Source organism: Limosilactobacillus galli (genome assembly GCF_947381495.1).
GTDB classification, from domain to species: Bacteria; Bacillota; Bacilli; order Lactobacillales; family Lactobacillaceae; genus Limosilactobacillus; species Limosilactobacillus galli.
Genome location: NZ_CANCWK010000012.1, coordinates 1 through 41843, shown reverse-complemented (window position 1 = coordinate 41843; position 41843 = coordinate 1). Strand labels below are relative to the sequence as shown.

General features: G+C 53.4%; 43 protein-coding genes and 1 pseudogene. 24 read left to right on the top strand and 20 right to left on the bottom strand.

Annotated features, from left to right (window positions below):
• Positions 1–107: 107 nt before the first annotated feature.
• On the bottom strand, positions 108–410 hold the full coding sequence (locus QOS10_RS04140) for an ArsR/SmtB family transcription factor (RefSeq protein WP_104688232.1): 303 nt from the start codon (positions 408–410) through the stop codon (positions 108–110).
• A gap of 130 nt (positions 411–540) precedes the next feature.
• Positions 541–2544, bottom strand: coding sequence for a LysM peptidoglycan-binding domain-containing protein (locus tag QOS10_RS04135; RefSeq protein WP_283593910.1), 2004 nt, complete (start codon positions 2542–2544; stop codon positions 541–543).
• Positions 2545–2916: 372 nt separating this feature from the next.
• Here QOS10_RS04135 and QOS10_RS04130 point away from each other — a divergent pair, with 372 nt between their 5' ends.
• The gene (locus QOS10_RS04130; RefSeq protein ID WP_283593909.1) at positions 2917–3864 is read left to right on the top strand and encodes a LacI family DNA-binding transcriptional regulator; all 948 of its coding nucleotides are present in this window, start codon (positions 2917–2919) and stop codon (positions 3862–3864) included.
• 98 nt (positions 3865–3962) lie between these two features.
• On the opposite strand, the gene QOS10_RS04125 is transcribed toward QOS10_RS04130, so the two are convergent.
• A complete protein-coding gene (locus QOS10_RS04125) occupies positions 3963–4148 on the bottom strand; it encodes an LBP_cg2779 family protein (protein WP_283593907.1) in 186 nt (61 codons plus the stop codon).
• Positions 4149–4361: 213 nt separating this feature from the next.
• Here QOS10_RS04125 and QOS10_RS04120 point away from each other — a divergent pair, with 213 nt between their 5' ends.
• From QOS10_RS04120 to hisS, 3 genes are all read left to right on the top strand, one after another.
• Entirely contained in the window at positions 4362–4982 is a 621-nt protein-coding gene (locus tag QOS10_RS04120; RefSeq protein WP_283593904.1) for an LVIS_2131 family protein, read from the top strand.
• Between the two features lie 15 nt (positions 4983–4997).
• A complete protein-coding gene (locus QOS10_RS04115; protein ID WP_283593902.1) occupies positions 4998–6185 on the top strand; it encodes an MFS transporter in 1188 nt (395 codons plus the stop codon).
• A gap of 333 nt (positions 6186–6518) precedes the next feature.
• Complete coding sequence (hisS, locus tag QOS10_RS04110; protein WP_283593901.1) at positions 6519–7796, top strand: histidine--tRNA ligase; 1278 nt, start codon at positions 6519–6521, stop codon at positions 7794–7796.
• 79 nt (positions 7797–7875) lie between these two features.
• On the opposite strand, the gene QOS10_RS04105 is transcribed toward hisS, so the two are convergent.
• Entirely contained in the window at positions 7876–8517 is a 642-nt protein-coding gene (locus QOS10_RS04105) for an NAD(P)H-hydrate epimerase (protein ID WP_283593900.1), read from the bottom strand.
• Between the two features lie 117 nt (positions 8518–8634).
• On the opposite strand from QOS10_RS04105, the gene QOS10_RS04100 reads away from it, so the two are divergent.
• Positions 8635–8952 (top strand): DUF7671 family protein, encoded by a 318-nt coding sequence (locus QOS10_RS04100; protein WP_283593899.1) that lies wholly within the window; start codon positions 8635–8637, stop codon positions 8950–8952.
• Between the two features lie 42 nt (positions 8953–8994).
• Here the strand turns inward: QOS10_RS04100 and QOS10_RS04095 are convergent, their stop codons facing one another.
• Positions 8995–9357, bottom strand: a complete 363-nt coding sequence (locus QOS10_RS04095; RefSeq protein WP_283593898.1) for a DUF488 domain-containing protein — start codon at positions 9355–9357, stop codon at positions 8995–8997.
• Positions 9358–9420: 63 nt separating this feature from the next.
• On the opposite strand from QOS10_RS04095, the gene QOS10_RS04090 reads away from it, so the two are divergent.
• From QOS10_RS04090 to QOS10_RS04065, 6 genes are all read left to right on the top strand, one after another.
• Positions 9421–10053 (top strand): DNA-3-methyladenine glycosylase, encoded by a 633-nt coding sequence (locus QOS10_RS04090; protein WP_283593897.1) that lies wholly within the window; start codon positions 9421–9423, stop codon positions 10051–10053.
• 4 nt (positions 10054–10057) lie between these two features.
• Positions 10058–11215 carry an ATP-binding protein gene (locus QOS10_RS04085; protein WP_283593896.1) on the top strand — a complete coding sequence of 386 codons (1158 nt, stop codon included), beginning with the start codon at positions 10058–10060 and terminating at the stop codon, positions 11213–11215.
• A complete protein-coding gene (locus QOS10_RS04080) occupies positions 11215–12489 on the top strand; it encodes a vWA domain-containing protein (protein ID WP_283593894.1) in 1275 nt (424 codons plus the stop codon). Before QOS10_RS04085 ends, QOS10_RS04080 begins: the two co-directional genes overlap by 1 nt.
• Positions 12486–12779 carry a hypothetical protein gene (locus QOS10_RS04075; protein WP_283593893.1) on the top strand — a complete coding sequence of 98 codons (294 nt, stop codon included), beginning with the start codon at positions 12486–12488 and terminating at the stop codon, positions 12777–12779. The genes QOS10_RS04080 and QOS10_RS04075 overlap by 4 nt, the downstream gene beginning before the upstream one ends.
• Positions 12780–12866: 87 nt before the next feature.
• Entirely contained in the window at positions 12867–14753 is a 1887-nt protein-coding gene (locus tag QOS10_RS04070) for a M13 family metallopeptidase (RefSeq protein ID WP_408621580.1), read from the top strand.
• 77 nt (positions 14754–14830) lie between these two features.
• Complete coding sequence (locus QOS10_RS04065; protein WP_283593891.1) at positions 14831–15331, top strand: O-acetyl-ADP-ribose deacetylase; 501 nt, start codon at positions 14831–14833, stop codon at positions 15329–15331.
• Positions 15332–15366: 35 nt separating this feature from the next.
• Here QOS10_RS04065 and QOS10_RS04060 read toward each other — a convergent pair whose 3' ends face one another.
• Positions 15367–15651, bottom strand: a complete 285-nt coding sequence (locus QOS10_RS04060; RefSeq protein WP_283593890.1) for a SemiSWEET family transporter — start codon at positions 15649–15651, stop codon at positions 15367–15369.
• Positions 15652–15719: 68 nt separating this feature from the next.
• Here QOS10_RS04060 and QOS10_RS04055 point away from each other — a divergent pair, with 68 nt between their 5' ends.
• The 7 genes from QOS10_RS04055 (at position 15720) to QOS10_RS04025 (ending at position 22520) form a co-directional block, all read left to right on the top strand.
• The gene (locus QOS10_RS04055) at positions 15720–16703 is read left to right on the top strand and encodes a LacI family DNA-binding transcriptional regulator (RefSeq protein WP_283593889.1); all 984 of its coding nucleotides are present in this window, start codon (positions 15720–15722) and stop codon (positions 16701–16703) included.
• A 144-nt stretch (positions 16704–16847) separates the two neighbouring features.
• Positions 16848–18206 carry a glucose-6-phosphate isomerase gene (locus QOS10_RS04050; RefSeq protein WP_283593887.1) on the top strand — a complete coding sequence of 453 codons (1359 nt, stop codon included), beginning with the start codon at positions 16848–16850 and terminating at the stop codon, positions 18204–18206.
• A 13-nt stretch (positions 18207–18219) separates the two neighbouring features.
• Positions 18220–19098, top strand: coding sequence for a fructokinase ScrK (scrK, locus tag QOS10_RS04045; protein ID WP_283593885.1), 879 nt, complete (start codon positions 18220–18222; stop codon positions 19096–19098).
• A 44-nt stretch (positions 19099–19142) separates the two neighbouring features.
• A complete protein-coding gene (locus QOS10_RS04040; RefSeq protein WP_283593884.1) occupies positions 19143–19406 on the top strand; it encodes a SemiSWEET family transporter in 264 nt (87 codons plus the stop codon).
• 130 nt (positions 19407–19536) lie between these two features.
• Complete coding sequence (locus QOS10_RS04035; protein WP_283593883.1) at positions 19537–20613, top strand: efflux RND transporter periplasmic adaptor subunit; 1077 nt, start codon at positions 19537–19539, stop codon at positions 20611–20613.
• Positions 20606–21301 carry an ABC transporter ATP-binding protein gene (locus tag QOS10_RS04030; protein WP_283593912.1) on the top strand — a complete coding sequence of 232 codons (696 nt, stop codon included), beginning with the start codon at positions 20606–20608 and terminating at the stop codon, positions 21299–21301. Before QOS10_RS04035 ends, QOS10_RS04030 begins: the two co-directional genes overlap by 8 nt.
• Positions 21288–22520, top strand: a complete 1233-nt coding sequence (locus tag QOS10_RS04025) for an ABC transporter permease (protein ID WP_283593882.1) — start codon at positions 21288–21290, stop codon at positions 22518–22520. Before QOS10_RS04030 ends, QOS10_RS04025 begins: the two co-directional genes overlap by 14 nt.
• Here QOS10_RS04025 and QOS10_RS04020 read toward each other — a convergent pair.
• Positions 22517–23005 carry a prolyl-tRNA synthetase associated domain-containing protein gene (locus QOS10_RS04020; protein ID WP_283593881.1) on the bottom strand — a complete coding sequence of 163 codons (489 nt, stop codon included), beginning with the start codon at positions 23003–23005 and terminating at the stop codon, positions 22517–22519. The two genes, QOS10_RS04025 and QOS10_RS04020, sit on opposite strands and share 4 nt — an antisense overlap.
• 115 nt (positions 23006–23120) lie before the next feature.
• Here QOS10_RS04020 and cls point away from each other — a divergent pair, with 115 nt between their 5' ends.
• Entirely contained in the window at positions 23121–24611 is a 1491-nt protein-coding gene (gene cls, locus QOS10_RS04015) for a cardiolipin synthase (RefSeq protein ID WP_283593880.1), read from the top strand.
• A gap of 63 nt (positions 24612–24674) precedes the next feature.
• Here cls and cysK read toward each other — a convergent pair whose 3' ends face one another.
• The 8 genes and pseudogenes from cysK to greA all read right to left on the bottom strand — a co-directional run bounded on the left by cysK (position 24675) and on the right by greA (position 32699).
• Positions 24675–25601, bottom strand: coding sequence for a cysteine synthase A (gene cysK, locus QOS10_RS04010; protein ID WP_283593879.1), 927 nt, complete (start codon positions 25599–25601; stop codon positions 24675–24677).
• A gap of 6 nt (positions 25602–25607) precedes the next feature.
• The gene (locus QOS10_RS04005; RefSeq protein ID WP_283593878.1) at positions 25608–26435 is read right to left on the bottom strand and encodes a homoserine O-acetyltransferase/O-succinyltransferase family protein; all 828 of its coding nucleotides are present in this window, start codon (positions 26433–26435) and stop codon (positions 25608–25610) included.
• Positions 26436–26733: 298 nt separating this feature from the next.
• Positions 26734–28662, bottom strand: a complete 1929-nt coding sequence (locus QOS10_RS04000; protein ID WP_283593877.1) for an FtsX-like permease family protein — start codon at positions 28660–28662, stop codon at positions 26734–26736.
• Between the two features lie 2 nt (positions 28663–28664).
• Positions 28665–29420, bottom strand: a complete 756-nt coding sequence (locus QOS10_RS03995) for an ABC transporter ATP-binding protein (protein ID WP_283593876.1) — start codon at positions 29418–29420, stop codon at positions 28665–28667.
• A gap of 106 nt (positions 29421–29526) precedes the next feature.
• Positions 29527–30492 carry a sensor histidine kinase gene (locus QOS10_RS03990; RefSeq protein ID WP_283593875.1) on the bottom strand — a complete coding sequence of 322 codons (966 nt, stop codon included), beginning with the start codon at positions 30490–30492 and terminating at the stop codon, positions 29527–29529.
• A pseudogene (locus QOS10_RS03985) lies at positions 30485–31159 on the bottom strand (response regulator transcription factor). The gene QOS10_RS03990 and the pseudogene QOS10_RS03985 overlap by 8 nt, the downstream one beginning before the upstream one ends.
• 72 nt (positions 31160–31231) lie before the next feature.
• The gene (gene pnuC / locus QOS10_RS03980) at positions 31232–31984 is read right to left on the bottom strand and encodes a nicotinamide riboside transporter PnuC (RefSeq protein WP_283593874.1); all 753 of its coding nucleotides are present in this window, start codon (positions 31982–31984) and stop codon (positions 31232–31234) included.
• 211 nt (positions 31985–32195) lie between these two features.
• Positions 32196–32699 carry a transcription elongation factor GreA gene (gene greA / locus QOS10_RS03975; protein ID WP_283593873.1) on the bottom strand — a complete coding sequence of 168 codons (504 nt, stop codon included), beginning with the start codon at positions 32697–32699 and terminating at the stop codon, positions 32196–32198.
• 90 nt (positions 32700–32789) lie between these two features.
• Here greA and QOS10_RS03970 point away from each other — a divergent pair, with 90 nt between their 5' ends.
• Both QOS10_RS03970 and QOS10_RS03965 read left to right on the top strand, forming a co-directional pair.
• Positions 32790–33935 carry a hypothetical protein gene (locus QOS10_RS03970; RefSeq protein WP_283593872.1) on the top strand — a complete coding sequence of 382 codons (1146 nt, stop codon included), beginning with the start codon at positions 32790–32792 and terminating at the stop codon, positions 33933–33935.
• Positions 33936–33955: 20 nt separating this feature from the next.
• Positions 33956–34288, top strand: a complete 333-nt coding sequence (locus QOS10_RS03965; protein WP_283593871.1) for a hypothetical protein — start codon at positions 33956–33958, stop codon at positions 34286–34288.
• A 65-nt stretch (positions 34289–34353) separates the two neighbouring features.
• Here QOS10_RS03965 and QOS10_RS03960 read toward each other — a convergent pair whose 3' ends face one another.
• From QOS10_RS03960 to QOS10_RS03940, 5 genes are all read right to left on the bottom strand, one after another.
• Positions 34354–35133, bottom strand: coding sequence for a dimethylarginine dimethylaminohydrolase family protein (locus QOS10_RS03960; protein ID WP_283593870.1), 780 nt, complete (start codon positions 35131–35133; stop codon positions 34354–34356).
• A gap of 128 nt (positions 35134–35261) precedes the next feature.
• On the bottom strand, positions 35262–35486 hold the full coding sequence (locus tag QOS10_RS03955) for a hypothetical protein (RefSeq protein ID WP_283593869.1): 225 nt from the start codon (positions 35484–35486) through the stop codon (positions 35262–35264).
• A gap of 14 nt (positions 35487–35500) precedes the next feature.
• Positions 35501–36007, bottom strand: coding sequence for a YbhB/YbcL family Raf kinase inhibitor-like protein (locus QOS10_RS03950; RefSeq protein WP_283593868.1), 507 nt, complete (start codon positions 36005–36007; stop codon positions 35501–35503).
• 12 nt (positions 36008–36019) lie between these two features.
• Positions 36020–36811: a tyrosine-protein phosphatase gene (locus QOS10_RS03945; RefSeq protein WP_283593867.1), complete on the bottom strand. Its 792-nt coding sequence runs from the start codon at positions 36809–36811 to the stop codon at positions 36020–36022.
• A gap of 39 nt (positions 36812–36850) precedes the next feature.
• Entirely contained in the window at positions 36851–37816 is a 966-nt protein-coding gene (locus tag QOS10_RS03940) for an SGNH/GDSL hydrolase family protein (protein ID WP_283593866.1), read from the bottom strand.
• 218 nt (positions 37817–38034) lie between these two features.
• On the opposite strand from QOS10_RS03940, the gene QOS10_RS03935 reads away from it, so the two are divergent.
• From QOS10_RS03935 to QOS10_RS03925, 3 genes are read left to right on the top strand one after another with little or no spacing between them, the layout of a single operon-like run.
• Positions 38035–39213 carry a galactokinase gene (locus QOS10_RS03935; RefSeq protein WP_283593865.1) on the top strand — a complete coding sequence of 393 codons (1179 nt, stop codon included), beginning with the start codon at positions 38035–38037 and terminating at the stop codon, positions 39211–39213.
• 39 nt (positions 39214–39252) lie between these two features.
• Entirely contained in the window at positions 39253–40701 is a 1449-nt protein-coding gene (locus tag QOS10_RS03930) for a UDP-glucose--hexose-1-phosphate uridylyltransferase (protein WP_283593864.1), read from the top strand.
• Positions 40702–40756: 55 nt separating this feature from the next.
• Positions 40757–41749: a LacI family DNA-binding transcriptional regulator gene (locus tag QOS10_RS03925; protein ID WP_283593863.1), complete on the top strand. Its 993-nt coding sequence runs from the start codon at positions 40757–40759 to the stop codon at positions 41747–41749.
• The last annotated feature ends 94 nt before the right edge of the window (positions 41750–41843 follow it).

The window sequence follows — 41843 nt, the reverse complement described above, 5'->3', positions numbered from 1 at the left end:
GTTGTGGTAACACCATTAAAGACCTTGATGGGTTTTTCTGTCCACTTAAATGTTCAACTTAAATTTTACAATCTGCCAAAAAAATAAGGATTACGGGGACGTAATCCTTATTTTTTTACGATTTGTTCGGCATGGTTTAAGACGTCAGCAATTAGAACAACCACCTGGGGATCATCGAGATGGTAGATGACCACTTTTCCCTGCCGGTGCTGTTGGACGAGATTATACTTACGCAACAGTTGAAGCTGGTGAGATACGCCGGACTGTTCCCAGTTCAATCGTTCGCTGATTTCAGAGACGCTCATCGAGTGTTGAATTAAGAGGTAGAGGAGCTGCAGTCTTTTAGGATTGCCGAGAATCTTAAAAAAGTGACTGATGCTCTCAAGGTTGGGATTTTCATTTACTGGCACGGCAGATCACCACTTTCATTCTAAAAACGCTTTAATTGACGCTTAACTAACCAGTATATTTTTATTCTAAGGTTTTAAACGAAAAAAAGCAAAAGTAGAATTACTTTTGCTTTTTTAGATGATATCTATTTTAGAGTGCCAGGTGCTGGCCAACGTAAATAACGTATGGGCTCTGGAGATTATTCTTGCTTGCCAGGGTCCGCCAGCTTAAACCGTATTGGGCGGCAATCTTCGATAAGGAGTCGCCACTCTGCACAACATAGCCGGTGCGGCCAGTTGAAACGCGATTTACAGCACTGCTTTGGTAGCTTGATTGACTACTGCCGCGAACCTGCAGGCGTTGACCAACGTAAATGTGGTTCGGGTTGCTCAGGTGGTTGGCTTGGGCTAGCTGAGTGTAGCTGGTGTTAAACTTAGCAGCAATGCCGGAGAGGGTGTCACCGCTTTGCACGGTGTAAGTTGATCCGGTAGCGGTACTGGTAGAACTGGTCCGCCGCGTGCTGGTATTGGATGCCGCCGCTGGCTGACCATTCGTTTGTGCCCGGAGTTGCAGGCGTTGACCGACGTAAATATGGTTCGGGTTGCTCAAGTGGTTGATCTGTGCCAGGCTGGTGTACGTAGTGTTGAACTTGTTGGCAATGCCGGAAAGGGTGTCACCACTTTGCACGGTGTAGGAACTAACGCTTGACGTGTGCTGAGTATTGTTATTGGTGTTCTGAGCGGCGTGACTGTTAGTTTGTTCCTGTGCCCGCAACTGGAGCCGTTGACCGACGTAAATATGGTTCGGGTTGCTCAAGTGGTTGATCTGTGCCAGGCTGGTGTACGTAGTGTTGAACCGGTTGGCAATGCCGGAAAGGGTGTCGCCACGCTGGACGGTGTAGGAACTAGCACCAGCATTGGTAGTTGCCGCCTGTTTGGCACTGGTGTTAGCGGTCTTGGTATTTTGGGTATTAGTATTGGTTTGCGTTTGGTGCTGGTCCGTTGCCGATGAGTTCTGACGTACCAGGAGCCGTTGGCCAACGTAAATCCGGTTGACATTTTGAATATCATTCAGGTGCGCCAAGGTGCTGACGGACGTTGAGAACTTGTTGGCAATGCCGGAAAGGGTATCACCGCCATGGACAGTGTAGTAATTAGTGCTCCCGTTAGCATCGAAATTGGTGTCGGAAGTAGAAGAATTGGTATCCTTGTTGGTGATTGTCCGGCCGGAGAAGGCAACTGAGTCGAGCTGGTTCAGGTTGTAGACCTGCACTAATCTGATCAGTGAGTTGGCATAGCTGGGGTCAGTTGCGTAGCCGTCTAAGTGAAGCTTGTTGGCAACGGAAACATAGTTGGTATCACCCAGAAGGTTGTGGTAACGCTGGTTGCTGTACAGGAAGTTACCGTGGTCCTCAACCGATTCGGAATTGTTAGCATAGGCCCGGAAATTATCGTTGATGTAAACGCTCCGGCCACCGTAGACTTCCCGTGTCGGCATCGTGACTGAATGCCCATTGTAAGAACCCTTGATTCCAAAGAGGTTGTGGGCATTGGTGGAAAGGGAGGACTGTCCCCAGCCACTCTCTAGGATTGCCTGGGCAACAGTGATGGACGGCAGAACCCCGTACTTGTTCCAACCGGCAATGGCGCCTGGAGCAACGCTTTGGATAAAGGACTGGCTCCGGGCATTATTGCTGAAGTGCAGTGAAGCCACGTCAACCCCGTTGTTTTGCTGAGAAGCGGTGGTAGCTGCCATTGCCATAGCCGTTACGGCTGCAGCGCTTGCAGGGGTGTTGCTCTCAGTTGCCGTAGCTGAAGCGGACTGGGCTGATGAAGAATTAGCGGAAGCGGCGGCACTGACGCTTGCAGGGGCCACACTGTTGGCAGAAGCGCTGTTAGCAGCCGTAGAACTTTCGGCAGCGGCAGAAACAACGGCACTGCTGTTGGCAGCGGAACTGTCGGCGGCAGTACTGCTATTTGGTGTAGCACTGGTGATCTGAGCTTCTTCTTTTACTGGCTGACTTTCATCGGCATGGGCGACGGCGCCAGTGGCAGTAAGCATTGTAAGTGCTGTGATTCCTGCAAACATCCATTTTCGACCGCTTTTGTACATCTTGAAATGAGTGGTCGAATTTGTAGATTCTTGACGATTCATTAGCATTGACTCCCTTGACGTAAATTGATAAATAAATTTGTAAGTTTTCGCAAAAAAATTTAAGAACTTATTAAGATTTACAGCTAGTATTAAGTTAGCATTAATTTAACTGATCGTCAATTTGAAAAGGAATCAATTTATTAGCGAATTTATAATTTTGCCATGCAGATTGCCGTCCCGGTAGCTTTCATGTTATCGAACAAAGAGCTGGTGATGTGTTTAGCAATATTTTAACGAATGAAAAAATTTACATATAATTATCCGAGAGCAAATCGGTGAAATAAGTTACGCGTTCGGGGACGGTTAAGCTATAATAAAAGGGTTACTGACAGATATGCCAGTTAATCTTGGAAGAAAGTAGGGATTAATTAAATGGTTGCGAAGTTAAAGGATGTTGCCCAGCTTGCGGGGGTTTCGGTAACCACCGTATCACGGGTGATCAACAACTATGGGTCCCTGAGTGAAAAAACCATTAAGAAGGTCCATGCGGCAATGCGGGAGCTGAACTACCAGCCCAATGCCCTGGCCCGCGCAATGCAGGGAAAGCCGTCCAAGTTTATTGGCCTGATCTTTCCCAACCTGATTAACCCCTTTTTCGCGGAGCTGGTCAATGAATTGGAACGGCAGCTGTTCACCAAGGGTTACAAAACAATCATTGCGTCCTCAGCGGAAAATCCGGAGATTGAGCATGACTACCTGAACATGCTGTTGGCTAACCAGGTAGACGGGATTATTTCGGGTTCGCACAACCTGGATATCGAGGAGTACCACCAGATTACCGCGCCGATTGTGTCATTTGACCGTTACCTGGCTGATAACATTCCGATCGTTTCCGCCGACAGCTATCAGGGCGGACAGCTGGCCACTAAATACCTGCTCGAACATCAAGTCCGCCGGATCGCGGTGATGGTCGACGAGGACCAGTCGGTTTCACCAACCGTTAACCGGCTCCAGGGGGTTGTCGATTATTTGAGCCAGCAGCACCGCAGTTTTGATCCGATCGATGCCCACCAGGTTGACCTGACAACGGTCTTTCCCGGTATCTACGATGGGGTGATTGCCTCTAATGATGTTCAGGCCCTGGAGATCGGCAACATCTACCAGCGAGCTGGTATGCAGTTTAATCAAGATTATTTCTTGATCGGGTACAATGGCTCCCGGCTGATTCGCCAGACCAATCCTGAGCTGCCGACTGTGATCCAGCCGATTGAAGAACTTAGTGCCAAATTGATTGATACCCTGATGACCCGGATTAAAAGCCCCCAGGCAGCGGTGTCGTCAGTGGTGGTTCCAGTCCACTTTTACTCTCCGGAAAATTAACAAAACCAAAGAGATAGCAAAAGGGATCCCAATGTTCACTGAATGCAACATTAGGATCCCTTTTTAGTTTGCGGAAAATTTACACCGTTTTTAATCGGTTACTTGCTTTGCATAAACCGTTGGAGCAATTCGGTTTCTTCAGAAGTCGCCACTGCGTTTGATGATTTGATATCGTGAATTCGTTCGACTGATAGATGGCTTCCAAAGGCAACTTCGTTATCGTTTAAGTCGTTTTCGCGCTCAAAGTTGATCAGCTTTAGAGCTAACTCACTCAAATTGTCCATGAAATCAATTCCTCCTTAGTATTGAGTCATTTAGACTTGTGTCAGTTCATGTTTCATTGTAAGACATGTTGAAAATTTATGCCAAAATTTAGTTTAGCACAGTTCGACCCGCTTGCGATAATTAATTGGCAATATTCTGGCGGGAAAACCGGGACATGGGCTCAATTTTGTGTGATAATCTAGGTAATTACTTTTTTAGATTGGAGAATTATTATGAGTTGGAATTGGCTTGGCTGGCTCCTCTGGATTTTGGCAATTGCCTTTTTCTGCTACGTCATCCACTATATCCGGGTGCAGCAGTTGATGCTGATCGCCAAGACCAAGCGGGCATTTGATAAAAAACTGTTTGGCCGCTACGTTGTCTTGGTACTGGTAGCCGTCTTGTGGATCGGGACCATGTCTTACATGACCTTCTTCCGGCAAGTCGACCTGGGAAACAGCCATGAGACACGGATTAGCACGAAATACTACCCGCTGCAGATCAGCAATAAGAATGATGACTACTACTACGTCCTGGCGACCCGAAGCAAGGGCGGCAATCACCCGGTTGTTTCCTATACTTATTGGTCAGGCAACAACAAGTATATGACCACCTCACGTTTTGGTTCGGTGGCGGATGACGACCGGATCATTCCGTTGAGCATCAGTGCCTTGCCGTGGGACCGGGCCCAGCTTAAAAAGTATGATTCCCAGACAGGTCATGCTTTTGCCGCCGTCATGACGGTTCACTACCGGAATACCCCGCTGAACGGGATCGGGATGCGGGCGAACCGCGAATCGGCCGCGTACACGCTTTTGCGGGTGCCATCATCAGAAATGGTTGTTGAACGGTAGTAATCGGGGCACTTTATGACGACAAAAAGTAATACGGTTAAGTTAAGATGGGTGGCTCTGGCAAGTTTGTTGAATAACACCGGAGCTGCCTTTTTGTGGCCGCTGACCACGATGTACATGCATAACTACCTGCACCAGACCCTGACGACCGCGGGGATGGTCATGCTCTTTATGTCGATTGCCATGATGGCCGGGAACTATGCCGGCGGCTGGCTGTTTGATCACTGGAGCCAATACCGGACGGCCCTGATCGGGGTGGGATTGTCGACCCTGGCCATCTTCCTCTTGATCTTTATTCATGGCTGGCCCTGGTTTGCCCTGCTGATGATGCTGAACAGTTTTGGCGACGGGATCAATGCGACGATCGTCAATTCATACGGTTCGCTGATCACTCAGCACACCTCCCGCTACGTGTTCAACTATATCTACATGGCCTTCAACATCGGGGTCGTCATCGGGACCCTGCTGGTCGGGGTCTTGCTGCCGATCAGCGTGGTGCTGGTCTTCGCGGTGGCGACGTTCTTCTACCTGCTGCTGACGATCCTGGTGATCCTGACCTTCAATGTTAAGGTAAAGCTTCCTAAGCGGTCAGTAACTCGGGACCGGCAGCGGGAACGCTCCCCGCAGCACCACCGCCTGATTATCTTGATCTGGCTGATTCTGTTGAACCTGGTGACCATTCACCTCAGCTACTCTTTGTGGGAAAGTGTGATGGCCGTTCACATGACCAACATGGGAATTCCATTCTATGCTTACAGTATGTTGTGGACGCTGAACGGGGTGCTGATTATCATTGGTCAGCCCCTGGTCAACAAGCTGAGTCCCTATGTTCGGCTGTCAAGCCAGATTATCGTTGGGATCCTGATCTTCTCTTCGTCATTTTTGCTGCTGGTCTTTGCCAGGAGTCTGCTGGCCTTTACCCTGGACTTTGTGGTGCTGACGATCGGCGAGACGACGAGCTTTGCGGGCCTACCCGCCTGGATTGCCCAGCTGACTGATGTTGACGAAGCCGGTCACTACCAGGGGCTGCTAAACATCACCATCTCAGTCGGCCGGGCAATTGGCCCCCTGTATGGCGGTTACGTTATTGAGGCCGGCAACTACCAGCTGCTCTTCATCTCGGCCTTCTTGATGATGTTTATTACCCTCTTGATCGTGGTTGGCTATCTTACCCGGATCCACCGGCTGCAGGCGCGCTCCTGAGCGGGTAGACCAAAGGCAGGAGCTATGGTAAAATCACAGGTGTGTAAAAGCGTTGAGTAGAAAATAAAGCAGTCACGGAACCGACAGAGAACCAGTGGGGCTGAGAGCTGGCAGTGACTGTGAAGACACCTCTACTAGCTGGACGGGGGAACAAAGTAGTCCGTCCCGGATGACCCGTTAACGTCATGAAGTTGAAAAAACTTCCTGAGGCAGCGACTGTGAGGCCGCTGTGAATAGAGGTGGCACAGTGAATTTGATTCGCCCTCTAAGGCTGATGGCCTTGGAGGGCGTTCTTTATTGTACTCGACGTGAAATTTGAAAGGAGATCACAAGATGGATTATCAAAAGCCAAAGGGTACGGCCGACCTGCTTCCAGGGACGACCGGCCTGTGGGAAAAGGTTGAAGCAAGTGCTCGAGAAGTCTTCCGGGAATTCGGCTACCGGGGGATCCGGACGCCAATGTTTGAGGATTACAACGTCTTCTCCCGGAACGTCGGGGATACTTCTGACATTGTCGAAAAGGAAATGTACGACTTCCACGACAAGGGCGATCGGCACATCGCCCTGCGGCCGGAAGGGACGGCCGGCGTTGTCCGGGCCTACGTTGAAAACAAGCTCTATGGTCCGGAATACCCGAAGCCGTACAAGGTCTACTACATGGGCCCAATGTTCCGTTATGAGCGTCCGCAATCTGGCCGGCAGCGTGAGTTCCACCAGATCGGGGTGGAGGCCTTGAACAACGAATCACCACAGATTGATGTGGAAGTGATCGCTATGGCCATGACCCTCTTCAAGCGGTTCGGTGTGCCTAACGTTAAGCTGACCATCAATACTCTGGGGGATAAGAAAGTTCGGGAAGACTACCGGCAGGCCCTGATCGACTACCTGAAGCCCCACTACGATGAACTCAGCAAGGACTCCCAAGAGCGGCTCTACCGGAACCCGCTGCGGGTCCTCGATAGCAAGGACGCGGGTGACAAGAAGATCGTGGCCAATGCACCGTCGATCCTCGACTACCTCGATGATGAATCCCAAGCCTACTTCGACCAGGTTCAGAGCCTCTTGAAGCAGCTGGGCATCGACTACGAGATTGATACCAACATGGTCCGGGGACTGGACTACTACAACCACACCATCTTTGAGATCATGTCCGACTCACCGGTCTTCGGGGGCGGCTACACCACGGTCTGTGCCGGTGGCCGTTACAACGGTCTGATCAAGCAGCTCGGCGGCCCTGAAGAAGGGGGCATTGGTTTCGGCATGGGGGTTGAACGGCTGATGCTGCTCCTCCAGCAGGAGAACCCAGAGTTTGCTCCTAAGGACACCCTGGACGTCTTCTTTGCCAGTGCCGATGACCAGGGGGATGCCCTAGCCTTTGACCTCTTAAACAAGGTTCGTCAACAAGGTGTCGTTGCCGACAAGGACTACAGTGGTGTCAAGGTCGGTAAGCAGATCAAGGAAGCCTTCCGGCGCAATGCTAAGTACTTTGCTGTATTTGGCAGTCGGGAAGTTGACGAGGGCAAGTTCCAATTAAAGAACGCCGCTACCAAGGATAGTGTCGAGATTGCAGTTGATGACTTTGCCGCTGATCCTGCTAAGTATCTGAAGTAAAAACATAGAAAATAAGGGACCATGATGGAAATGTCATGATCCCTTATTTTGGATTGGTAATTAAAGTGAGGATATCAAATCAATCGTCGACGGCGTAGGTGCCCATGTCGTCGGCAATGACAATCCGGCCAGCGTGTTTAGCGCCGTCGCCCTTAGTCAGGCCGACCTTGTTGAAGGCAAAGGTAACGGTGGCGTCGGCCTTAACGGCGGTCCCCATGACCTCGCCGGTGTCGGTGTTGATCCCGGATGGCATGTCAATAGCGACTACAAGGGCCTTGCTGTGATTGATCGCGTCGATGGCATCGGCATAGGCGCCAGTTACTGGCCGGTCAATGCCGATCCCAAACATGGCGTCGATGATCAGACTGGCCTGCTTGAGGATGCCCAAGTCAGTTGTTTCGGGGATCTGGTAATATTGGCAGATTTTTTCCTGGGTCTGGTGTTCTGCTGAGGCGTGGTCCGGATTGCCGACGTTGAGGATGGTGACTTTGACCCCAGCAATGTGGAGGAGCCGAGCGACATCGAGGCCGTCCCCGCCGTTGTTACCGCTGCCGGCAACCACGACGACATGGTCCAGGTAGAGGGGAAAGGCGTTGAGCACCTCGTCCCGGACTGCCAACGCTGCCCGTTCCATCAGGACGAGTGAGGGAATGCCAATCTTGTTGATCGTATAGGAGTCAAAGTGCCGCATTTGTTCAGCCGTAATTGGTGTTTTTTCCATAATTGAATACCTCCTGATCATTTAATCAACTTAACTGTACCACTTATTACAGTTGTCAGTTGAATTTGCGGGGCAGAAAAGTAGAATGGGTAGTAAAGCGAAGAGAGGACATAACGTATGAGTAAAAAAGGCAAGTATGAAGTCTTAAAGTTTACCTGCATTCCAGTTGAAACGGATGCGGATGGCAAGTACCAGCTGAAACTCGACCCGGCGGGCAATGCCAAGCTGCACGTCTGGCGGATCGGTAAGCACACTAAGGGGAAGTACCAGGGACCAGGTCAGCTCCTGATGACTGAGAATAACCTGACGGCGGTAATTTTGGCGGCTGAACCGTTGGCCTTTAAGGATCGCCACAGTGAGACACCAATGCAGCGTTTCCTGACGACCCGGGTGGATGATGATGTTCTGCAACAGGGATTAGCACAACTGAAGTAATAAATAACGGGGACCATGTTTGGTGCGGTCCCCGTTATTGCTTTATTTTAAGTCGGCCAGCAGTTGTTCTTTAAGAATAACGGCTTGGTTGTGCTGTTCGTCCTTGGCCCCATACAGGAGGATTACGTTTTGGGTGGCAAGCTTCTCCTTGACCAGTTGCTGGAGCTGGGTGTAGGCCGGATTGCCAGCCAGCTCCTTCAGGTAGCGGGCCTTAAATTCCGCGTACCTAGCAGGATCGTGGCCGAACCACTTCCGCAATTCATTAGTGGGACCAACTTCCTTCAGCCATTCATCCAGGTGGGCATTGACCTTGGAGATCCCGCGGGGCCAGAGGCGGTCAACCAGGATTCGATAACCATCAAGATCAGCGGGCTTGGCATAGATTCGTTCCGTTTTGAGTTCCATGTGTGTTTCTCCCTTCGATTCGTGGTAACTTTAGGATAGTTCATTTAAGGGGGAATTCAAACCATGCTGTCTGAATACCAACAATTTTTTACCGGTCGTCCGACCATTGCGATTGCCCAGGACCTGCTAGGTAAATTGGTAACCTATGACGGGCCAGATGGCAAGACTGGGGGCTACATCGTCGAGACTGAGGCCTATTTGGGGGAGAACGATTCCGCTTCCCACGCCTTTAATGGCCGTCGGACCGGTTACTCGGAATCACTGTATGGCCAGCCGGGCGACATCTACCTCTACCAAATCCGCGGTCACTACTGCTTTGACATCGTTGTCCAGGATCCGAACGAGCCGCAGGGGATCCTGCTCCGCGGCATTGAACCCGCAATTGGAACGGACTTGATGGCGGCTCACCGGAAGATGGGTGGGGTCAACATCACGAATGGCCCCGGGAAGCTCGTGCAAGCCCTGGGAATCCACTCCCGAAGTTTGGATGGTCGGCCGATGGAAACCAGCCCACTCCGGGTTGACCTTGAGCACTTTAAAATTCCCCGGGAAATAATTACGACCCAACGAATTGGGGTGAACATGCAGGGCAAAGATGGCGCCAAGCCCCAGCGCTTCATCGTCGCCGGCAACCCCTACGTGTCGGGAATGCGCAAACGCATGATGGACCTTGAGAAGCACGGTTGGAAGGACTGATTACATGGCATTGACATATCAACAACTACTGACGGCAGTTCCCCTGGTCCTGCGGGCGGGGAATGTTCCTAACATTGTCGGGGATGCGGGGATCGGCAAGTCGGCCCTGGTTAAGGACGTTGCCGGCCAGCTGGGTGCCCACTTGTTTACTACAGTGGTCAGCCTGAGCGAGAAGGGAGACCTGACCATCCCTGTTCCCCCGCTGACCAGTGATTCGTTTGTTGAGACCCGGCACTATGGTCGGCTGGCCAATGTCCAGTTTGGCTATTCGGAGACCCTGATTCGGATTATTAAAGATGCCGAAGCCCACCCCGCGACACCGATTATCTGGTTCCTCGATGAGTTCAACCGGGGGACGGCCGCTGTTCAGAGTGAGCTGATGAACCTGGTCCTCCAGCGGCGGATCAATGCGCTGCGGCTTCCCGATACCGTCATGATCGTTATTGCGGAAAATCCAGACAGCTCGATGGCCGGCTTTGGTGACCGGGAGTATGCGGTGGCCTCCGCTGACGCGGCTATCAAGGATCGGACAGTGCGGCTGGTGATGACAGCCTCTACTACGGAATGGCTGGCTTGGGCACGTGATGCCGGAGTTAATCCACTAGTGATTAACTATCTGACGACCTACCCGGAACGGCTGGCGGTTCATGATCCGGATAATCTGGACCTGCAGCCGACACCCCGGGCGTGGGAACGGGTTGCTAACAATCTGGACCAGCTGCAGCAGTTACCACCAGCTACCCAGCTGGAGCTTGCCGATGACCTATTCAGCGGTGACTTGGGAACCGAGGTGGGAGTTTCCTTTGCCCAGTTTGTGCTGGCGCAGGGGAAACAGCTCACTCTGGAGGCCGTCCAGACCAAGGAGGCCAGTCAAAAAGACTTTGCCGGTGCTGACGAGGCAACCAAGGTGCGCCTGCTTCGGGAATGGGTTGCCGATGATGAGCGGGCACCGTTGAGCACTTCAGCTGGGGCCAGGACTTTCAGTGCATTACTTGATCAAGTCAGCCCAGACGGTCAATTCGCGATTGCCCAGTCTATCGGTGGACGATTGGAGCAAGTCATCCAGCCGATGTATGAGACAGCTAAGGAAGAACCGGTGGGGCCGGTGGCCAAGCTCTATCGCCGCCTGGCCGAAATTGCCACGCGAGGCGACCGGAACTGATGGCCTTCTGGAACAAGTTCTTTCATCATCATTCGGCCGTGAGCGCTCCGGCAATGGTCAGTCAGATAATCGTTGCAGTCTTGCAGAAACACCGCCTGCTGGGGGAAATTCTCCTCCAGCTGCCTCGCCAGTTTGATGAGCACCAGTCTGCGGTCGTCGGCTTGCACTGGAGGGGCGATCAGTTAACTCTCGTAGTCAATCCGAAGACGTTTGTCGAGCTTCGCCAAGATGATGCTCAGCTGCTGCTGGCCCACGAAGCGTTGCACGTCCTGTGGCAGCATCCCCTGCGTTATGCTAACCACCCTCATCCTCAGCTGGTTAAAGTGGCCACGGATATGGCAGTTAACCAGTACCTGCCGGCGGCACCCCCGGGAACGGCTACCCTGGAACAAGTTTGCAAGCTCTTGCGGCGGCGGATTCCGGCAAGGCTTGATTCGCAAGACTACCTGCGGATATTGGCTAGGACCAGCGTGACAGAACGCGAGCGTTTGCAAAAGGGCGGCATCCGTCTGGAAGATGGCCAGTGGGGGGGACGGCCGGCTGCTGGCGAGCAGGATGACCATCGGGGCTGGAATCGCAGTGCCGCCCAGCTGGTGGGCAATCAGCAAATTCGAATTGCCAGCCTGCGCCAGCTGCTCCGTCATGCTTGGCAGCAGACGCCCCAGCATGACCGCGGTTTGCTGCCGGGAGAGGTCCGCCAGGCAATCAGCCCGCGCCGATCTCCGGGCAGCTTTGATTGGCGGCAAGTTCTGACTCGGCAACTCGGCCAGGTTGCGCGGGGCAAGGAGCCATCACATGCGCGGTTCAACCGCCGCCAGCCCCTGCGGATGGATCTTCCTGGCCAGGTGACCCACCTGACTGCCGAACTGAAGATCTTCGTCGATAATTCGGGATCGATGACGGACACAGCGATAAGCCGGGCTCTGACGGAGATCATACAGTTGGTCCGGCATTACCGGATCAAGGCCACGGTCTACGCGTTTGACGCCAAGGTCTACCTGCCGGGCCAGTCCCTGCATCCCGGGCGGCCCGTTAACTGGGAGCGGCATGGTGGCGGCGGCACCAGTTTTCAGGCGATCTTTGACTTCCTGGCCGCCCACCGCGTTTCCCGGACCGGGACGCTAGTGGTGATCATTACGGACGGCTGGGGCGAAAAACAATTACGGAGCCACGGCTACCGCAATGTTGACTGGCTGCTGACCACGAGTGCTGACCAGCTGTCCGTTGCCGGTCAGCATGGCCGAGTATTCGAATTAGGGAGGAATGAAAAATGACGATGCTTTTAAACCCTCAAGCGATGCAGCGCGTTCTGACCCACAGTGAGGAGTATCGCCGAGTCGTGGGACTGTTGAACGAGGACTGGGACCCGGATGCCCAGCCGATTTACCGAAATGTCCTGGAGGCCGCCGATGTCCATTTTGCCCGCCAGCTTCAGATTGCTGGTCTGATCAGCGGGACCACCGACCTCAATGATTACCGGGCGGTTAACCAGTTGATCATGCGTCATGACCAGTGGTTTTCCGCTGGGGCCCGGCAGGCATTGCTGGATCCGTTTCAAGACTAGTCCAGTTGTTACCGACATTTCTGAAAAAATAGTATAATAAAAGCATCAACACGCTAAGGAGGATGCACAGTGTCAGTAGATAAAAAGATGATCAAGGACGACCTGTACGAGGCCGTTAACGGCGACTGGATCAAGAACGCCAAGATTCCTGATGACAAGCCGGCAACCGGGGGCTTCAACGACCTCGTTGACAAAATTGATAAGCAGATGATGGACGATTTCGATGCCTATGCCGAGGGTAAGCAGAAGTCAGACGACGCACGGTTCAACGAGATGATCAAGCTGTACAAGATTGTCAAGAAGTTCGACTTCCGTAAAAAGGTTGGTCCCAAGGCCCTGAAGCGGGTACTCAGCAGCGTTGAGGAGCTCAAGTCCTACGATGACTACCAGGCGCAGTGGCGCAACTGGATCATGTATGGTCTGCCATCACCAGTGACGTTTGATATCGATGCGGACATGAAGAATGCCACCGTTTATGCCCTGTTTGCTTCGTCCCCATCCCTGATCCTGCCCGACAAGAGCTACTACACGCCGGAAAAGAAGCAGGAGCACGACCAGCTGCTTAAGCTGTGGACCGACATGGTGACGACGCTGATGGATAAGCTGGGCTATGACAAGGATGAAGCTGCCCAGATCATTCAGCATGCCAAGGATTTTGATGCCCTCCTGGCGCCAAACGTTAAGAGTGCCGAGGAGGCTGCAGACTACAGCAAGATGTACAACCCGCAGACGGTCGCGGAACTGACCAGTGCAACCGACCAATTGGATCTGGCCAGCGTGATCAAACGCCTGGTTGGCACGACCCCAGAAAAGGTTATTGTGACCGAGCCGGACTACTTCAAGGCCCTGGATAGCATCTTGAAAGACCACTTCGACCTGTTTAAGGATTGGGCCACGGTCAACATCGTTCGGAACTACGCCAGCTACCTGGATGATGAGATGCGGGAGATCAACGGCCGCTTTGGCCGGGCCCTGTCCGGAAGCAAGAAGCCGGTCAGTCAGCGCAAGTTTGCCTACTACCTGGCTCGCGATGTCTTCAGCCAAGTTGCCGGTGATTACTACGGTAAGAAGTACTTTGGCCCGACTGCTAAGGCTGACGTTCACCAGATGGTTGAGCGGATGGTGGCCGTCTACAAGAAGCGGTTGGCTAAGAACGACTGGCTCAGCAAGGCGACGCGGGAGAAAGCCATTCTCAAGCTGGATAAGCTCGGGATCCAGGTCGGCTACCCGGACAAGATTCCGGCTGTCTATGACCAGCTCAAGGTTGATGAGGGTGAATCGCTGATTGCCAACCTCAACCAGATCAGCTACGTCAAGAACCGTGAGATGTTTGGCCGCTGGAACAAGCCGGTTGACCGGATGCGGTGGGAGATGAGTGCCGCCACGGTTAATGCCTACTACCACCCGTTCAAGAACATCATCGTCTTCCCGGCTGCAATCCTGCAGGCGCCGTTCTACTCCCTGAAGCAGACCAGCAGTCAGAATTACGGTGGGATCGGGGCGGTTATTGCCCACGAGATCTCCCATGCCTTCGATAACAACGGGGCCCTCTTTGACGAGTACGGGAACCTCAACAACTGGTGGACGGCTGAGGATTCGGCCCACTTCAAGCAGCTGGCCCAAAAGATGATTAAGGAGTTCGATGGGTTGCCGTTTGCGGGGCAGAAGGTCAATGGAAAGCTGACCGTCTCCGAAAACATTGCCGACGGGGGCGGTCTGTCCTGTGCCCTTGAAGCGGCTAAGGAAGAGGAAGACTTCAGCGCCAGCGAGTTCTTCATCAACTGGGCCACGATCTGGCGGATGAAGGCGACTAAACAGTATGACCAACTCCTCCTGTCAATTGACGTGCACGCGCCGCAGAAACTGCGGGCCAACGTTCAGGCCGAGAACCTGGCTGATTTCTATACGGCCTTCGATATTCAACCGGGCGATAAGATGTACAAGGCGCCGGAAGACCGGGTCAACATCTGGTAAAAGAAAAATCACTGCTTGCGCGGAAACGGGTAGGCGGTGATTTTTTTAGTCAAATTCTGTGAAATGGGGGAATGACGATGAAGAAAATTAACGTGGTCCAGGGTGACATTACTCGGGTGCAAGTCGACGCAATTGTCAATGCGGCCAACACGACCCTGATGGGCGGTGGCGGTGTTGATGGCGCGATTCACCGGGCGGCTGGCCCAGGTCTCTACTTGGCCTGCCGCAAATTCAACGGGTGCCCAACCGGGGAGGCCCGCATCACTAGCGGCTTCAACTTGCCGGCCCGCTACATTATCCACACCCCCGGTCCGATTTGGCATGGCGGGGATGGCAACGAGCGGCAGCTGCTGACCAATTCCTACCGCAACAGTCTGCGCCTGGCAGAGGAGCACGGGTGCCGGAGTGTTGCTTTCCCATCAATCAGCACCGGAGTCTATGCCTTTCCGCTTGATCTTGCCGCACCAATTGCTCTGACCACAATCCGTGACTTTCTGGATACGGCGGCGGTGGTTGAGACGGTGACGATGGTCTGCTATGATCCGCAAACCCTGGCGGCATATCGTCAGGCATTATAAAAAGGACTCGCCAAATCGGCAAGTCCTTTTTAATTCTAGTGGACAAACGCGGTGATAAAGGTAATGGCACCAAAGATAATTCCGGGAAAGTTGGCAATGATGACCGGCCAATCCTTGTCAGGCTTAAGCCAGCCATAGGCAACCCACAGGGAGGCGTTGATGGCGGCGCAGATTGGCTGCAAGGGTGATACCGGGTGTCCAGTGAAGTTGAGAACAATTTGATCGATATAAGAGGCGTACATAATCAGGCAGGCGATCGTAGCGATGTTCCCGATCACTTTTGCCTCGCGCCAACGCTTTATAACTTCTTTGTTATCCATTGTCATTACCTCCTCGTGAATTGGAAAATGTTATAATAAAGATAATTCTTTAAAATCGGGTGAAAATTATGGCCAAAAAGCCAGTCAAGCTAGATGACGTCGCTAAAGAAGCCGGCGTCTCCAAAACGACAGTATCACGAGTCCTCAACCGCCGCGGCTACCTTAGCGATGAGACGATCACCAAGGTTGAGCAGGCGATGGAGAAGCTTAATTATCGTCCTAACGCCATCGCGCGCCAATTGTATAAGCAGGAAACCAAGCTGGTGGGGCTGATCTTCCCCACCATTGACGATCCCTTCTTTGGTCAGCTCGAGTCGGCCCTGGAAAATGAGCTGTACCGGCGTGGCTACAAGGTCCTGATGGGAAATAGCCAGAACAATCCGGAGAAGGAACGCAGCTTCTTGCGCCAGCTCCTTAACCGCCAGGTCGATGGCCTCATTGTGGGGGCCCACAACCAGGCGATCAGCGAGTACCAACGCACCACTCTGCCGATCATCTCAATCGAGCAGATCGTTAGCCGTAACGTTCCGGTGGTGGCTTCCGATAACTATAACGGGGGCCTGCTGGCTACCCAGCGCCTGTTAGACGATGGCTGTCATCACATTATCCACACTAACTATCCCGAAGACATTCCGACGCCCAACCACGAGCGGCGGTTAGCCTACGAGGACCTGTTGCGGGAACATGGTCAGACGCCGATCACGTACCACATCAGTTTCGATGATCCGGTCGAGAAAAAGCGGCAGATTATTCGCCAGCTTTTTGAGGACCACCCGGAAGTGGACGGGATCTTTGCAGATAATGATACCAACGCCGGTTTGATCATGAACATTGCCGGGGAGTTCAAACACCTGATCCCCGAAGACCTGCGAGTGGTCGGGTATGATGGGGCCAACGCGACCCGGATCTTATTACCACAGTTAACAACAATTCAGCAACCAATTAATCAGATGGCTGCAACAGCGGTTGAGATGCTCCAATCCCGGATGAATGGGGAGAAGGTAACCTCGACGATGCTGCCAGTGAAAATATTAGATGGAGGAACAGCCTAGTGCTGTTCTTTTTTTATTGTATAAAAAATTTTTTGTGTCAACCGGTTGACACAAAAAGTAGAAAGCGCTATCATAATAACCGTTGAAATACGAAAGCGTTTTCGAAGAACTTCAAAATAATATTTGGTAAAGAAGGATTTTATCATGGCGCATGTTTCATTAGATAAGCAAGGCTTAAAGCAATTCGTTAATGACAATGAATTAGGCGAGATGCAGGCAATGGTCAACGCCGCCGACGATGAACTTCGCAACGGCACCGGTGCCGGCGCGGACTTCCGTGACTGGCTCCATCTGCCAACGGAATACGATAAGGACGAGTTTGCCCGGATCAAGGCCGCAGCCAAGAAGATCCAATCCGACTCCGACATCCTGGTCGTCATCGGAATCGGGGGTTCCTACCTGGGGGCCCAGATGGCAATCGACTTTTTGCACAACACCTTCTACCAGGCGCAGAGTGCTAAGGACCGCAAGTACCCGCTGGTGATCTTTGCCGGGAACTCCCTGAGCTCCACCTACGTGCACGACCTGCTGCAGTTGATCGGCGACAAGGACTTCTCTGTCAATGTTGTTTCCAAGTCTGGGACGACGACGGAGCCATCCATTGCCTTCCGGATCTTCAAGAAGAAGCTGATTGAAAAGTACGGCCAAGAAGAAGCCAACAAGCGGATCTACGCGACGACCGATAAGGCCAAGGGAGCGCTGAAGACCGAAGCGGATGCCAATGGCTACGAATCCTTTGTGATCCCAGATGGTGTCGGCGGCCGTTACTCCGTCCTGTGCCCAGTGGGTCTCTTGCCAATCGCCGCTTCCGGCGCTGACATCGACCAACTGATGGCCGGTGCCGCTCAGGCTGAGAAAGACTTCGTTGATCCCGACCTGACCAAGAACGAGGCCTACCAATACGCTGCTTACCGGAACATCCTCTACCGGAAGGGCTACGAAACTGAGCTGCTGGAAAACTACGAACCGAACATGCGGATGTTTGCCGAATGGTGGAAGCAATTGGCCGGGGAATCCGAAGGGAAGGATCACAAGGGCATCTACCCATCCAGTGCTAACTTCACTACCGACCTCCACTCCCTGGGTCAATACATCCAGGAAGGCCGACGTTTCCTGATGGAGACCGTGGTTAAGCTGGATAAGCCGAACTACGATGTTGAAATTCCAAGTGAGGACGACAACCTGGACGGCTTGAAGTACCTGGAAGGCAAGACGATGGACTTCGCCAACACCAAGGCCTACGAAGCCGTTGTCGCGGCCCACACGGCTGGCGGTGTTCCGGTAATGACCGTCCACATTCCAGAGGAAAACGAGTACACGCTCGGTTACCTGATCTACTTCTTTGAAGTGGCCATGGGGATTTCCGGTTACCTGAATGGGATCAACCCATTCAACCAACCGGGTGTCGAAGCCTATAAGGTCAACATGTTCGGCCTGCTGGGCAAGCCTGGTTACGAAGAGATTGGCAAGAAATTACGTGCTGAAATGGATAAGAACAACTAAGGAGGACCACAATATGTTATTAGGAAGTATTGAAGCCGGTGGGACCAAGTTTGTCTGCGCGGTCGGCGACATCAACTACCAGATCAAGGATTCCATTCACATCCCAACTACGACACCAGAGGAAACTATCCAAAAGTGCATTGATTGGTTTGATCAATACAAGGATGAATTATCCGCCATTGGGATTGCTTCTTTCGGTCCAATTGAGATTCGGCGGAGCTCGCCAAAGTACGGTTACATCACCAACACTCCTAAGAAGGGCTGGGCGGATACTGACTTTGTCGGTCCATTCAAGAAGCACTTTAACATCCCGATCGCTTGGACCACGGATGTTAATGGTTCAGCCTATGGGGAGTACGTCCTCTCAACGTTGTTCAACAAGCGGATCAACTCCCTGGTCTACTACACGGTCGGCACTGGTTGTGGGGCCGGAGCCGTGATTGACGGCAAGTTTGTCGGTGAGCTCGGCCACCCCGAGATGGGCCACACCCGCTTAAAGCGGCACCCCGATGACCTGGACTTCAAGGGTATCTGCCCATTCCACGGCGACTGCCTGGAAGGCCTGGTTTCTGGACCAACCTTCGAAGCTCGGACCGGCAAGAAGGGGCAGGATGTTCCGTTGACGGACCACGTCTGGGACATCGTGGCCTACTATGTTGCCCAGGCTGCTTTGGACGCCACTCTGATGTTCCGTCCCGGCCAGATCGTCTTCGGTGGCGGGGTCGTCAGCGAAGAGTTCCTGAAGAAGGTGCGGCGTGAGTTCAAGAAGCTCCTGAACAACTACGTCGATGTTGGCAACGTGGATGAATACATCACGATGCCACTGGCCCAGAACAATGGGTCCGCCACGATCGGTGACTTTGCTCTGGCATTGAAGGCCGCTACAAACTAATTGGGTACCTCAATAGAAAAATAAGCACAAAGGGGAACAGAATTATGAAGGAAACAAAATTTATCCGGGTTTTGAGTGTTATTGCTAGTGTTATCGCTGTCTGCATGTACGTTTCATACATCCCACAGATCATCAACAACCTTCATGGCGCTTACTGTGCACCACTACAACCGTTTGTTGCCGGGGTGAACTGCACCCTCTGGTCAATCTACGCCTGGTTTAAGAGTGAACGGGATTGGGCCGTGTTTGTCGCCAACTTCCCAGGAATCTTCTTTGGATTCATCACTTTCTTTACTGCCTTGCATTAATCTAAATACTTGATAAAATACCTCGATAAAAAATCACCCAGGAAATATTTCCCGGATGATTTTTGGCTCTTGCGCTATTTATTATGGGTGTGATACATTCTAACAAATAATTATTGGGAGGATAGAAGGAATGAGTGAGCAAAAGGATAGCCGAAGCAACCGCCGCTTCCGCCTGCTGGCGACGCGACGGCGACGGTGGCTAATGCTGGGGAGCGCGATCCTAATCGTTGTGATTGTCATTGTCGCTGTGCGGGGAATGAATAATGAGGAGGCAGACCGGCCAAAGTATCACACAATGCGGGTTACCAGTCAGGCCGACTTTACCCTGACCGGGAAGGTGGAACCGACACAGACTCAGGTGCTCTCCTTGCCGGCGGGGAAACTGCAGGACCTGAACGTTAAAAACGGCGACCACGTTACCCAGGGGGAAACGATCCTGACAATGCACGACCAGGATAGTCAGGACAGTGCTGTTGAACTGCAGGGCGACCTTACCAAGAGTCAGCAACAGGTAAGGTCCCAGCAGCAGACCATCAACAGCCTGCAGCAACAGCTGAACGGGGCGGATCCTAATGAACAAGGCGACCTGCAGAGTCAACTGACTGAGGCCCGGAATGCCTATGCCGATGCCCAGGCCAGTGTCAGTGCAACCCAGAATCGTTTGAATAATACCAATAGCAAGGTGAACCAGGCCCTGACCGCCCCCTACGCCGGTTATGTTACGGTCGACCAGTCCAAGCAGGGGGCGCCAGTGGTGACCCTTTATTCGGATAGCCTGCAGTTCACGGGTCAGGTATCAGAATATGACTATGCTAAGCTGCACAATGGTACCAACCTGCATGTGAAGGTCTTGGCAACAAACCGGACCGAGACGACGCCGGTGACCTACCTGGCGAAGGTACCAACTAGAAACAGCGGCAATAATAGCAAGTATGAGGTCACCGCCAACCTCAACGCGGACAAGTTCATGGCGGGCCAGACAGCCAAGGCCTTTATCGCCCAGGACGGTGTCCGTATTCCAAAGTCAGCGGTTCAGCACGGGCGCGTCTTTGTGGTTGAGGACGGTCGCGCCCGGGCGGTGAACGTCAGCGGCCACACAGTCAATAACTACTACGTGGTTACGGACGGCGTTGATGCGGGCGACCGGATTGTTACCGATCCCGGTCAGCGCCTGAAGAACAATACAAGGATTGATCAAGATGATTAAACTGACCAACATCAATAAGTACTATCGCCAGGGTGACCAGCGTTTTCACGTCCTGCATGACATCAATCTGACGGTCGACCAGGGGGAGTTTGTGGCGATCATCGGGGAGTCCGGTTCCGGGAAGTCTACGTTGATCAATATCATCGGCTTCCTCGACGATGATTTCACCGGCACCTACTTTTATGAGGGGCAGCCGATCCATAATTACACGCGCAAGCAGTTTTCCCGCCTGCGCAACCAGAACGTCGGCTTCGTCTTCCAGAACTTCAAGCTGATCCGGGAGGCTACCGTGGCGGAGAATGTGGCCCTGCCGCTCCTGTATGCTGGTCACCAGCGCCGTGAGATCAGTGATCGGGTGACGGCGGTGCTTGACCAGGTCGGTTTGCACGGGTATGAAGATCAACTTCCCCAGAACATGTCCGGTGGCCAGCAGCAGCGGGTCTCGATTGCCCGGGCGATTATCGGTCATCCGCACTTTTTGATTGCTGATGAGCCGACCGGGGCCCTGGATACGGAGACCAGTCAGGAGATCATGGACCTCTTCAAGCGTCTCAACCAGGACGAGGGGACGATGATTATCATGGTGACCCATGACCCACATGTAGCGGCCCAGTGTGAGCGGGTTGTGAAGATTATCGATGGGCGCGTCGTTAGCGACAGCCAGGGGGCACAAGATGCGGATAAGTGAACTATTACGAACAGCCCTGCGCTCACTGCGGGCTAATAAGAAGCGCAGTTTTCTGACGATCATCGGGATCATGATTGGGATTGCAGCGGTGATCACGATCATGGGGATTGGGGACGGAATTACCCAGACGATGTATGACAAGTTTGGCAATAATACTAAACAGGGCCAGCAATCGACCGAGATTTACTACCTGCCGGACAATGAAAACTCAACGGTCAACGGCTTCACCCAGCAGGACCTTACCAACATTGACAACCAATTTGGCGGTGAGATCAAGCGGGTGCGGATCGAGCATGAGACCGCTAACCTCAATACCCACGCCGACATTGGCGACGTCACCAAGAACGTCACCGTCAGCCTATTAAAGAAGCCCACCACTGCAATCAAGCTAGTGGCGGGCCGATCGTTATCAGCAAATGAACTGGCGACAGGTCAGGCAGTGGCCCTGATGAAGCTCTCGCTGGCCAAACGGCAGTATGGGACGGCCCAGAATGCCCTGGGGACCACGGTGACTGTGGGAACAACGACGTACCAGGTCGTGGGGGTATACAAGAACCAGGCCGAATACTCGCTGGATGGTGACCAGAACAAGTATGGAGCCGGCCTTCTCCTGCCCGCTGACCTCTATTACCAGGGGGACGCCGTTAACCAAGGGGATACAATCAAATTGACCTTTGACCAAGGGACCGATGCCGGTCGGATCTCCAAACGGGTTGCCAAATACCTGAAGAAGAACGGAACAGCGGCCAATCAGGGAAGCTACCAGTATGAGGACATGGAAAAGGAATTGAAGCAGTTCTCCTCCCAGATGAACATCATCACGAAGTTCATCAGTTTCATCGCTGCTATTTCACTCTTCATCGCCGGAATTGGGGTGATGAACATGATGTACATCTCAGTCTCGGAGCGGACCCAGGAGATCGGGATCCGTCTGGCAGTGGGGGCGACCCCAGCCAACATCATGATGCAGTTCCTGGTTGAGGCTGTGGCCCTGACAGTGACCGGGGGCCTGCTGGGCTTCCTGGGCGGTGCTGGGCTAGCCCACCTGATTGCGCCGTTGTTGTCCCATTCGATCGGTGGCGGCATCCACATCCATGCCCACATTACCATGACCGCCTTCCTGCTGGCCTTTGGGACTTCTGCCGCGGTGGGTTTGATCTTCGGTATCCTGCCGGCGCGGCAGGCGGCCAACAAGAACCTGATTGATATCCTGCGCTAGCGGCCAATCACCTGCACTGAGAAGCCGGCCTGCCTGAGGAAACGCAGGAGGTCGCCGGTAGCCAGAATTGTGGTCATGGTGTTGTCATTGGGGTGGCAGCCGATGGAGGCGGCGGTAGCAACGTCCCGGTCGACGAAGAGCTGGACGTCATGGTCGCGGTTGTTCAAGAGACCAAACGGCGAGACGCTTCCTGGAGTGAGCCCTAGCTTTTCCTGTAGTTCGGCGGGGGAGGCGAAGGTCAGTCGCGGCGTCCCTGTCAGCTGGCGAAAGCGTTTAGTGTCTAAACGCTTGTGTTCCTCAATCAGGACCAGGTAGTAATGGTTATGCTTATTGGTGGTCAAAAAGAGGTTCTTGGTGCGGACAAAATTTTCTTCTCGAACATAGCGGTCAGCCTGTTCAGCGGTAAAGACGGCGAGGTGGCTGATGGTTCGAAAGGGAATTCCCTGTTCCTGCAGCTTTTGGCTGATCTGTTGCGCATTGATCATGACGGTCCCTCCTTGAAAATTATTACGAATATTATAGCATTTCCCCAATCTGTGTAGATTGTTAGTGATGGGCTGATATATAATAAGGAGCAGTTTACATTGAGGGGGAGCAACAATGAATATTGTTTGGACATGGGACGTCGTGCGGCGCATCATCGAAGTCCTGTGGTTAATTAACATTGGCTTTGCAATCTGGACGGTCTTCCGGACCCGGCGTGACATCGCCTCAACCTGGGCCTGGCTCCTGGTCCTGTCGGTCTTTCCGGTGATCGGCTTTATCATCTACCTGTTCGTGGGCCGGAAGCTATCGAGCGACGATATCTTCACTATCCGGGCCGAGCAGGAGGCCTTTGGTAAGAAATTGGTTGAGCGGCAACAGAAACGGGTTCGGGGCCACCAGTTCCTGGTTTCCAGTGGTAAACTGGCCCGGGCCCGGCAGCTGATCAGCCTTTCTTTGAGCCTCGATCGGGCCCTGGTTACCTTTAATAACAAGGTTCACGTCTTCACCGATGGCCACCAGCTCTTTGATAAGCTGATCGATGATATCAACCACGCAGAGAAGCAGGTCTACGTGGAGTTTTATACCTTCTATGCGGATGATCTGGGGAAACGGGTCCTGAAAGCGTTGGAGGCAGCGGCCAAGCGGGGCGTGACCGTCAAGGTGCTCTATGACCTGAGCGGGTCCCGAGGAACGACCTACCGCTTCTTCGCCCACCTTGAGGAGCTGGGCGGGGATGCCCAGCCCTTCAACTCCAAGTCCAACAAGCGGATTACGACCCCGCGGCTGAACTATCACCTGCACCGCAAGATCGTGGTGATTGACCAACAGATCGGCTACATCGGCGGCTTCAATATCGGTGACCAGTATCTGGGGACCGTCCCTAAGTTTGGTTACTGGCGTGATACCCACCTCCGGATTGTCGGTCAGGCGGCGATGATGCTGATGGTTCGTTTTGGCATGGATTGGAATACAACCTGTCGCAAAACTGATAAGCAGCGGATTGACCTGACAGCACCTTTCAAGAACTTCAAGGTGGAGCAACCGACGGATGAAGAGGACGTGGCAATGCAGATCGTTTCCTCGGGTCCCGACAACGATAACTTTGCGATCCGACGGGGGTATGAGTCGATCATCAGCTCGGCCCGCAAGTACGTCTACATCCAGACGCCATACCTGATTCCTGGCGAGCCGATCCTGGAGTCGCTGGTGATTGCCGCCCGGAGCGGGATCGACGTGCGGATCATGATCCCGTGCATGCCGGACCATCCCTTCGTCTACCGGGCCACGGAGTACTACGCTAAGTACCTGGTCAACAATGGAGTAAAGGTTTACAAGTACGATAATGGCTTTATCCACGCCAAGACGATGGTCAGCGGGAACAACCTGGCCTCGGTCGGCTCGGCTAACCAGGATTACCGGAGCTACCGGCTTAACTTTGAGGCCAACGCCTTTGCCTACAGTGAACAACTCACGGCTGAATTAAAAGCGGCCTTTGAACGCGACATGGAGAAGAGTACCCTGCTGACGCCGGAGTACTTTGCCAAGCAGTCCAACTGGCGGAAGTTCAAGCAGTACTTCTCCCGTCTGCTCTCCCCAATTCTTTAGTTATTAAATGTAAAAAAGAAGCAGAAGCCAATCGTGGCTTCTGCTTCTTTTTAGTTCTGACAATTAGTAGTTGAACAGATCGGTGGACAGGTAACGATCACCGCCGTCTGGGGAAACGGTGATGACCTTCTTGCCCTTGCCCAGCTTCTTAGCCAATTCGATCGCGCCCTTGATGTTGGCACCAGCGGAGATTCCTACTAGGATTCCTTCCTTGTGGGCCACTTCCCGGGCCGTGGCGATGGCGTCATCACTGCTGATCTCGACGATCCCGTCGTAAACATCCTTGTCGAGCACCTTCGGGATGAAGCCGGCACTGATTCCTTGAATCTTGTGCTTGCCGCCGTGACCTTCCTTGAGGAGTGGTGATTCGGCAGGTTCCAGGGCGTAAACCTTGGTAGCCGGGTTAGCCTTCTTGAGGGCGTGGCCAATCCCAGTCAGGGTACCACCAGTACCAACCCCGGCAACAAAGGCATCTGGCAGGTTGTCCTTGCCAAAGGCGGCGATGATTTCGGCTCCCGTAGTTGCCTCATGGATGGCCGGGTTAGCCGGGTTTTCAAACTGCATTGGCATGAAGTAGCCTTTCTCCTTAACCAACTCTTCGGCCTTAGCGATGGAGCCCTTCATTCCGTCAGCACCAGGGGTGAGGATCAATTCAGCCCCGTACCCCTGCATTAACTTACGGCGTTCTACACTCATAGTTTCCGGCATAGTGATTACCAGGTGGTAGCCCTTAGCAGCAGCGACCATTGCCAGGCCGACCCCGGTGTTACCAGAGGTTGGTTCCACAATGGTACCACCGGCGGTCAGCTTGCCTTCCTTTTCCGCCCGTTCGATCATTGCCAGGGCGATCCGGTCCTTGATGGAACCAGCGGGGTTGAAGAATTCCAACTTAACGTAGATATCGGCGGCATCTTCAGGAACAACGCGGTTTAATTTAACGATCGGGGTGTTACCGATCAGGTCAGTGATTGAGTTAACGATTTTAGTCATGATTGATTACTCCTTTACTAATTGCTTGTTTTGCAGGTTGTGGACAACGGTTTGCAACCAGTTGTCGAAGTAGATGTGCTGGGCCGGTTGCCACTTGAACTGCGGCCCCTTCATGTGAATTGGGTCGAGGAAGTAGTTTTGCGGCTTGGCGTACTCTCGATCCGGGTAGGCGTTCTTCTCCCGTCGGTACTCCTTCAGCAGGGCTTCCCGTCCGTATTCCAGGTGAGCGAACAAGAAACTTTGCTGGTACTTGGGAGCGCGGAAGGAGAAGAGATCATCATCGATGGTGGTAGCCTCAAGGACCAGGTCGGGATGGTCAATGATCTGCTGGTGGTCCAGCTCTGCGTATCGTGCGTGGGGAGCTAAGAAACCATCTGGCAGACCCGCCAGCAGCGGCCCCTGGTTGACAATGTGGCTAGGAAAGATTCCAAATAATTTTTCTGGCAGCCGGTGCTTTTCGATCCCGTACAGGTAGTTGGCAGCGGCCATTGCTCCCCAGCAGATGTAGAGCTGTGGGATGTCGAACCTAACCAGCTGATCGATCAGGTGGCGGATTTCATCGATGTAGGTAACATCGTTGAAGTTGAGCTGCTCGATTGGGGCCCCGGTAATGATGAAAGCGTCGAACTCGTTGACCCGGTTAAGGTCGAGTGGTTGTGAAATCTGTTGGATCAGGTCGGGAACCGCCCGGCCGCGGTAATGGGTTTGCGGGTACAGGAAGGTCAGTTCAACCGGATAGGCGGTATGGGCAAAGACGTTCGTGAACCGCTTCTGGGTATCGACCTTATCATGCATCAGGTTGAGAATCCCAATCTTAATCTGGGGAGTGGCCATAATTTATCACCTCAATTCATTGTTATTTAGGCACTAAAAAAGCTGTTGTTAATCAAAAAGAGGGTAAGCCAAAGGGCCCCAGCGAGAACTGGGGCAGGCACCAAATGATTAACAACAGCAGCTAGTGGACCACGGATGAATTGAATTTGCGATTTTTAACATTGGGACCACTCCTTTTTTATTTAACACTTATTTATTGTTAGCAATATTCTAACCTGGTTGCCAATGGAAGTCAATCAATATCTATCTGCCTACATCAAAAACGTCCACCAGCTGTGATAGCAGTGGACGTTAAAAATTAATGAATGCCGTCGACGATCTGGTGGTAAATCCGGGTGGTCAGGCCATAGATCAGCAGGTAGATGACTAAGAGGGCCAAGGTGATCGATCCCGCAACCGTGACCATCAGTGGGAGGTTGTAGAAACTCAGCTGGGTCATGATCTGCTTGATGGCTGGCATCGCGAAGAGCAGGTTGATGATGGCGCCAACGATTGGCAGCATGAAAACCATCAACACCTGCTTGTGAATACTCTTGGCGGTTTCACGCTCGCTGAGGCCGACCTGTTGCATTGTCTTGAAGCGGTACCGGTCGGCGTATCCTTCAGAGATCTGCTTGAAGTAGATGACGATGGTGGTCGTGATTCCCAGGGCCAGACTGATCAGGATCCCGGCGAACACCAGGCCCCCGTACAGGCTATTGAACAGGTAGTGGATGTTGTACCGCCCAGTTACCTGACTATTGGTGAGCTGGAGGTGGACTTGGAGGTCGTTTTCAAATTGCATGTGCCGATGCTCCGAACCGTTCAGGCGGTAACGGAAACTGGTGACGTTCATCGTCGGTATTCCGGCCGGCAGGTGGTTGACGATCATGAAGGCTGGCGCGTAGATGGAGTGCTCGGGGTTAAAGGCGAAGCTGAGCTGGCGGAGGCTTTTCGCCTGGTAATGGTGCCCGGCGATGGTGAGCTTTCCGGTGTGCTGCTTGGCCGGTGAATAGACCAGGGCTTGGTGATCGTTGAGCTGGGCCGTCTTGCCAGTCATCTGGCGGTACTCCCGGCTGGTGACGAAGATGATGGAGCTGGTGGTGTCCTTGGTCATGTGTTCCAGGGAGCCCTGGTTGATAAAGCGCTGGCCCCGCCAGTAACCATTCTGGGGCGTTGTGGCCTGGTAGCTATCTTGATCAAATACTTTAACGTGGTGGTTACGAGCCACCCGTTTGATGGTGCCCTGCTGCTCTCCAGACAGTGGTTGGTTGGTGATCATGACCACGTCTTTGGGGACGTAGCGGTTGACCGAATCGCCGATGCCGGCGTAGAGGGAAATGGAGCTGAAGAGGGCGACGAGGACGGCCGAGCACAGCAGGCAGATGGTGGCGAGGCTGGCCCCGTTTTGTTCCATCCGCTGGAGCATCCCCGAGATGGCGATGAAGTGGCGTGGCCGGTAGTAAAACTTCTTCCGGCGCTGCAGGAAGCGGAGGATAAGGACACTTCCGGCAATGAAGAGCAGGTAGGTGCCGGCAACTACGAGCAGGACGGCAGTCATAAAGTTGCTGAACGCGGAGATGCGGGGCTTAGTGGTCAGAGTGAGGTAGTAGGCCCCGGCAAGGAGGATAATTCCCAGCATGCCCATGACCGTAAACAGCCAGCCGTGCCGCCGGGGTGATCGTGTAGTAGTGTGCCAGAGCTGGTTGGGATTGAGCCGGTGGAGCTTGACCAGGTCAACTGCCATCAGGATGACGAAGAAGCCGGCCATGTACAGGGTCGTCCGCGCCAGAGCGGCCGGTTCAATCCAGGGCTGCTTAAGGCTATGAACCTTCAGGAGGCGGCCCAGCCCCAGGAAGGCGAGCCGCTCAAAGATGACCCCGGTGATGAGCCCGCAGATGATACTGCCGATAAAGAGGTAGCATTTCTCAATAATGGTCAGCAGCTCCAGGTTATGGCTGGTCATCCCCAGCATGCTGTAGAGGCCCAGCTCGCTGCTGCGTTGCTGCCAGAGGAAACGGTTGACGTACAGGAGAAAGGCGAAGGTGACCAGGAGGATGAAATTAGCACTGATGTTGATCATTGCTGTGGTCGCCGCGCTGCTGGACAGGTGGTGGAGACTGCAGTTGACACTGATTGCAGCGAAGATGTAGTTGATCGCTACGAGCATGCTGGACGCCAGCAGATAGGGCCCGTAGACCTTGCCGTTACGCCGGAAGCTGGAATTGATTAACTTGAAGAAGAGCATCGTTATTCACCACCATTCGTGAGGGTCATCATCGTGTTACTGATTTCTTCTTGGTATTTTTTCAGTGCGAGGTCGCCACGGAAAAGCTCGTGGTAGATTCGACCATCCTTGATGAAAAGGGTCCGCTTGGCGTGGCTGGCCGCGGCCGCACTGTGAGTTACCATCAGGATGGTCTGGCCGTTCTCGTTGACATCGTCGAATAACTCCAAGATTTCAGCACTGGTGTTGGAATCCAGGGCGCCGGTCGGTTCATCGGCCAGCAGGAGGTCCGGTTGAGCAATCAACGCCCGGGCGATGGCCACCCGCTGTTGCTGGCCCCCGGAGACCTCGCTCGGGAAACGGTCGATGATCTTTGCAATCCGCAACCGTTTCATCAGGGGAGCTAGACGCCGTTCCATGACCGTGGGATCGGTCTTGGCCAGCACTAGGGGCAGGTAGATGTTGTCCCGGTTGGAGAGATTATCGAGGAGGTTGAAGTGCTGGAAGATGAAGCCGAGGTGTTCGCGCCGGTAGCGGGCCGCCTCGTCCTTGGTCAGGGCACCGAGGTCCTGGCCGTTGAGGATCGCCTGGCCGCCGGTGGCCTGTTCCAGGGTGGCGATGATGTTCAGCAGGGTACTCTTACCGGCACCGGATTCCCCCATGATGGCCACGTACTCGCCGTTTTCAACGGTGAAGTTAATATCCTTTAAGGCGGTGACGGGGTGGGCGGAGTTGGCATTGTAGGTCCGCTGGACGTGGTTGAGTTGTAGTAATGGCATGATAATTGCTCCTTTCGCTTAGTTCGCTGTTGATACTTTAATTATAAAAAGGCCCTGGCCACTTTCCTACTTACGAAAGTGGCCAGAACCTTACAGTTTTGTAATGTTAGCGGGTGTTACCGGCAGGGAAAATCAGGGAAAAGCTGCTTCCCTGGCCGACTTTGGAGCGGACCCGGATGGTGAAATTGAGTTTATCAGTAATCTGCTTGACGAGGTAGAGCCCCATCCCGGTCGATTGGGTGGTCTGGTGACCATTGTGACCGGTAAAGCCGTTCTCGAAGATTCGTTGCTGGTCGGCCAGGGAGATGCCCATCCCCTGGTCGCTGACAATCAGGGCATGGGCATGCCAGGCGATGGTGATTGTGCTGCCGGGGGATGAATATTTGATGGCGTTGGAGAGGAGCTGGTTGATGCAGAAACGCAGCCACTTGGGGTCGGTCAGGACACGGTGATCGAGGCTGACCAGGTCGGGAACCAGCTGTCGGCGGATGAAGAGGGCCGAGTTCTGCTGAATTATGGTATTAACAAGGTCTGCCAGATTAACCCAGGAGAACTCGTAGTCGTTGCTGGCCATCGTCAGCCGTTCGTCGTTTAAGAGGAGGTCCAGGTAGTAGTTAGCCTCGCGGACTTCCTCCTTAACGGTGGTGCTGGCAACAATCGGGACATTTTCGGCCGCGGCCTTGAGGCTAGTCAGAGAGTTTTTGATTTCGTGGGCGAAGAGGTCGAGGTTGTCGAGCTGTTCCTGCTGTTGAAGTCGCAACGCCCGGACGTGGCGGTCGCTATCGGTTTGGGCCCGCTGGAGCTGGTCCAAGAGCTGGCCCTCAACTGGATTATGGGGTGCTACTGAAACATTGTGATGCTGGAGACGGCGAACCCGTTGCCAGTTGCGGAGCCCGATGATTCCTAGCCAGACCAGGAGTACGGGAAGGCTAAAACGGATGAGGTCCCAGCAAAATTGTTGTGGAAGCTGGTAGAGGATTGCCAGGAGCCAGGCCAGGCCAACCAGCAGGAGGTAGGCGATGAAAATTGGGAGGGTGGTGCGGACCAGCAGTCGCCAGAAACGGCTATTCATCAGCGGTCACCAGACGGTAGCCCACGCCCCGTTCGGATGGCCCAGTCCAGCTTGAGCGGTGTCAGCTTGGCCCGTAGCCGGCTGATGTTGACGTTGAGGGTATTTTGTTGAGATACTTGCCGCCCTGCCATAGCCACTCCAGCAAGGTTTCCTTACTGACGGTCTGGTTGCGGTGGCTGAGCAGGACTTGGAGCATGGCCCCCTCGGTAGGGGTTAGCTGGGCCTGGCCGGCAGAATTATGGACCTCGTTGGTCAGGGTGTTGAAATGGTTATCGTCCCAGTCAACCTGGGGGCTGTTTTCTTCCTGACGGTTGCGCCGCAGGAGGGCTTGAACCTTGGCCAATAAGACGGTCATGGAGAAGGGCTTCATCAGGTAGTCGTCCGCCCCGGCCGCGACCGCATGCATCACGTTACTGTCGATGTCGGCCGCGGAGATCACAATGATGGGCACCTGGCTTTGCTTGCGCAGATCCTGGATCCAGTAGAAACCATCAAAGCTCGGCAGGGTGATGTCGAAAAGGACCAGGTCTGGCTGAGCAGCCATGATCTCAGTCGTGACTTCTTGCCAGTCCTGGACCGTAGTCACGCTGTGTTGCCACTTGGCCAGTTCTTTGGTGACGGCCCCGATGATCTGGGGGTTATCCTCCACAATAAAAATTTCTGCCACGCTAATCCCTCCTTTTGGGTCTGATTATATAAAAAAACGCCGGTCGATGACACGGCGCGGCGTAAAATTCAACTATTCCAATCCCATCTCGTGGACATAGGCAGTCTCTTCCTTGATCAGGCGCTGCCGTTCCTTCTGGTTGTACCATGGGGAAACGGTGAAGGCGAGGATATCGTTAATCACGTAGATAGAAGAGTTAACGGCCATTGCCAGGGTTGCGGAACCCTGCCGGTAGGAGACGAACCAGAGGACCAATTGGGCGATCCCGGATGCCAGCCACCAGAAGAACTGGTTGTTAAAACGCAGGAAGCAGATCACCCCAGCGGTCAGGCTGATGGAGAAGCTGATGGCGTCGATCCAGGGACGGGGATCATCGGTGAGCTGACCGATCAGGTAGCCAGATACCAGGTAGACCAGGATGGTTGCGGCGATGGCAACGACCCAGCTTTTCGCGGTGAAGTGGCGGATCTTGGAAGCCATGTTGACGTTCCAGTTGGCGGACAGGAGGACTGGCACGTCCAGGGTAATGACGTAGGCCAGCTGTTCACCGATACTGAGGTAGTTCTTGGCGTTTAACCCGGCGATGATGAAGCAAATCGCGGAGAGGATCCCGAGCCAGCCGTTGACGGACTTGGCGGCGTTGATGGCGAGCACGCAGAGGACCCCCAGAGTGGTTCCGATGAAGGTGATGACCGTCACCCAGGTAATCGGGGTGCTGACGAGGGTCATCACCTGACAGCCGAGGCTGAAGAAGAACAGGTAGTAGTTCTGCTGCGGCCAGCCCTGCAGCTGGTGGCCAAGAAATTTAAGATAGTTATTGAACATGATAAAACCCCTATACTAAATATTGTGGTTTACATGTAATAATCACGGTGCCGACACAATATGTAGTGATTAAAAATGTAACGCGTACTAGTATAACGGGCCCGGTTCATCGACGCAAGCAATAGTTGTGACCATTAATTGCCTGATTATTAACGTCAACTTCACGGTGATAGGCGGGTAACCGGTTACCGAACTGAAGTGAAATTATTTTTTAATCAACGACCTGGATCTTGATGATGGTCACCTGATAGCTGGCCTGGGGAGCCTGGACGGTGACTGTTTCACCGGCCCGGTGGTGGAGGAGGGCCTTGCCCAGCGGCGAGTCGAAGGAAATCTTCTGCTTGGTGAGGTTGGCCTCCATCTTGCCGACCACCTGGTAGTCGGTGACCTCATCGTCGTCGTCAAAACGCAGCGTGACCTTAGTACCGAGGTCGACGGTCTGCCCGTCAGCCGGTTTGACCACCTGAGAATATTGAAGCTGCTTGTTGAGGTAACGCAGGCGGCTTTCCAGGTGGCGGAGTTCCCGCTTGGCCGTACTGTACTCGGTATTTTCCGAAAGGTCCCCGAGAGCCCGGGCAGCCTTGAGCTGAGCAATCTTGGTCGGTCGCTTTTCCTGCAGCTGGGCGATCTCCTGCTCGATCTCATGGTAGCCGTTGGGGGTCATCTTCTGGAAGTAGACGTTCTTCATCGCTTCGGCAATCTTCTTGCGTTGCATTTTTGATCAGTCCTTTACTTTTTAGCTACTTCACAATTATGGTATCATAGTAAGGAAAATTCAATTTTGAGACGGAGGATAATTAAAAGAATGAACGAGCAAGAAGAACACGTGAAACAGTTCCTCACTTCGTCCACGTATCATCAGCTATCTGCTAACCAGCAGAAGCATGCTCAAGATATTTTAGTCCGGTTTAATCAGCAGATGAAAAATGAGCAGCACTTGGCCGACACCGCGTGGACACCCCAAGCGGTTAAGGAGGTAATGGTTGGCGACTTTATCGCGGACCCGGCACTGACCAACCAGTTTGGCATTGCGGTTGCCCCGGTTCTAAAGGCCTACCAGAAATTCCTTGGCGTTGACCAATTGAAGGAGATTGTTCAGGCAATCGATGACCAACGGGCCAACATGAATGCCTGCCGGAAGGCTCACAAGACCTGGGCCCAGCTGCACGGCACGGATACCGCGGAACAGTCTTCTGCGGCTGCTAAACCAGCAAGTAAGCCGGCTCAACCGGCGCCAACAGTCAAGATCCAACCGACCGCGCCAGCCAAGCCCGCGTGGAGCGAGGAGAAACTGGCACAGCTGATCAAGCAGGTCAAGCGTGACATGCCAGCGGTACCCGAGTTCCAGCACCAGGCCCTTAGTCTGGATGAGCAGCAGTACGTTGCTGCCGAATTCCTGAACCTGATGCACCAGGAATTCAACGAATATCCCGGCGAGTGGGTCTTTGCGGACCTGCAACGGGTTCTCGGCATGATGATGCCGCTCGATCCGGCCATCACGCCAAAGCAGATCAAGAACATTGTGCCAACCGCTCAGGCATTGTTTGACTACCTGAAGCGCAACGGTGTGATCACGATGGACCAGTACAAGGTGGGCATGAAGGCCATCGCCAACATGCAGAACTCCCAGGAGATGCTGGCCTCCCTTTCCCGCAAGGAACGGGAGACGCAGCTGATGCTGTCATTTATCAACAGCAACGGAATTAACACTGATGATGTTCAGGCGGCGGAGGCCTGGATGGATGACCACCGGGACGAGGTGGCGGCCTTTATGCGGACGCTGCTCAATCCATGGCGCGACTACGAACACCAGCAGCTGGTTAAGCGCCAGGAAGAATCCCGGCGCCGCACTCAGCTGGCATCGGCTAACGGCGGCAAGGTTACCCACCACCGGGCACCGCGGGGCATTAAGTTTAGCAAGAAGGCCCGGAAGAAGCGGCGCCGCAAGTAAGAGAAAGGAAGCAGACGGCAATGAGTATTCAGATTCCACAGAGTATGACCGAGGTTGAAGTGCAGCTATTAGACCGGCAAAAGCACGGTGAGCACGTGACTAAGGAGGAAATCATTCGCAATGCCGTCCGGGACACCCTCCAGGCATTGATGGACGAAGCCTTGGATGGCCACTACGATGACGTCAAGTGGGATGATCAGGGCCATGACCTGGTGATCTACGATATCATGGGCAAGCAGGTCGGTCGGGTTGCCCCGCAAAAGGATAGCTTCATCGAAGAGTTTACCGCCAGTCCGGATAACCTGATGTTGCACTTTGACGATGCAGTAACCAAGGTTGTTGGCGGTCGGTAAGCCGTTAAAAACAAAAAAGCATGCGTTGGCAAATTGCTTACGCATGCTTTTTATTACCCGTTCAGCTAGTTAAAACGCAAAGACAGGCAGGTCAGGCCGCCATCGATCTTGCTGAACTCGGACATGTTAACTTCGCGGGTGGTAAAGCCATTGTCTTCCAGCAGTTTCTTAACCCTTGGGAAGCCCGCCGGCATAATTACTCCGTTGCCAGTGTTAATGCAGTTGACGGCGTAGTCCTCGCCCGCCGGTACCTTGAGCTGGTCGAAATTCTTGAAATAAGGGCTGTCGATATATTCACCGGCCACCAGCAGTTTGTTGTTGCCCAGGTAGGTGGTACCGGTCTTGAGGTGGAGCACCTTTTGAACGGGCACCGCCTTGACGGTCTTGCCAAACTTAGCGGCAATCTTGGTGAACTGGTCAATCCCGGCCTGGTTCGTCCGGGCAGAGCGACCGACGTAGATGACATTATTGTCGACCGGCATGACGTCCCCGCCCTCCAGGGTTCCTGGACTGGTGATTTCAAAGATTTGGTAGTCGGTATAGAACTGCTTGATTGCCGGCCTGATGAGGTCGCGTTCCTTCTGCCGGGTGTTCCGGGCGGGATTGGTAATCACCGCGAAGTTATCAAAGACCACCGCTGGGTCCTCGACAAAACAGGAGTCGGGGTGGTCTTCCAACGGTCCCAGAATTGTAGTGGTGATACCGAGATCACTCAGGGTCGCAATGTAGTCTTGGGGCTCCTTGAGCGCTAGTTGATAGTCAGGCTTTCCTTCATCGGCATAGTCATCGATCCCGTTAACGACACTCTTAGCAGGAGTACGAACAATTGCTTTGGTAAATAACATATAGAGACCCTCTTTCCAGAAAACGCTTTCATCCGCTAATCTTAGTATACAATTTACCCAGTTTGAGTTCAATATGATAAAGAAGCGGCAACCTCAGCTGTGGGACTGCCGCTTCTTTATTTTAAATTCTAAAGCTTGTTCTTAATCTGGTACGGCTTTTGGCCGGCTCCCGGCTCCTTTGCCGCATCCTTAGCGTAGAAGATGGCGTACTCCTCGTCGTCGGGACCCTTGGCAATGACCAGGTCATCGTTGCGGCGTTCCCGCTTGAAGATCTGTCCCTTCCGGACGGCCTCATTGTAATCGTGGATGTTAGCGATTGAGTCACCGGGGTTAAAGAAAATTCTGGTTTCCATTCTGCTTCACTTCCTTATGCACGACTTGGTAAGTCTATTTTACCATGATCGAGGATATGACCGTGAGCTGCATGAATAAATTCGTTCAGCCAATAGCCATTCTTCAGCGGCAGAGCGGTGTCGAGGGCATAAACCCGCAACGTGTAATCATGTGTCTGGTCAGGCGGCTGGGGACCAACGTAGCCGGTGATGATCTGCGGGTCACCGTTGACCAGGGCGCCGGCATTACTGTTTCGACCCTGAACGAACTGGTCAGCCAGGTCCTGGCTGGCGTTGGCTGGAATATCGGTCATCGTTGCTGGAATGTTGGCGGCCAGCCAATGGATCCAGGTAAAGCCGCAGACGGGCGTGGAATCGTAGTCCACGAAGGTCAGGGCAAGCGTCTTGGTGCCGGCCGGCAGGTCACTGACCGTAATCGGGAATGATTTAATCGGGTGGTCGGCGAGCATTGCCGATGCTGGAGCGTACTTTCCGTATTCGTCGGCGAGCAGGCCATTCTCAAATGGTACTGAAATCTTCATTTTAATTCCTCCTCATTCAAGGTAGCGGTCGCGCAACTGGTGAAGCTGGTCGTCACTGAGTTCCAGGTAGTTGGTCAGGTAGTGCTGGACGTCGCCGTACCGGTCCTCAATGACACCGATGGCTTTTTGCAGGTAGGCAGCATGGACCGATGCCAGGTCCCGCCGGTTGTTGATCAGGATCTCCGTGGCGGGAGTGGCCGGCAGCTCCTTTCTCATCTGGGCCAGCCAGCCCTCCCGAAAGTCTTCCGTCACCTGGTTAGTCAGTAAATAGTCGTCGAGGATCGTTTCACGTGGAACACCCAGGGCGCTGAGGATCAGGAAAGCAGCCATCCCGGTCCGGTCCTTACCAGCGGTGCAGTGAAAGAGAGTTGCCCCATTTTGGTTAGCAAGCAAGCGGTCGAATAGCTGACGAAAGGCGCGTTTGGCACTCGGAATGGTGGCCATCCGGGAATAAACCCTCAGCATGCGCCGGTAGCCGTTGCCTTCTTCCTGCATCCACTTGGCAATTTCCTCGTTGCTGTGTGAGGCGTCTGTTTCGTCCTCGTCAAATACAGGCAAGTGGTAGTAAGCGGCAGTTTGCGGGACCCGGTCTGGCATTTGCCGAACTTCGGCCTGACCACGCAGGTCAATGTCTTGGGTGACGGGGATCTGGGCCAGGGTCGTCAGGTCGTCATTGCTTAGGGTAGCTAATGATCCGGTCCGCAGTAATTGACGCCATTTAATGGTGCGGCCATCCGCGGTTTGGTAGCCGCCAAGGTCGCGAAAGTTATGGCCACTGTTAATATCGAGCAGTCGATTTGGCATAGGAATCCTCCCTTGTGATTTTAGTGGTTAATACCTATTTTATACCTTTTTGCCTAAGTAGGGAGCAATTACGCGCGCTAGGTGCTGTCCCGCAATAGTGGCTCCCGCCTGATTGGGATGAAGACCGTCAGTGTAAGACGGGCACCAGTTGGCAGTGTCGATCACCCGCAGCTGGTGACGATGACCGATGGTGGTAATCTCGTTCTTGAAGTGTTGGCTGAAGGGGATCATCAAGACGATCGGGGCAGCTGGGAAGGTAGTGGTGACTTGCCGGATGAAGCGATCATAGGCGGTAACAAATTGGTTTACCGGATAGCGGCGGTCATTCACCCCGAGGTTGACGACCACCAGTTGGGGATGGTTGGGCGTCCACGGAGTATCGCGGTCGATCCAGCGAAGAAACTTGCTGGCCACTGGCACACCGCCAGTAGCCGGGCGAAGGACTCCGCCAGCCGAGTAGGCAATTCGGACACTGTCGGTATTGACCAGGTCGGCGCAGGTGGCGGCGTAATTGCTCTCGGGGCGATAGTCCGCTGCGGCATGGCGCCCGGCGACCCAGCAGCCGGCCGTAATCGAGTCGCCGATGAAGTCGATCACTGGCCGGGTGGGGGCCGCCGTTAGTATTCCGGCATCGTCCACGGCCAGGGAACGGATGGCAAATCCCTGTTTGCCAGTCCAGACTTCATCCAGGTCGGTATTTCCGGCCGCCATTATTTCGATGATGTGCGGTGCCGGCGTGAGGGGCACCGTAATTTTTTCCTGCCGAGCGGGGAAACGCCGCCAGAGGTTGCCGTCGACCCGGAGCGCGTAGACCTGGCCGGGGCCAAGGTCAGAATGATGGTTGGCAACAGTTAAGATGAGCTGATGACTGCCTGTGACCCGGCAGCGCAGGTAGCTGCCCAGGTTGGTGGTATAGAGGACCTGGTCGTCGTCAATATCTCTGACTGCCCAGCGCCCGGTTTGCTGAGCGGGGTTCAATAGTTGTGGTGGAAAATAGGTACGCATGGGAACTCCTCCTTCAAGTTAATCTTAGTTTAGCATGGCCGCCGCGAAAAATTTACCGACAGTGTTTCCCACCACTACCGGGAAGCGCTTGCAAACTTTATTAGACAAATATGAAAGCGCTTATTGACAAATTGGGTAAAGCAGACTAAATTAGATTTAGTAAAAGTTTACTACAGTTTTTTCGCAACATGATGGATTGAAGTATGGAGGTTATTGTAATGGATAAGCAACAATTCTTAGATGAATACAAAAAGGTCTTCAACGAAAATGGCAAGGACGTCTTCTTCTCCCCTGGTCGGATCAATGTGATCGGTGAACACACCGACTACAACGGTGGGCACGTTTTCCCATGTGCCATCAGTATTGGTACCTACGGGGTCTATGGCCCACGGGAAGATACGAAGGTAGAAATTTACTCAGCTAATTCCGCTAAGGAAGAAAACAGCAAGATCATCACCTTTGATATTAATGATGACCAGCCGCAGACCGCTAAAGATGAGAAGTGGGTTAACTACTTCAAGGGGATGCTGGTATACCTGAAGCAGCGCGGCTACAAGATTGACCACGGGTTCAACTTCTACATTCACGGTTACCTGCCATACGGGTCCGGCCTGTCTTCATCTGCTTCAATTGAAATGCTGATGGGGAACATCCTCAAGGAAGAATTCAACCTCGACATCGACGAGATCGAACTGGTTAAGCTGGGCCAAAAGACCGAAAACTACTTCGTAGGTCTTAACTCCGGGATCATGGACCAGTTTGCGGTCGGCATGGGGAAGAAGGACAACGCCATCTACCTCGACTGCAACACCCTGGAATACCGGTACCTGCCACTGGAACTCGGCGACTACGAGATCGTCATCATGAGCACCAACAAGACCCACTCCTTGGCCGGTTCCAAGTACAACGAACGGGTTCAGGAATGTGAAGAGGCCGTTAAGCGCCTGAGTAAGAAGCTCAACATTAACAAGCTGGGTGAGATTGACCTCGACACCTTCGACCAATACACTTACCTGATCAACAATGACACCCTGATCCGGCGGGCCCGGCACGCAGTTAGCGAAAACGAACGGACCAAGAAGGCCATCGATGCCATGGAGAAGGGGGACCTGGAAGAACTGGGTCGCCTGATCAATGCCTCCCACGTTTCCCTGAAGTATGACTACGAGGTTACTGGTAAGGAACTGGATACCTTAGCTGAAACTGCTTGGGAACAACCTGGTTGCCTTGGCGCCCGGATGGTTGGCGGTGGTTTCGCCGGCTCCGCAATCGCCATCGTCAAGAAGTCCGAAGCGGACAACTTCAAGAAGAATGTCGGCAAGGTTTACCGTGACAAGATCGGTTACGATGCCAGTTTCTACGATGCCGAAGTTGTTGATGGGCCACACAAGCTTTAATTATTGTTTGAATAGTGTTTTTAGTGGGGGAACGAGATAATGAAGTTAATGGAACAATATGCCGACAAGGTGATCGCTAGTGGCGCTTATGAACCGCTTGACCGGATCTATGTCTTAAACAAGATTCGCGGCTTTGTTGGAGACGAAGATGTTGAAGCCAAGGATAACGAGCCGTTGGTCAGCCAGCTAGTTGATCTGGCAGTTAAGCGTGGCAAGATCGAAGACGGTCAGACCGAACGGGAAATCTTAAACGACCAGCTCTATGACCTGATGACGCCGCGTCCGTCCGTTGTTAACCACGAATTCTGGGAGAAGTACCAGCAGTCGCCAGATACGGCCACCAACTGGTTCTACAACCTGTGTATGAGCAACGACTATGTCAAGGTCGCTGCTATCAAGAAGAACGTGGTCTTTGACAAGCCAACCAAGTACGGCAACCTGGAAATCACCATTAACCTTTCCAAGCCGGAGAAAGATCCAAAGGCCATCGCTGCAGCTGCTCACGATACCAAGAAAAAGTACCCGCAATGTGCCCTGTGCATGGAGAACGAAGGCTACAAGGGCCGGCTCGGTCAGGCAGCGCGGAGTAACCACCGGATCATTCGGATGATGATCGGTGGACACAAGTGGGGCTTCCAGTACTCACCATACGCTTACTTCAACGAGCACTGCATCTTCCTCGACAGCAAGCACGAGCCGATGAAGATCAACCGCCAGACCCTGATCAACCTGGTTGAAATCGAAAAGCAGCTGCCGGCTTACTTCGTCGGCAGCAACGCCGACCTGCCAATCGTCGGCGGGTCAATGCTGGCCCACGAACACTATCAGGGTGGTCGTCACAGCTTCCCAATGATGAAGGCTGCCATCAAGCAGCCGCTGGAGTTCAAGGACTACCCGGAGGTTGAGGCCGGGATCGTTAACTGGCCAATGAGCGATATTCGTCTGACCAGTGCGGACACGACCCAGCTGATCGACCTCGGGACCCACATCATTGATGTTTGGGACCACTACAGTGATGAAAACCTCGATATCAAGGCCTTTGACGGCGACACCCGCCACCACACCGTAACCCCAATTATGCACCGGGACGGTGAAAAGTTCGTTCTCGACCTGGTATTGCGGGACAACAACACCAGCGACAAGTACCCGCTGGGAATCTTCCACCCACACGAAAAGCTGTGGCACATCAAGAAGGAAAACATTGGTCTGATCGAAGTCATGGGACGGGCAATCCTGCCGGCCCGGTTAAAGAGTGAACTGGCTGAGGTCAAGAAGTTCTGGCTTGGTCAGGACAATCAGATCGCTGACAGCCACCTGCCATGGGCTAAGGAGATCCAGGCCAAAATGACCATCACCCCGGACAACGTTGACGAGGTTATGGAGCAAGAACTGGCCAACGTCTTTGCCAACGTCCTCGAAAACGCCGGGGCCTTCAAGGACGATGCTGCTGGTCAGGCTGGTTGGTCCAGATTTATTGAAAAATTATAGTAAAAGCTGGTAAAATAATTTCTGTTAATTTTTACGAAAGGGGCGAATGTTAAGAATGGCAGTAACACTGCGCGACATTGCAAATAAGGCGGGGGTCTCGATTGCCACCGTTTCGCGAATTCTTAATAACGATGCGACCCTTTCTGTAAACGAAAAGACGCGGCAACGGGTACTGGATACAGCTGAACGTTTCAACTACACCAAGCACAAGCGTTCCCAGAGCAACCGCACCCAGAAGATCGCAGTTGTCCAATGGTATTCGCTGACCCAGGAACTGGATGACCTCTACTACATGGCAATTCGCATGGAAATCGAGCGTTCTGCTCAGCAGCGGGGCCTGCAGACCGTGCCAATCTACCAGAACAACATGGAGGATATTCCCCAGGACGTCACGGGGATTATCGCCATCGGGAAGTTCAGTGATAGTCAGGTCGAGAAGTTTCGCCTGGTAACGCCGAACATCGTCTTCGTGGACTACGACAGTCTGGCCGCCGGTTATGACTGCCTGGTCCCAGACTTCGAGAATGCTGTTCGGTCAGTGATCAGTGAGTTCTGCAATGAGGGAATCAACGACATTGGTATGCTGGCGGGAACCGAGACCACGACGGACAACGAAACCGTCCCAGATTTGCGGCGCTTCTATTTTGAGAGCGACCTGCGTCAACGGGGCCTCTATCACCCTGAATTCATCTTTGCCGGCAACTACACCTCGATGTCCGGCTATCAGGTGATGAAGAAGGCGATTGCGGACCTCGGTAACCGGTTGCCGCACGGGATCTTTATTGCTAATGATCCGATGGCGGTCGGTGCGCTCAAGGCGGTCCAGGAGGCCAAGATCAGTATTCCCAACCGTCTGGCAATGATCAGCTTCAACGACACCGCTCTGGTCAAGTATGTTTACCCAAGCATGTCTGCGGTTCACGTTGCTACTGATGAGATGGCCCACTCGGCGGTTGACATGATGATCAAACGACTGCAAAATCCTGATAACGATCCATGCAAGACCGTCGTCGGGACCCACCTGATCAAGCGGCAAACCACGCGTTAAATATTGACAGAATTAAAGAGGCTGGGAAAAAACTCTCAGTCCAAAATGAAAGCCGGACGATGAATCAAATCTTGGTTCATCGTCCGGCTTCTTA

What these genes read in the sequence shown, in the direction of transcription:
- QOS10_RS04135 (WP_283593910.1), bottom strand. Translation starts at nt 2,544, where the DNA reads ATGAATCGTCAAGAATCTACAAATTCGACCACTCATTTCAAGATGTAC.
- QOS10_RS04130 (WP_283593909.1), top strand. Translation starts at nt 2,917, where the DNA reads ATGGTTGCGAAGTTAAAGGATGTTGCCCAGCTTGCGGGGGTTTCGGTA.
- QOS10_RS04125 (WP_283593907.1), bottom strand. Translation starts at nt 4,148, where the DNA reads ATGGACAATTTGAGTGAGTTAGCTCTAAAGCTGATCAACTTTGAGCGC.
- QOS10_RS04120 (WP_283593904.1), top strand. Translation starts at nt 4,362, where the DNA reads ATGAGTTGGAATTGGCTTGGCTGGCTCCTCTGGATTTTGGCAATTGCC.
- QOS10_RS04115 (WP_283593902.1), top strand. Translation starts at nt 4,998, where the DNA reads ATGACGACAAAAAGTAATACGGTTAAGTTAAGATGGGTGGCTCTGGCA.
- hisS (WP_283593901.1), top strand. Translation starts at nt 6,519, where the DNA reads ATGGATTATCAAAAGCCAAAGGGTACGGCCGACCTGCTTCCAGGGACG.
- QOS10_RS04105 (WP_283593900.1), bottom strand. Translation starts at nt 8,517, where the DNA reads ATGGAAAAAACACCAATTACGGCTGAACAAATGCGGCACTTTGACTCC.
- QOS10_RS04100 (WP_283593899.1), top strand. Translation starts at nt 8,635, where the DNA reads ATGAGTAAAAAAGGCAAGTATGAAGTCTTAAAGTTTACCTGCATTCCA.
- QOS10_RS04095 (WP_283593898.1), bottom strand. Translation starts at nt 9,357, where the DNA reads ATGGAACTCAAAACGGAACGAATCTATGCCAAGCCCGCTGATCTTGAT.
- QOS10_RS04090 (WP_283593897.1), top strand. Translation starts at nt 9,421, where the DNA reads ATGCTGTCTGAATACCAACAATTTTTTACCGGTCGTCCGACCATTGCG.
- QOS10_RS04085 (WP_283593896.1), top strand. Translation starts at nt 10,058, where the DNA reads ATGGCATTGACATATCAACAACTACTGACGGCAGTTCCCCTGGTCCTG.
- QOS10_RS04080 (WP_283593894.1), top strand. Translation starts at nt 11,215, where the DNA reads ATGGCCTTCTGGAACAAGTTCTTTCATCATCATTCGGCCGTGAGCGCT.
- QOS10_RS04075 (WP_283593893.1), top strand. Translation starts at nt 12,486, where the DNA reads ATGACGATGCTTTTAAACCCTCAAGCGATGCAGCGCGTTCTGACCCAC.
- QOS10_RS04070 (WP_408621580.1), top strand. Translation starts at nt 12,867, where the DNA reads ATGATCAAGGACGACCTGTACGAGGCCGTTAACGGCGACTGGATCAAG.
- QOS10_RS04065 (WP_283593891.1), top strand. Translation starts at nt 14,831, where the DNA reads ATGAAGAAAATTAACGTGGTCCAGGGTGACATTACTCGGGTGCAAGTC.
- QOS10_RS04060 (WP_283593890.1), bottom strand. Translation starts at nt 15,651, where the DNA reads ATGGATAACAAAGAAGTTATAAAGCGTTGGCGCGAGGCAAAAGTGATC.
- QOS10_RS04055 (WP_283593889.1), top strand. Translation starts at nt 15,720, where the DNA reads ATGGCCAAAAAGCCAGTCAAGCTAGATGACGTCGCTAAAGAAGCCGGC.
- QOS10_RS04050 (WP_283593887.1), top strand. Translation starts at nt 16,848, where the DNA reads ATGGCGCATGTTTCATTAGATAAGCAAGGCTTAAAGCAATTCGTTAAT.
- scrK (WP_283593885.1), top strand. Translation starts at nt 18,220, where the DNA reads ATGTTATTAGGAAGTATTGAAGCCGGTGGGACCAAGTTTGTCTGCGCG.
- QOS10_RS04040 (WP_283593884.1), top strand. Translation starts at nt 19,143, where the DNA reads ATGAAGGAAACAAAATTTATCCGGGTTTTGAGTGTTATTGCTAGTGTT.
- QOS10_RS04035 (WP_283593883.1), top strand. Translation starts at nt 19,537, where the DNA reads ATGAGTGAGCAAAAGGATAGCCGAAGCAACCGCCGCTTCCGCCTGCTG.
- QOS10_RS04030 (WP_283593912.1), top strand. Translation starts at nt 20,606, where the DNA reads ATGATTAAACTGACCAACATCAATAAGTACTATCGCCAGGGTGACCAG.
- QOS10_RS04025 (WP_283593882.1), top strand. Translation starts at nt 21,288, where the DNA reads ATGCGGATAAGTGAACTATTACGAACAGCCCTGCGCTCACTGCGGGCT.
- QOS10_RS04020 (WP_283593881.1), bottom strand. Translation starts at nt 23,005, where the DNA reads ATGATCAATGCGCAACAGATCAGCCAAAAGCTGCAGGAACAGGGAATT.
- cls (WP_283593880.1), top strand. Translation starts at nt 23,121, where the DNA reads ATGAATATTGTTTGGACATGGGACGTCGTGCGGCGCATCATCGAAGTC.
- cysK (WP_283593879.1), bottom strand. Translation starts at nt 25,601, where the DNA reads ATGACTAAAATCGTTAACTCAATCACTGACCTGATCGGTAACACCCCG.
- QOS10_RS04005 (WP_283593878.1), bottom strand. Translation starts at nt 26,435, where the DNA reads ATGGCCACTCCCCAGATTAAGATTGGGATTCTCAACCTGATGCATGAT.
- QOS10_RS04000 (WP_283593877.1), bottom strand. Translation starts at nt 28,662, where the DNA reads ATGCTCTTCTTCAAGTTAATCAATTCCAGCTTCCGGCGTAACGGCAAG.
- QOS10_RS03995 (WP_283593876.1), bottom strand. Translation starts at nt 29,420, where the DNA reads ATGCCATTACTACAACTCAACCACGTCCAGCGGACCTACAATGCCAAC.
- QOS10_RS03990 (WP_283593875.1), bottom strand. Translation starts at nt 30,492, where the DNA reads ATGAATAGCCGTTTCTGGCGACTGCTGGTCCGCACCACCCTCCCAATT.
- pnuC (WP_283593874.1), bottom strand. Translation starts at nt 31,984, where the DNA reads ATGTTCAATAACTATCTTAAATTTCTTGGCCACCAGCTGCAGGGCTGG.
- greA (WP_283593873.1), bottom strand. Translation starts at nt 32,699, where the DNA reads ATGCAACGCAAGAAGATTGCCGAAGCGATGAAGAACGTCTACTTCCAG.
- QOS10_RS03970 (WP_283593872.1), top strand. Translation starts at nt 32,790, where the DNA reads ATGAACGAGCAAGAAGAACACGTGAAACAGTTCCTCACTTCGTCCACG.
- QOS10_RS03965 (WP_283593871.1), top strand. Translation starts at nt 33,956, where the DNA reads ATGAGTATTCAGATTCCACAGAGTATGACCGAGGTTGAAGTGCAGCTA.
- QOS10_RS03960 (WP_283593870.1), bottom strand. Translation starts at nt 35,133, where the DNA reads ATGTTATTTACCAAAGCAATTGTTCGTACTCCTGCTAAGAGTGTCGTT.
- QOS10_RS03955 (WP_283593869.1), bottom strand. Translation starts at nt 35,486, where the DNA reads ATGGAAACCAGAATTTTCTTTAACCCCGGTGACTCAATCGCTAACATC.
- QOS10_RS03950 (WP_283593868.1), bottom strand. Translation starts at nt 36,007, where the DNA reads ATGAAGATTTCAGTACCATTTGAGAATGGCCTGCTCGCCGACGAATAC.
- QOS10_RS03945 (WP_283593867.1), bottom strand. Translation starts at nt 36,811, where the DNA reads ATGCCAAATCGACTGCTCGATATTAACAGTGGCCATAACTTTCGCGAC.
- QOS10_RS03940 (WP_283593866.1), bottom strand. Translation starts at nt 37,816, where the DNA reads ATGCGTACCTATTTTCCACCACAACTATTGAACCCCGCTCAGCAAACC.
- QOS10_RS03935 (WP_283593865.1), top strand. Translation starts at nt 38,035, where the DNA reads ATGGATAAGCAACAATTCTTAGATGAATACAAAAAGGTCTTCAACGAA.
- QOS10_RS03930 (WP_283593864.1), top strand. Translation starts at nt 39,253, where the DNA reads ATGAAGTTAATGGAACAATATGCCGACAAGGTGATCGCTAGTGGCGCT.
- QOS10_RS03925 (WP_283593863.1), top strand. Translation starts at nt 40,757, where the DNA reads ATGGCAGTAACACTGCGCGACATTGCAAATAAGGCGGGGGTCTCGATT.